The following is a 56,506-nucleotide window of genomic DNA, read 5'->3' on the forward strand; positions in this document are numbered from 1 at the left end:
ATCGTTGGCCTCCATGTTGCGGGACACGTCTGCGGCATAGTCTTTATCCTGTCGTTGCGAGCGGAACAGTGGCAGATCGACGGTAAACATCACCCCAGCCAGATCCTCGTAGTCGTCGGCGCGCTTACCGTAATACACCTCAACACCTACGTCCGGTATGGCCGCCACCTCTGACTGTGCCGAACGCGCCTTGGCCACGTCGGCCTCACGACTGGCCTGCAGCACCTCGGGATGTTGTTTGATCGCCTGTCGCAAGACGTCGCTGTCGGCCGGTAAACGTTCAAAGCGTGGCATCGCCCCGGCGGTATCCGTGGTTGCCTGGCCGGTCAGTTGCGTCAAGCGTGCCTGCGCTACCGCAACGTCACGCTGTGCCTCACTGATGCGATCCTGCATGGCCAGCAGCGTCAGTCTGGCGTCCAGCACGCCGCTGGCAGGAGTGCCGCCACCGGCCACACCGGCATGCTGAGTGGCAATTTGACGCTCACTCTCAGTAACCAGTGCGGTGGCGTCATGCAAGGTTTGCCGGCTCAGCGCCAGTTCCAGCCACGCCTGCGCGGTTTGCTGCTGCAAACGGGCGCGGATGGTAGCGCTACCGGCATCCGTCTGGCTGGCTTCAGCACGCAGGGTCTCCGCCTTGCGCTGGCGTTTGGTGCTGCTGACGTAATCCTGCATGATGCCGACCCGCCCCATCGTCATGCCTTCGCGGGTGAAGCGCCGGGCGTTTCCCCCCTGCACCGGCACGTTTTCAATACCGAACTTCAGCTTGGGATCGGGCAATTGCATCGCCGAATCTGCCATGTTCTCCAGGGCATTCACCTGATGTCGATTGGCCGAAAGTTCTGCCGAATAGCGTTCAGCCGCCGTCAACGATTGTTGCAGCGTCAGCTCCGCTGCCAGGGTGGCCGGTGCCCAACAGGCAAGCAGCAGCCAGCCCACCCGTAAAGGGTGAGAAAGGATAATGGTCATGACGCCTCCGTTATTGCCGAGCGGTTGCGATAGCAATCAGCCGGTAACCGCCATCGACCGGCAGGAAGCTGAAATCAACCGCCGTTCCCACAGGCAATGCGGTGAGCGATGGCGATGAAGGAAGTTGGAAGCTCATGGTCATCGGCGGCCAGTTGAGTGCCGGTATGGCCTGGTGCGCGATGGACACCTTGCGCTCATCCCAGGCCTTGATGACGCCCTGGCTATGGATTTCGACGGTAGGTTTTACGGCAGAATGTTGCATCGCCATATCGGCGGCGCTGACGGCTGAGGAGAAAAACAGGGTGATCAAGACAACGGCAAATAAATTACGCATAACGGGTACTCCATTAAATAGTTAACAAACACGGGTGGCCGTCAGAGACGGCAAAGCGGTTGTCAGAGCTATTCACGGAACCGGCAGAACACAATTTCTGTCGGCGGGCCTGTTATCGGTGGCGTTTGCCAGGTGTTAAGTGGGATAGAAAGTGACGGAGAAGGAGCAATAACGGCCAACTCGCTGCTGACCGGCAAGGCGGCCAAGCTCAGGCTGGCATGATCCTGTTGGGCGGACTCAGGGACACAATGCTTCTCGCACAGCGGCCCTTGGGTTTGCATCTGGTCTGACGAAGGCAGGCTGTTTTGCATATGCATCATATGCTGGGCCATGGGCGCTTCACCGCTGAACTGCAGGTTGCAGTTGTGGCTGGCCAGCGCCAATTGGGTATTCAACAACAGCCAACTGACGACCAATAGCCATGCACAGGCCCGCTTTTTAGCGAAGCGCAAACGGTGCATGGATAAAGAGATGGACGCCAAAGCCGACATCAGGTGATTCCAGAGTGTGGGATAGCCGGAGTATATCGGCCAAGTGCTTGCGCAGGAATGGAATTTACACCCGCTGACAAAGTCGTCTTTGCCAGGCGCCTGGAAATAAAAATACTTTGATATCAATCAACCGGCGGTGTCTTAGCAAAAAAAAAGCCCAGCGCGGAGGCTGAGCTTGGTACGGGGAAACTCACCGACGGAAGGTTATTTGGTTAACGCGATAATACCCAGCGTCAGACCGGCAACCGCGGCGGCACCACCGGCGATAGCGCCTGCGGTTTCCCAGTTATCCTGAGTGGTACCTTTCATACAGGTGTTGGTGTGCACCAAACGACCCTGATCGTCATAGACCGGGACACAAGGTGATTCAGTCGCGCACCCAGCCAGAAATACCGACAGCAGCCCAACTGCAATTAACTTTTTCATACTATTGCCTCAATGTTCGCTCACTCTGAAATGCTACGCCGAGTGATATTCGCGCTATTGAGCCATTGTATGCGCAAAAGGCTGAACGAAGCGTTAATGATCCGTCAGAAGATGTAATTTGAGATAACTCCGAGCGACCAACTGATAGGATCGACAGGCATTAAAAAAGCCCGCGAAAACGCGGGCTTGATCCACAACCTTGAGGCCGGAATTACTTCTGCAGCTTGCGCATTACCAGCGTGGCGTTGGTGCCGCCGAAACCGAAGCTGTTGGACATCACGGTAGTCAGCTCGCGTTGAGTCGGCTGAGTCACGATGTTCATGCCTGCGGCTTTCTCATCCAGGTTTTCGATGTTGATGCTCGGCGCAATAAAGCCGTGCTCAACCATCAGCAGGCTGTAGATCGCTTCCTGCACGCCGGCGGCGCCCAGTGAGTGACCGGTCATGGCCTTGGTGGAGGAGATTGCCGGGGTGTTGTCGCCAAACACTTCACGGATAGCGCCCAGTTCTTTCACATCGCCAACCGGCGTAGAAGTCCCGTGCACGTTCATGTAGTCGATTGGGGTGTCAACGCCCTGCATTGCCATCTTCATGCAACGCACTGCGCCTTCGCCTGATGGCGCAACCATGTCGGCACCGTCGGAGGTCGCACCGTAGCCGATGATTTCAGCATAGATGTGTGCGCCACGCGCCAGAGCATGTTCCAGCTCTTCTACCACCACCATACCGCCGCCGCCGGCGATGACGAAACCGTCACGCGCTGCGTCATAGGTACGGGAGGCTTTTTCCGGGGTGTCGTTGTAGCTGGTGGACAGTGCGCCCATCGCATCGAACTCACAGGCCATTTCCCAGCACAGTTCTTCACCGCCGCCGGCAAAGACTACGTCCTGCTTGCCCAGTTGGATCAGTTCAACCGCGTGGCCAATGCAGTGTGCAGAGGTTGCGCAGGCAGAGCTGATGGAATAGTTAACGCCACGAATTTTGAACGGGGTTGCCAGGCAGGCGGAAACGCCTGAAGCCATAGCCTTGGTCACCATGTACGGGCCAACGCCGCGCAGGCCTTTGGCACGCATGCCGTCGGATCCGGCAACCTGGTTGCGCGGAGAGCCGCCACCTGAGCCAACCACCAGACCGGTGCGATCGTTGGAAACCTGATCGGCAGCCAGACCTGAGTCTTTGATGGCTTCTTCCATGGAAAGATAGGCATAAACGGACGCATCGCTCATAAAGCGCATCACTTTACGGTCGATCAGACCGGTGGTGTCCAGTTTAACATCGCCCCATACGTGACTACGCATGCCGGAATCTTTCAGCTCCTGGGAGAAAGTGATCCCAGAACGTCCTTCCTGCAGGCTCGCCAGGACCTCCTGCTGGTTGTTACCAATGCTGGAGACGATTCCCAGGCCAGTAATCACTGCACGTTTCATTCAGTACCTCTTCCACAATTTTACATTCGGGATTTTGCATCGCACTTTAGCGTACAGATGTACGCCGAACAAGTCCGATCAGCGTTTTTCAGCTTTATTCTTATCCAGTTTGCGCCATAGCGCCAGCGCCGTTAGAATCCCGTCACCCCTTGAGTTACGAGCAACCCACCGTGAGCCACGCCCCGATCCAAACCGCAGCGTTATCCTGGAATGAACAGGGTACACCTGTTTCGAAACAGTTTGATGACGTCTACTTTTCCAATCAGGATGGGCTGGAAGAAACCCGCTACGTGTTTCTCAAGGGCAACCGGCTGCCGCTGCGTTTTGCCGAACACCCTCGCCCACTGTTTATCGTGGCGGAAACCGGCTTCGGCACCGGGCTTAATTTTTTAACCCTGTGGCAGGCCTTTGCCGCTTTTCATGCCACCACGCCGGATGCCACGCTGCAGCGGCTGCACTTTATCAGCTTTGAAAAATTCCCGCTGCTGCAGGCCGATCTGGCGGCGGCACATGCCCGTTGGCCGGAGCTGGCGCCCTATGCCGACGAGTTACGCGCCCAATGGCCGTTGCCGCTGCCGGGCTGCCACCGCCTGTTGCTGGCGGAAGGCCGCATTACGCTGGATCTGTGGTTCGGTGACGTCAACGAGTTACTGCCGCACTTCGACGCCAGCATGCACCGTCAAATCGACGCCTGGTTCCTCGACGGCTTCGCCCCATCGAAAAATCCGGATATGTGGACCGAACAACTGTTCGCCGCCATGGCACGCTTTGCCCGGCCGGGGGGCAGCCTGGCCACCTTCACCGCCGCAGGTTTTGTACGGCGCGGGCTGCAGCAGGCCGGATTTGAAGTCATGAAAAGCAAAGGTTTTGGCCAAAAACGCGAAATGCTGATTGGCGAGTTGCCTGCCGATGCGCCAGCGGTTGTCCACCCCACGCCCTGGTTACTGCGCCCGGCCGCCGACAATACCGACGATATCGCTATCATTGGCGGCGGCGTTGCCAGCGCCTTGACTGCCCTCGCCCTGTTGCGCCGTGGCGCGAAGGTCACGCTGTATTGTGCCGATCCTCAGCCGGCCGAAGGGGCATCGGGCAACCGTCAGGGAGCGCTTTATCCATTGCTGAACGGCCGCAGTGATGCCCTGGAGAATTTCTTCAGCGCCGCTTTCCTTTTTGCCCGCCGTCAATACGACGCGCTGGTAAAACAAGGCGTGACGTTTGACCACCAGTGGTGTGGCGTCAGCCAATTGGCCTATGATGAAAAAAGTGCCGGAAAGATTGCCAACATGCTGGCGGTGGAATGGCCGCAGCCACTGGCCGTGGCGGCCGATCGCACCATGCTCAGCGCCCTGTGTGGTATCGACAGTGGTTTTGGCGGCATTAACTACCCACAGGGTGGCTGGCTGTGCCCGGCCGAACTGACACGCAATGCGATTGCTCTGGCGCAACGCCAGGGATTGAGCTGTCACTATGAGGCTGACGTCAAGGCCCTGACCGCCACCGACAGCGGCTGGCAGCTCAGTCTCGGCCCGGATGAAACCCGACAGCATACGACGGTGATCCTGGCCAACGGCCACCGGCTTGGTGAACTGGCGCCCAGTGAAGCGCTACCGGTTTATGCGGTACGCGGTCAAGTCTCCCATATTCCCACCACCCCAGCGCTGAGCGAATTGAAACAGGTGCTGTGTTACGACGGCTACCTGACGCCGGTCAATGCCAACAACCAACAGCACTGTATCGGTGCCAGCTACCAGCGCGGCGAAACCTCCACCGAATACCGCGAGGAAGAACAGCAGGACAACCGTGCTCGCCTGCTGCGCTGCCTGCCGGAGCTGGCCTGGCCTGCGCAGGTTGATGTCAGCGGTCAGCAGGCCCGTTGCGGCGTGCGTAGCGCCACCCGCGATCACCTGCCGATGATTGGCGCGGTGCCAGACTATCAGGCTACGCTGACGCAGTATCAGCATCTGCAACGCCAGCATCAACGCGGCGAGGCTATCGCCGATGCGCCAGGCTACCCAAATCTGTTTGTGATTGGCGCGTTAGGTTCACGAGGGCTGTGCTCGGCACCGCTGGCAGCGGAAATTTTGGCGGCGCAGCTGTTCGGAGAACCCTTGCCGGGCGACGCAGAAATGTTGGCGGCATTGAATCCGAACCGGATGTGGGTAAGAAAACTGCTGAAGGGACGTGCGGTGTAAGGCGAATGTAACCGGGCGCTGTTATGAACTGCACCCGGTTAAACGGATCAGGCGGTCGGCAGTGCGGTTTGGTACAGATTTTCCCACATGCCATACACCAATACCTGGTCCGGCGGCGACAGCTCACCGGCAGCAATGGCTTTATGCAGGCTGTTTTCCACCTGCGCTTTCAGCGCTTCGGCGGTGTGATCACCCTGTTCTTCCACTTCGGCAACCGCCAGCGTCAGATGACCGCGCAGGTAGCCACCGGCAAACAGTTCATCATCGCTGGCGTGCTCTACCATGTCATCAATCAGCGCCAAAATGCGCGCTTCGAATTCTGCGATCATCAAATTTCCTCATTAAATAACAAACTGACGGTCAGTTGAGGTCTTCCGGATAGGGGAAAAGCTCCGCCGTCAGCGGTGGCGTATTGTAAAACGATTGTAACGCCTGAATAAAGCGCGCAGGTCTTGTGGGTATTCCCTGTTCCAACAGTAACAGTACCCGCTCGCGTACTTTACGCTGGAAGGCAATGCGGTCTGGTTCGCAGTCTCCGTTCAGGTTGTCGCAGCTGACATTGAACGGGAAACCGGCCGCCACGCAGAACATCCACTCCAGCGACTGCGGTTTAATTTCTACCGCTTCGAATTCGCTTTGCGTCTGGGCGTCGCGCCCGTCCGGGCAGTACCAGTAACCGAAGTCGACCAGTTTGCGGCGCTGTTCACCGGCAATGCACCAGTGAGAAATCTCATGCATGCCGCTGGCGTAGTAACCGTGAGCAAAGACAATGCGGTGGTACGGCAGTTGGTCGTCGGCCGGCAAATAAATCGGCTCATCGTCGCCCTTGACCAGCCGGGTGTTGTAATCATCACTGAAGCACTGATTGAAGATATCAATCAGCTGTTCATATTGATGGGTAGCCTGTGTGTCTGACATAAACAAATCCAATAACCACAAAAATAAAGCGGTAATTATTTCACTTTAGCGCTCGCTTGGCATGCTAAATATGCAATGCCAGCCACTGCTGAATTTCCGTACCGTGATTGTCGTACAACAGCTTGCAGCTCATCACCAGCGAAACGATGACGATCATCGGGCGGATCAGCTTCTGCCCACGGGTCATCACCATATGCGCCCCGAGGCGCGCCCCCAGCACCTGCCCAACCAGCATCACCAGACCGATACTCCACACCACCTTGCCGCCGATGATAAACAACACCAGGCTGCCAAAGTTGGAAGTGAAGTTTAGCACCTTGGCGTGGGCGGTGGATTTGGCCAGGTTAAAGCCACACAGCGTCACATAGGCCAGCGCGTAGAAGGAGCCGGCGCCAGGGCCAAAGAAGCCGTCATAAAAACCCACGCAGCCCCCGGCCACCAGCCCGAACGGCAAGGCGCCCAAACGGCGTTGCCGATCATTTTCGCCCAGACGCGGGGTCAGCAGGAAGTACAGGCCGATGCCGATCACCAGTAACGGCAGCATCTGCCGCAGCAGATCGGCGCGCATGTGCTGCACCAGGATCGCCCCGGCGACAGAGCCGATCAGCGCCAACAGAATGGTCAGTTTTTGATCATTGAGATCAACGGCTCGTCGGCGGATGAAGTACAGGCTGGCGGATAAGGAACCGCCCACCGACTGCAGTTTGTTGGTCGCCAGCGCCTGCGCGGGAGACACCCCCACCGCCAGCAGCGCCGGCACGGTCAACAGGCCACCCCCACCGGCGATGGAGTCGATAAAGCCCGCCAGCAATGCCACCACAAACAAAACCCCGAGCATCTCGGGGCCAACGACGAACCAATCCATTTATTATTCCGCAGCGAAATGGTTATTCAGCAATGCCTGACAGGTAGGCGGTAATGGCGGCGGTACCGGTTTACCCGGCTTGGCACTCGGCTGATGCGGGACGAACCAACTTGCCAGTTCGGCACCGCAGCCGTCACCCGGCGGTGGGGTATCCTGTTCTTTACACTCCAGGCTACCGGACGGACAACGCAGGCGCACATGCATGTGCGCGCGATGCCCAAACCATGGCCGCACCTTGTGCAACCAGTCACGATCGGCACCGGCATCCAGGCACAAGCGCTGCTTGATCGCCGGATTGACGAAGATGCGCGTCACTTCCTGATCCTGCGCCGCCGCTTTGATCAAGGTTTCAATTTGCGGCTGCCACTGGCGCGCAACCACCTGCTTGCCGTCGCTGGAAACCAAATCGATCGGCTGCGGCTTCAGCAGTTGCTGCGCACTCCAGCGTTGGCGCGGCAACTGTAACCAGATGTCGACATCCAGCCCGGACTGATGGCTGGCATGACCGCTGCTGAAGCGCCCGCCAGCCGGCATCGCCATATCGCCGATCAGTACCGTACCGAGGTTTTTTTGATTCGCCTTGCTGCTCAGACGCTGGATAAACGCCAGCAGATCCGGGTGACCGAAGTAGCGGCGTTGATCGGGACGCATCACCTGATAATCCGGCGAGTTCAGCGGCAGCGGCTGGGCGCCGATAATACAACCATTGGCAAAACCGCCCACCGCCTGCGGCGAACCGGCCACCGGGTGATCGATTTTCTGCCACGGCGTCAAAGCCATGGCAGAGCCCGAAGCCATCAGGGCAAGGATGCCCAACATCCAGTTTTTCATGGTGATTACCAGCGTGGAACGTTAGAAACCACATCACCGTTCTGCGCACGTTGGCGCAACAGGTGATCCATCAGCACAATCGCCATCATTGCTTCGGCGATCGGTACCGCACGGATGCCGACGCAAGGGTCGTGGCGGCCACGGGTGACCATTTCCACCGCTTCGCCCTGGCGGTTGATGGTTCTGCCCGGCACCATGATGCTGGAAGTCGGTTTCAGCGCCAGATGCGCAATCACCGCCTGACCGCTGCTGATACCGCCGAGAATGCCGCCCGCATGGTTGCTCTGGAAACCTTCCGGGGTGATTTCGTCGCGGTTTTCACTGCCGCGCTTGGTCACAACGCTAAAGCCATCGCCAATTTCCACCCCTTTTACTGCATTGATGCTCATCAGCGCATGCGCCAAATCCGCGTCAAGACGGTCAAACACCGGTTCGCCAAGGCCGACCGGCACGTTTTCTGCCACTACGCTGACCTTGGCGCCAATGGAGTCGCCCTCTTTCTTCAACGCGCGCATCAGTTCGTCCAGGGCTTCCAGCTTGTCTGGGTCAGGACAGAAGAACGGGTTTTGTTCGACCTGCTCCCAGTCTTTCAGCTCGCAGACCACGTCGCCGATCTGCGCCAGGTAGCCACGCACCTGTACGCCAAATTTCTGTTGCAGGTATTTCTTGGCAATCGCCCCCGCCGCAACGCGCATGGCGGTTTCACGCGCCGAAGAACGGCCACCGCCACGGTAGTCGCGCACGCCGTATTTTTGTTCGTAGGTGTAGTCTGCATGTCCCGGACGGAACACGTCTTTAATGGCACCGTAGTCCTGCGAGCGCTGGTCGGTGTTTTCGATGATCAGCCCGATACTGGTACCGGTGGTCACGCCTTCAAACACGCCGGAAAGAATACGGACCTGATCCGGCTCACGGCGTTGGGTGGTATAACGAGAGGTGCCCGGACGACGGCGGTCCAGATCGTGCTGCAAATCAGCTTCGGTAAGCGGAATGCCCGGCGGCACACCGTCTACGATACATCCCAGCGCCACACCGTGAGATTCACCAAATGTGGTGACGCGGAAAATCTGCCCAATACTGTTTCCTGCCATCGCGGATCCTTACCCTTAATTATTATCTTTGTTGGGCCCGCGAGGACAGGCCCGGAGAATGCTTAGCTGCGGTAGAGGCTGAAATGCTCTTTGCAATCTACCAGTTGCTGTTTGGTCAGCATGAACACCCCGTCACCGCCGTTTTCGAACTCCAGCCAGCTGAACGGAATATCCGGATACTGTTCCATCAGATGTACCATGCTGTTACCCACTTCACAAATCAGCACGCCATCGTCGCTCAGGTAATCCGGCGCGCAGGCCAGAATGCGACGCACCAGCTTCAGACCGTCGCTACCCGCCGCCAGACCCAGTTCAGGTTCAAAGCGGAACTCTTCCGGCAGGTCGGACATGTCTTCTGCATCGACGTACGGCGGGTTGGTGACAATCAGATCGTACTGGATAGCCGGAAGATCGCGGAACAGATCGGAACGGATCGGCGTCACCTGCTGTTCAACACCCAGCGCCTGAATATTGCGCTCGGTCACCGCCAGCACGTCGGCGGAGATGTCTACTGCGTCCACTTCCGCTTCCGGGAAAGCGTAGCCGCAGGCAATGGCGATACAGCCGCTGCCGGTACACATGTCGAGAATGTGGCTTGGCGGATGAGGGATTAGAGCGCTGAAACGATCGTTGATCAATTCGCCAATCGGGGAACGCGGTACCAGCACGCGCTCATCGACATAAAACTCCAGGTCGCAGAACCAGGCTTTGTTGGTCAGGTAGGCGACCGGGATGCGCTCGTTGACGCGGCGGATCACGCGTTCAACAATGCGGTGGCGCTCGCTGGAGGTCAAGCGTGCGGTGTGCATGTCCTCTGGAATATCCAGCGGCAGGAACAGGCTTGGCAGCACCAATTGCACCGCTTCGTCCCACGGATTATCGGTTCCGTGACCATAGTAGATACCAGCGGCGTTAAAACGGCTTACCGTCCAGCGCAGCATATCCTGAATGGTGTGCAGTTCGTTCACTGCTTCCTCGACGAAAATTTTGTCCAATTTGCCCTCCGGCAGGCACTGTGATTCATGATTTAGCCGCATAGTTTGCCATGAAGCCCGCGACAAATCACGCTAACCCCTTGCGCTTTTCATTTTGGCGCGAATTTTGCGTCGACAGATACCCGCGACACGGTAAACTACCGCGATAAATGATTTCCGGTGAATGAAAAATGAAGAACAAGCACCCTCTGAGCAAAGATGAATTGCAGCTCTTCAGAGAGTCGGTAGTAGACGCAAAAAAGCTGCGTCAGGACACCATTGTCCACCGTAAACCCAAGCCAAAAACCAAACAGATTGCCCCGCAGCGCCTGCTGCAGGAACAGGTGGACGCTAGTTATTATTTCTCAGATGAATACCAACCGCAGTTGGAAGAGGAAGGCCCGACGCGCTATGTGCGCCCCGGTTACAGTGCTTTTGAGCTGAAAAAACTGCGCCGCGGTGACTATTCGCCGGAGCTGTTTCTCGATTTGCACGGCCTGACCCAAATGCAGGCCAAGCAGGAGCTGGGCGCATTGATCGCCGCCTGCCGACGCGAACACGTACACTGCGCCTGTGTGATGCACGGCCACGGCAAGCATATCCTGAAACAGCAAACCCCGCTGTGGCTGGCGCAGCATCCCGACGTGCTGGTGTTCCATCAGGCCCCCAAGGAATGGGGCGGTACTGCGGCCATCTTGCTGCTGGTCGAACTGGCCGAGTAAACCGCAGAAATGACAAAAGGGCGATATTGAACATCGCCCTTTTGTTTGGAACCGGCCTGCGGCCCCTACACTTTAGCCATCACCTGCGACGGGCTGACCTGCCATTCAAACTTACCGCAGCTGCCGTCTGCCGCCAAATCAACATTGGCGATTGCCGAGGTGGCAAACATCGGCGGACATTCACCCGGGCAAAGCTCAGCCACCAGGTAACCGACCAGCGGCAAGTGGGAGACGATCAGCACCGAGGTGATCCCCTGCTGCGCCAGCGCCTGCAAATAACTGCCCACCAGGCTGGCATCCCCGCCCGGCGTCAGCTCAGGCAGCACTTCTTCGCTCGCCGGCAAGGTCAAGGCTTCACGCACCGTGGCCAGCGTCTGCTCGGCCCGCAGATAAGGGCTGACCAGCACTCGTTCAATATCCACAGACTTGGTATTTAACCAGGCCGCCATCTGACGTGACTCATCACGGCCACAAACAGTAAGAGGTCTTACCGAATCGCTGGCCGCATCGAGTGCCGCCTCTCCGTGACGCATAATCAAAACTTGCATATTGCACCGCTGTTGTTGACAAAATAACGCTATACAGAAACGCCGAGCGTGCTGTATCGCCGAGTTTTACAACCCCAAAGCAAAAGCTTTGAAACGATAACGCGCCGTCTCTTTATGGCGGCCGGGCATTTTGCCTGAAAGTTCACGTAAAGAAAACGCTGTTTTTTACATCAACGGCGTCTCGATACGAATTCAATGCTCACATAACAACCAATTCAACAGGTTAAATTTTAACCTTCTCAACATGAATTTTATTGATGGCGGCCAGTTTTGCACCACCATCAGACTACGTTACCTCGTCCCTATCCCCCTGTACAGAGGGTGGGATTGCCGGTAGTGCAAGGAGTGATAACGATCACAAAGCCCCTTGATCCTACTCTAGTACAAATCACGTCAGCGCGCTGCTCAAGACCCCTGCGGATAGAAGCGCTCGCCCTGCTGGGCCATGCGCTGCAGACGTTCACAGGGCGCAAAATATTCCCCGTGCTGGCGCTGCAGGTGCTCGAGTGTTTTAACGACCTTATCGGCGCCAAGCTGATCCATATAGCGGAATGGCCCGCCAAGGAACGGTGGGAAGCCAATACCGAACACGGCACCGATGTCACCGTCGCGTGCACTGCGGATCACACCTTCATCCAGACAGCGCGCCGCTTCGTTCAGCATCATCATCACGCAGCGCTGGGCGATAACCGCCTGCTGCAAATGCGACTTCGGTGTAATGCCAAGCAGAACATACACCGAGGTATCGGCACGTTTGTGCCGCTGACGTTGCTGGCCTTCGCTCGGATACAGATAGAAGCCACGGCCGTTTTTGCGTCCTTTACGTCCGTCTTTGAGCACCGCATCGAAAGCCGCCGGGGCAGCAAAGCGCGGGCCTAATTGTTCAACCAGCACCGGGATGATCTTGGTGCCAACGTCAATGCCCACTTCATCAAGCAGGGTTATCGGCCCTACCGGGAAGCCGAAATCGACCAGTGCCTTGTCCAGCGCTTCAATCGGCTCACCTTCAAGCAGACAACGCGCCGCTTCATTTATATAAGGAGCCAAAATGCGGTTAACGTAGAAACCGGCGCTGTCGGAGACCACTATCGCCGTCTTGCCCTGCTTGTGCGCCAACGCCACGGTGGTGGCAATGGTTTCTTCGCTGGTAGCGGCATGGGGGATCACCTCGACCAACGGCATTTTATCTACCGGGCTGAAATAATGCAGGCCAATCACCTGCTCCGGCCGCTGCGCCATGGCGGCAATCTGGCCAATCGGCAGCGATGAGGTATTGGAGGCAAAAATGGTGTGCGGGGCCGCGTGTTGCTCGATCTCGGCCACCATCTGCTGCTTGAGCGATAAATCTTCAAACACCGCCTCAATCACCACGTCCACCTGATCAAAACCGGTGTAATCGGTCGAGCCGGAGATCAGCATCATCTGTTTTTGTCGCTCTGCCGGGCGCATGCGTTTACTGCGAACCCGTTTGCTGAGCACGTCCCAGCTGTATTTTAACGCGTGGTTAATGCCCGTTTCGTTAACGTCTTTAATTCGCAACGGCAAGCCGCCGCGCGTAGCGGTCACGCAGGCAATCCCACCGCCCATCAAGCCACCACCGAGGATACCGATACGATGCAATGCATGAGGCTGCGCATTGCCACCACGTTCTTTCTTCAACGCGGTAGAGGCAAAGAACAGGCTGCGTAACGCCGCCGACTGTGGCGTCATCGCCAGCTCGCCGAAGGCCTTGGCCTCGGCTTCATAACCGCTGGCGCTACCCTGATCCAGACCGGTACGCACCACCTGAATAATGCGCTCCGCCGCCGGATAGTTGCCATGCGTTTTTGCCAACGTTTTCTTGCGTACAATGCTGAACAGCAGGCTTTTACCCAGCGGGCCGTTGAGCAAACGCTCCTGCCACGGCAATTCACGTCGGCTCTGCCAACCTTGTTTGACTCGTTCGATGGCGGTCTGCAGCAGGATAGACTGTGGCACCGCGTCGTCCACCAGCCCCATACGCTGCGCCTGACGCGCTCGAATGTGTTTGCCGGTCAGGATCATGTCCAGCGCCTTGCTGGCACCAATCAACCGCGGCAAGCGCTGGGTACCACCGGAGCCCGGCAACAACCCCAACTGAACTTCAGGCAGGCCGAGAGCGGTTTTGTCATCCAGCGAACAGACGCGGCCGTGGCAGGCCAAAGCCAGCTCCAACCCGCCGCCCAGACAGGCGCCGTGAATGGCCGCTACGACCGGAACCTGAAACGCGGCAATCTGCGCCAGGGTACTTTGGCCTTTTTTCGCCAGCGTTTCGGCTTCTTTGGCAGTGCTACAGGCGGCAATCATGGTGATATCCGCACCGGCAATGAATGAGTCCGGCTTGCCGGAAATGATCACCAGGCCTTCCAGCGCTGGATGCTGCTGCGCGCGGATCAGGACGTCGTTGACCTGTTCGACAAATTCGGCCTTCAGCGTATTCACCTTCTCGCCTGGGACATCAATGGTGATCACGCCAATGTTGTCCGGACGTATCGTCAGCTGAAAGGCTGAAGCTTTGGCTCGTTGTTCGTGCAATGCGTTTTCAAAGCTCATCATTCCACCTCTACGATCATTGCGGCCCCTAACCCCCCGGCTGCGCAGGCGGTGGTCAATCCCAGCCCGCCACCACGGCGTTTCAGCTCGTGCAGCGTTTGGGTGATCATGCGCGCGCCGGTAGCGGCAAACGGGTGGCCGTAGGCGATCGAGCCGCCCAATACGTTGAATTTATCCATATCCACTTCGCCAATCGCCCGGCTGCGACCCAATTTTTGCTGGGCAAACTCGTCACTGGCAAACATCTTCAGGTTGGCCAGGGTTTGCGCGGCGAAAGCTTCATGCATGTCGATAAGCGTCAGGTCAGCCAGACCGATGCCCGCGCGATCCAACGCCAGCGGCGTGGCATAAGACGGCCCGAGCAGCATATCTTCCCACACGTCGATGGCGGAGAAGGCAAAGCTGCGCAGGTAGCCCAATGGCTGCAACCCCAACTCTTTCGCCCGCGATTCACTCATCATCAGTACCGCCGCCGCACCGTCGGTCAGCGGTGTGCTGTTGGCTGCGGTAACAGTGCCATGCTTGCGGTCAAATGCCGGTTTCAGCTTCGCGTAAGAGGCCAGGCTGGAGTCTTTGCGGACGTTGTTGTCTTCGCTAATTTGTGTGCGGTATGGCGGCACGTAGGCGGTCATCACCTCATCGTGCAGCAACCCCTGTTCCCAGGCTCTGGCCGCTAACTGATGCGAACGGTGCGCCAACGCATCCTGATCTTCACGGGTGATGCCGTGGCTTTTCGCCATTTGTTCGGCGGTATCGCCCATTCGCAGCCCCGTAGAGTATTCCGCCACCGCCGGAGGAACTGGCATCAGGTCACGGAATTTCAGTCGGCTGAACAATTTAAGGCGCTGTGACAGGGTACGGGCCTTGTTAACGTCCACCAGGGTGCGCGCCAGCGCTTTGCTGACGCCAATAGGCAATACGGAAGAAGAGTCTGCGCCGCCGGCAATACCGATACTGATGCTGCCGGCCATGATGCTTTCCGCCACGTTGGCAATCGCCTGAAAGCTGGTGGCGCAGGCACGTGACACGCTGTAGGCATCGGTATGCACGCTCATGCCGGTACCGAGCACGATTTCACGCGCAATATTCGGCGCTTCAGGCATTTGCACTACCTGGCCGAACACCAGTTGCTCGATCAACGCCGGATCGATGCCACTGCGGGCCAACAGTTCACTCACCGCCGTTTTACCCAAATCCACCGCCGGAATACCGTGATAAGCGGTCGCCTGTTTGGCAAAGGGGGTGCGCAGTCCATTTACAATAGCAATACGGTCACCGTGACGGGTCACCAACGGCAATGCCTTACTCATAAACGCTCCTGAAGAAAATAACGTCAGCGCAACGGTCAAAAGAGGTCTGACCTGATGGGGTCATTGTTAACCAAATGTTTACATTTGGCAAACCGGCAGAAGTGAAAACTGAGAGCAGGAGCAACTTTCCAGGAGGGATTATGAGGCAGATGACGGTGCGGGTAAGCCCCGCACCCTTTTAAAGCAGCAATTAACGCAGGCCGAGCTGGAAAATAAAGGTTTCTGCCTGGCAGGCAAAGGTGAAATCAGCCACCAGTTCTACACCACCGTCAACCGGTTTAATGCTACTGCTGATGTCGCAAGGGTCGGATTCCACGCCTCTGGCCTTTTCAGTCAATGTGGCCAGCATTTTCTCTGCATCCTGCTGATTGGCAAACACCTGGCTGTAGGAGGCGGTGCAATCGGTATTGTCCATCACGGTGCCAACATCAACACAACAACAGGCGGCAGTTTCCTGGGCGCTACATTTATTAAGTGAATTTGACATGGTTAATTCTCCTCAGGGACCGCCATTACGCGCATCCAAATTGCCATTTAAACACTGGCGCAAAGATACAAGCTTCTGCGTCTATTTTACTCTGCGATGAAACCGATCACTAGCACTTACTTTTTATGGGTGTTTTAAGTGATGGAAATCACAAATGAAAATCGTCGTCTGCTAAGGAATGGTAAGAATTTTGTTATATACCACTGGTTTTTTGTTAGCCAGATCTCTCTTTTGATATCAATTTGGAAATATTTCAAAAACAATGTTGCAACATTCTCACAGGTCGGACCTATAATTCAGCCACTGGTCTGATTTGTCTGAATGAGATCGGACCCTACAATCGCGCGCTTCCTTGTTACGATATGTAACATGTTTAAATAATAAACACATAAAATGAGGTTTTGGTCATGAGCCAGAAAAACCTATTTACTAAATCAGCTCTCGCAGCTGCAGTGGCAATTATTTCTTCAAACGTGTCTGCCGCCGGATTCCAGCTGAATGAGTTCTCATCAGCTGGTTTGGGACGTTCGTATTCTGGCGAAGGTGCCATGGCAGACACTGCGGCTTCTGCCAGCCGCAACCCGGCCCTGTTGATGATGTATACCCGCCCGGAGCTGTCGATCGGTGCGGTATTTATCGATCCGGGCGTGGACATCACTGGTAAGTCACCTTCTGGCGCCAGTCTGGACTCCAAGAACATCGCCCCTACCGCCTGGGTGCCAAACCTGCACTATGTGCATCCGATTAACGATCAGTTCGCCGTGGGTGGCTCTGTCACCAGTAACTACGGCCTGGCTACCGAATTCAACGATGGTTACACCGCGGGTGCTTACGGTGGTAAAACCGACCTGACTACCGTGAACCTGAACCTGAGCGGTGCTTATCGCCTCAATCAACATTTCAGCTTCGGTCTGGGCTTTGATGCGGTTTATGCCAAAGCCAAACTTGAGCGTTATGCGGGTGAAAGCGGCGCCGCTCTCGGTATGCCGGCTGACACTCAAATCTCTCATTTGAAGGGCGATGAATGGGGTTACGGCTGGAATGCCGGTATTTTGTATGAAGTGGACGAAAACAACCGCTACGGCTTAACTTACCGTTCAGAGGTGAAAGTTGACTTCGACGGTGACTACAAAAGCAGCATTCCATCCCGTCTGAACCCGTTGCAGGGAAGAACAGGTCTGCCATGGGGTACTGATGGCAACACCATTCCTGGCTCTCTGACCCTGAACCTGCCGGAAATGTGGGAAATCTCAGGCTACAACAAGGTGGCACCACAGTGGGCTATCCACTACAGCATGGCCTACACCAGTTGGAGCCAGTTCCAGGAGCTGAAGGCCACCGGTAACAACGGCCAGACGCTGTTTGAGAAGCATGAAGGCTTCAAAGACGCTTACCGTATCGCACTGGGTACCACTTACTTCTACGACGACAACTGGACCTTCCGCACCGGTATCGCTTTCGATGACAGCCCGGTACCAGCACAGAACCGTTCTATCTCGATCCCGGATCAGGACCGCTTCTGGCTGAGCGCCGGTACCAGCTATGCGTTCAACAAAGACGCCTCGGTTGACGTCGGTATTTCTTACATGCACGGCCAGAAAGTCACCATCAAAGAAGGTCCATATACCTTCGAGTCAGAAGGCAAGGCCTGGCTGTACGGCGCCAACTTCAACTACCGCTTCTAATCCTTTCGATAATGAAGCCAAAGCGCCCCCAGGGGCGCTTTTTTATTGCCCAATATTTGTGCCGGGCGAAAAAAAACCCGCCAGCCGACGGGTTTGTTATCTTCGCTAACCGAGGTTATTGCGAGTCTATCTCGTCCAGATCGCCCTGAATTGCCTGAGCGTTCGGGTTGATTTCCGGCTTCAGGGAACCGCCGTTCGCCAGGAAATCGTTGCGCTGGAAGTAGGCCTCACGCACCATCAGGTACGGATCGGAAGAGTTGTGCAGCAGGCCGTCGGAATCGAGCAGCTCGGCACGGGTTTCAATCCCCTCAACCACCCATTTACCCGCCGACATCCAGAAGGTCAGGTAGCTCAGCACCGGATAGAGGCTATCCGCCCAGTCACCGCCCTCTTCACGCAGGGTAAAGCTGCCATAGCCCGGCAACATCACATAAGGACCATAGCCGACACCGTAGTGTCCCAGAGTGCTGCCGAAACGGTTCGGCTCTTCGCGTGCAAGTTTCGGGTTAGCCATGCCGGCCACGTCGATCAGGCCGCCCATCCCCAACAGGGTGTTGAGGAAGAAACGGTTAAAGTGAATCATCCCCTTGTACGGATCACCTTTCAGGAAGGAGTTGACCATGCTGGCCGGCTCTTCCAGGTTGGAGGTGAAGTTGCTGATGCCATTACGCGCCGGCATCGGCAGATAGTCACGCCAGGCCACGGCCACCGGGCGCAGGACATACGGATCCAGGACGTTATAGTTAAAGTTGAACATCGTCCGGTTGAATCCTTCCAGAGGATCGGATCGCCCTTGTGGTTCATCTTGTGGCGTGCTGGCACAGCCCACCAATAACACCGTTGTGAAAGCCAGCCCAGTCAGGCGAAAGTTCATATTCTTCTCCATGAAAACACGTTCGGTCTTTTTATTCAGGGGACCTGTTTGTTTATCTGAACGTCAATCTGCTCTTTACCGCTGAAATTCTGCAGCGCACTCTCACCGAACCAGTCACCCGCCTGTGGCGTGGCCAGACCGTCCTGAGAAATCCGCACCCGTACCTTGACCTGATGCTGGGCCGAAAGCAGGCGTTCAGGCATCATGGCATTGCTGTCATCCAAAGAGAATGACAGCGGGAAACGGCTTAAAGGCAGTTGTTTTACCGCCACCGGTACCGGGTTGGCGCCATCGGTCACCGAGATTACCAGCGTCCCTTGCGGTGGCAAAGCGTTAGTCGCCTGCGGCGATAACGTCACGTTAACGCCAAGTTTAACAGTTTCTCCGCTTACCTGCGTTTTTGCTTGTTCAATACTGCGCTTTATCACTTCAGCGCGTTGATCGTTAGCCGGCAACAGTTTCAGCATGACCTGCCAGGCACCGATTGCCTGCTTGAAATCACCCTGCTCGAAGGAATTAAATGCCAACAGGCTCAACACGCGCAGATTGGTATGATCTTCGGCGATCATCTTGCGCAGCATCTGGGTGGCCTGCTTGTTATCCTCTGGATCGTTAGAGCGCGTCAAGACTTCTGCATAACCGAGGCGCACTTCCAGACTATTCGGATCGAGTTGATAAGCATGAGCGAAGGCCTGAGTCGCGGTGGTGGCGTTATTGAGCGCCATACCGACCCGCCCCAGCATCATCCAGTCGTTGATATTACGATCGTCCTGTTGCAGCGCAGTACGCAGCCCCAGGCCGAGACGGGCAATTTCTTCCATGCTCAGCGGTTGGGCACGTTCATTGGCAACCCGGGCGCGCAGCTCCGGCATTTGAGCTTCCACCTGCTGCCAGTCCAGCACCTGCGCCAGCCCGCCGGTTTTCAGATAGAACCCCAGGGTGACCACCACCAGTAATGCCACACCCGGCACCAGCGCCCAGCGGTTGATCGGCTTAGCCTGCGCGTCCTGCTGACCCGGAATATCATTCAACAGGTTTTGCTGCAGTTCCTTCACCATCTCCGGACGCTCGGCAACCACGCCCTGATCTTCGTCCTGCTCCAGTTCGTGCAGACGATCCTGATAAAACGCTTTATTCAGCGTATCGCGGCTAGCGGCAGTGCTTTTGTCGCTTTGGCGCATCGCCGGCACCACCAGTAACGCCGCAGCGCCAACCAGCAAGACAATAATAATCAGCCAAAAAGCCATTAGGGTTTCTTCCTGTCAGTCTCTTTCAGCAGCGCTGCCAAACGCTGTTGCTCCTGCTCGGAGAATTCATCGTTAGCGTTAGCAGCACCGGCGCGGCGGCGGCGAGTGCGCAGTATCACTACCGCCCCGCCGATCAGCACAAACAGCAACGGGCCGACCCACAGGATCAGCGTCGCCGGGGTCACCGGCGGCTCGTAGGTGACGAAATTACCGTAACGCGCCACCATGTAGTCGATGATCTGCGGCTTACTCTGCCCCTGCATCATCAGCTCATACACCTTGGTGCGCATGTCCGCCGCAATGATGGCGTTAGAGTCGGCAATACTGTTGTTCTGGCATTTCGGGCAGCGCAGCTGCTCGGTCAGTTCACGGTATTGCTGTTCCTGCTCCACCGATTTGAACTGATAGGTATCAATAGCCGCAGCCGCGCTCCAGCTCAGCAGCATAGCGAAGACCAGGGTCATCAGCCTCATGCCTCACCCCCGTACTTTTTGTACAGCGGCAACACTTCCTGCTGCCAGACTCGCTCATTCATATCCCCGGCGTGGCGATAACGAATAATGCCCTGCCCGTCGATCAGGAAGGTTTCCGGGGCACCATACACGCCCAGATCCAGCCCCAGCATGCCGTCACCGTCATACAGGCTGAGCGCATAAGGGTTACCCAGCGAATTCAGCCAGGTCACCGCCTTGCTGCGATCGTCTTTATAGTTCAGCCCCACCACGCGAATACCGCGCGCCGCCAACGTATTGAGGTATTGATGCTCGGCACGGCAGGTCGGGCACCAGGTGGCCCAGACGTTCAGCAGCATGGGTTTGCCATTGCGCAGCACCGCCTGATCGTAAGTCTTGCCGGGCTGATCGAGCGATTCCAGCTTGAAGGCCGGTACCGGTTTGCCGATCAACGCCGACTCCAGCATGGTCGGATCCTCGCCACCGGCGTTGCGCGTCAATTGCACCATAAACGCCGCTACCAGCAACAGGAACAGGATTAACGGGATAAACAGCAGCTTACGGTTCATGCCTGCTCCTCCAGCTTGCCTTCACGCTTGAGTTTTTTGCTCATCCGGTAGCGCGGGTCGAGAATACACAGGATGCCGCCGATCGCCATAAATACCCCACCGAACCAGATCCAGCGCACGAAGGGTTTATAGTACAACCGCACGGCCCAGGAACCGTCGTCCAGCTCTTCGCCCAGTGCCGCATACAGGTCACGGCTGAAGCCGCCGTCGATAGCCGCTTCGGTCATCATGCTGCGCGCCACGCTGTAGTAGCGTTTCTCCGCGTGCAGCGTCGCTTCCGGCTTGCCGTTGCGCGTGACATCGATGATACCAACACCGCCAGTGTAGTTCGGCCCACGGATATCGTGCACATCACGGAACACAAAGTGATAGTTATGGATATCCACGCTGTCACCAGCCTTCATGCGGACATCGCGTTCCACGCTGTAGTTCTGGCTAAAGGCAATGCCGATGACCGTCACCGCGACGCCAAGGTGACCCAGCACCATGCCCCAGTGACTGCGGGAAAGATGGCTCAGGCCACGCCAAAAACCGTGGCGATGAGTAGCGCGTTCGTGCAGTTCCATCAGCGTCAGGATAATGACCCAGACCGCCATAATCAGCCCCACCACCGTCATACCGGCAATGCTGTCTTGCAGCAGCCACGGCAGCAGGATAGACAGCACCAGTGTAATCACCAGCGCCACGCTCAGGCGACGCCACAGCTTGGTCGGTTCATCACGGCGCCAGCGCACCAATGGGCCGATGCCCATCAGCAACGCCATCGGCGCCATCAGCCAGGTAAACATGGTATTGAAGAACGGTTCGCCGATAGAAATACTGCCCAGGCCAAGCTGTTTATGCACCAGCGGCAACAGCGTACCCAGTAACACCACCAGCATCGCGGCAATCAACAGCACGTTGTTGCCCAACAGGAAGGTTTCACGCGAGAAGGTTTCATGCTGCACCCGGCTGCGCACCTGGCCGCCTTTGACCGCGTACAGCAGCAAGGAACCGCCGATCACAATCACCAGATAGGCGAGGATAAACATGCCGCGCGCCGGATCGGAGGCAAAGGAGTGCACCGACACCAGCACGCCGGAACGCACCAGGAAGGTGCCCAACAAGCACAGCGAGAAGGCGGTAATCGCCAGCAGCACCGTCCAGGCCTTGAAGGTCCCGCGTTTTTCGGTCACCGCCAGCGAGTGCATCAGCGCCGTACCGGCCAGCCACGGCATAAATGAAGCGTTCTCGACCGGATCCCAGAACCACCAGCCGCCCCAGCCCAGTTCGTAATAAGCCCAGGCAGAGCCCAGTACGATACCCATGGTGAGGAACACCCAGGCCGCCGTGGTCCAGGGACGCGACCAGCGTGCCCAGGCGGTATCCAGCCGACCGGCCATCAGTGAGGCAATAGCGAAAGCAAAGGCCACCGAGAAGCCGACATAGCCCATGTACAGCAACGGCGGATGGAAAATCAGGCCGATATCCTGCAGCAGCGGGTTGAGGTCACTGCCGTCGATCGGGAAATTCGGCAAGGTGCGGGTGAACGGGTTGGAAGTCATGATAATAAACAGCAGGAAACCTGCGGTAATCATGCCCATCACTGACAGCACGCGCGCCACCGCGTCTTGCGGCATCGCACGGCTGCACAACGCCACCGCCAGTGACCAACAGCTGAGTAGCAACACCCACAGCAACAGTGACCCTTCATGGGCGCCCCAGGTGGCGGCGATGCGGTAATACACCGGCAGTTGCGTGTTGGAGTTGGCGGCTACATAAGCCACGGTAAAATCATTGGCGACAAAGGCGTACACCAGGCAGATGAATGCCAGCGCGATAGCGGCAAACATGCCGTAGGTCAGTGGACGTGCCACCGCCATCATGCGGCGATCCTGACGCGCTGCGCCCCACTGCGGGTAAATGCTCAGCAGCAGCGAAATCGCCAGCGCCAGACACAGCAGAAAACTTCCCGTTTCCGGCATCATGATTTAGCGCCCTCGTTCTGCGGGGGGGTGTAAGCCGAAGCCGGCCCCTTATGGTTTTCTTTCATCGCGTCGGCCACCTCCGGCGGAGTGTATTTTTCATCGTGTTTCGCCAGCACTTCACGCGCATTGACCACGTTCCCTTCGCCCAATACGCCCTGCGCCACTACGCCCTGCCCCTCACGGAACAAGTCCGGCAAAATACCGGTGTAGGTGACGTCGATCGCACCGCGTGCATCGTAAACCTTGAAGCTGACCTGCAGCGTTTTCTGATCGCGTTTTACCGAACCCGGCATCACCATGCCGCCGATTCGCAGGCGTTGGCCCACTTCCGGCTTTTCATGATTTTCGCCCTTGCCCTGCAGAATTTCGCTCGGGGTATAAAACAGATCGATGTTGGAACGCAGCGCATACAGCATCAGGGTAGCGGTAAGCGCAACGCCGATCAGCACTACGATCGCCAGATACAGGCGACTTTTACGACGTGGATTCACAATGATTTCTCCCGCGGGTTGGCGGATTTTTGTTTCGACTGCTGCGATTGACGAATGCGCCGTTCGCGCGCCTGACGGCGACCGATCTCATCGAGCAATTGTCGGCGCTGCCAGAAAGTATGCGCCACCAGGCCCAGCAGCGAGAGCAGCGTAACGGCCACCGCCAGCCAGACATAGAAGGCGTAGCCCCCCATGGCGAAAAACGCCTGCCAGGAAGTAAATGCGGCATTCATGGTTGGCGCTCCTTATTGACCAGCCCGGCGACCCACGGACGCTGACTTTCCTGAGACAAAATCAAATTGCGCAGGCGCATCAAAGTAAGAGTAATGAAGAACAGCAGGTAGCCGAGGATCGCCCAGCGCAGCGGGGTGCGCATGCTGGGTGCGATGCTCTGTTGCATATTGGTCGACCCCTGGTGCAAGGTGTTCCACCATTCGACCGAGAAATGAATAATCGGGATGTTTACCACCCCCACCAGCACCAGAATACCGGCGGCCCGGCCCGCCAGACGGCGATCCTCAAAGGCGTTGTACAACGCGATAATGCCGATATACAAAAACAGCAACACCAGCTCAGAGGTCAGGCGTGCGTCCCACACCCACCAGGTGCCCCACATCGGCTTGCCCCAGGCAGAACCGGTGACCAGGGCAATAAAGGTAAATACCGCGCCGACCGGCGCCATCGCCGCGACCACCGTATCGGACATTTTCATCTGCCACACCAGGCCGATAAACGCCGCTACCGCCATGGAGCCATAGATCCCCATCGACCACATGGCAGCCGGGACATGGATATACATGATGCGGAAGCTGTCGCCCTGCTGATAATCCTTGGGCGCAAAACCAAAGCCCCATACCCAGCCCAGCAGCAGGCAGGCTGTTCCGGCCAGCCCCAGCCAGGGGATAAAGCGGCCACAGACACGATACAGCCGTTCAGGCTGGGCAAACTGATGTAACCATTTCCACATTGTCGTCATTGCTCACGGTAAATTTATACGGTGGCCGCCCTGTTGACCAAGGCGACGAAAATTACTGGTGCGGTGCAACACGCTCTTGATGGCGTTAACCCGCATTTCAATACGTTAGCTAGTGCACGCTCACACGCAGCGCTGCTGCGGTAGCGAAGGGTGCCAGCGTGATACTGCCCGCCAGCATGGCGCCCAGGATCGCCAGATACCCCTCTATTGGCATCCCCATAGAGGCGGCATCGATGGCGGCGGTGGAAAATATCAACACCGGGATATACAACGGCAGCACCAACAGACTAAGCAGCACGCCGCCCTTGCGCAGCCCAACGGTCAGCGCCACGCCGATAGCGCCGATCAGACTCAGCGTCGGCGTACCCAGCAGCAGCGTAAACGCCACCGCCAGCCAGGTATTGATATCCAACGACAGTAGCAATGCCACCAGCGGTGACAGGATTAACAGGGGTAGGCCTGTTACCACCCAGTGAGCACACACTTTGCCTAACACCGTCATTGGCAGCGGCGTCGGCAGCAACAGCAGTTGCTCCAGCGAACCATCAAGAAAGTCATCGCGAAACAAACGCTCCAGCGACAACAACGCCGCCAGCAGCGCCGCGACCCAAATAATCCCCGGCGAAATACGCGCCAGTAACTGCGGCTCCGGCCCAATACCTAACGGAAACAGCGTGATAACGATCAGGAAAAACCACAGCGGATTAACGATTTCCGACCCTTTGCGAAAGGCAATCTTCAGCTCGCGGCGCAATACGGTCAAAAACATCAAAGAGTCTCCATGCGGTTTTCCGTCAGGCTGATTTTACCTACCGCCTGCGTTACGCCGGCCAAATCCTGATGGGTGGTCAACAATACCATGCCGCCCTGCTGCGCATGTTGCTCAAAAAGGCTAATTAATTCAGCCACGCCCTGCTTGTCGATGGCCGTCAGCGGCTCATCCAGGATCCACAATGGGCTGTCGCTGAGCCACAAACGCGCCAAAGCTACCCGGCGTTGCTGCCCGGCGGAAAGCTGCGCCACCGGTAAATCCTCATAGCCCACTAACCCTACCTGCTCCAGTGCCTGCCAAATGGCCTGACGACCGGGAACGCTACTCACCGCCTGATAAAACTGCAGGTTTTCAAAGGGCGTTAACATGGTTTTAATCCCCGGCTGATGGCCAAGGAACAACAAATCCTGATGGTAACGTTCACGATGGCGCAACGTATTTTGCCCATGCCAACTGACTTCACCGCCCTCCGGCCGCGCCAGACCGGCCAAAATGCGCAGCAAGCTGGTTTTACCCGCGCCATTCGGCCCTTCCACCTGAATAATATCGCCCGGTTTCACCGTAAAGCTTAACCCGCTAAACAGGGTGCGTTCGTCGCGGACGCAACTCAGATTTTTAGCTTCCAGCATCGGGAGAACTCATATTTTTCTTTGGGATAGCGATCATAGCATAAGCCATCTGCGGCACGTAGCCCGCCGCAGGCCACTCAGCTACTCCAATAGGGGTAATATTGCGCCCCAGATCAATAATGCGCAGAAAAAAACGGCGACGTTAAACTCTTGTTACTTTTTTCTGCAATTTGCGACCTGGCTTTCGGCCTGCCGGTGGGCCAGCTATGCTTAATCCGTGACCCCGGCAGCAGTTTAAGGAGAAAGCAGATCATGAGCGACTCACAACAGCGCCCGAAGACGGATACCGATGAACATCTGCAGGTGGAGAGTAAAGAGCATGAACAGGGCAAGAGCGAAATCGAGGTAAAGGAACAGAACCTGCCCTCACGCGCAGCGGCGGTGCATGAGCAGATCCGCATGGAGGGTGAGAAAGAGCTGGAGCGTGACTGGCTGGCATTGCTGTGGTCAGCGGTGGCCGCCGGGCTGTCGATGGGGGCCTCACTGATGGCCAAGGGGATTTTTCACGCCCGTTTGCCGGACGAGCCCAGCCGCTTTTTTATCGAGAATATTGGCTACACCTTTGGCTTTATCATCGTGATTATGGCCCGCCAGCAGCTGTTTACCGAAAACACCGTGACCGCCGTGTTACCTATTATGCACAAACCGACGCCGAGAAATTTTATCATCCTGTTTCGCCTGTGGGGTGTGGTGCTGCTGGGCAACCTGATTGGCACCGGGCTGGTGTCGCTGGCGTTTATTCACATGCCGATTTTTGATGAAAACACTCGCAGTGCCTTCGTTAGCCTGTCGGAAGAAGTGATGCAAAACTCACCGTCAGAAATGTTCGCCAACGGTATTTTGGCCGGCTGGATCATCGCCACCATGGTGTGGATGTTCCCTTCCGCCGGGGCCGCCAAGATTTGGGTGATCGTCCTGATGACCTATCTGGTGGCGATCTGTGACCTGACCCATATCGTGGTCGGATCGGTAGAGATCCTTTATCTGGTGTTTAGCGGTGTGATCCCCTGGCAAGATTTTTTCTATCCGTTCGCCATTCCAACGCTGGCCGGCAACATTATCGGCGGCACCTTTATCTTTGCGTTAATCAGCCATGCGCAGATCCGCAATGATATGAGCGATAAAAACAAAGCGGCGCGGCTGGAGGCAGAAAAACAGACCGCCAGGGCGAGAAAACCGTGATCGCGGTCAGCGCGCACGCGAAAATCAGCGCATATTGGCGAGGGAATGAGCAAACGCACCGCTAAGCGCTTATTCTGCGGGTAAAAAAAGGTATACTGCCCCGGCAGCCTCAGGTTGCCAGCCCGCAGCGTCCCCGTAGTTAAACGGATATAACAAGCCCCTCCTAAGGGCTAGTTACTGGTTCGATTCCAGTCGGGGACACCATAAGCCTATCGACTCACCGCTATCAAAATCCGCGAAAACCACGTCATACAAGGCATCAAGCCATTTTCGTCACCTAAAGACTTCCCTTGTTATCAGCACAATGCGTGAGCACTGCCCACAATCTGGCACAGCTTCCAGGATTAAAGGTATAATCGCAGATACTATTTACTCGATTTTAGAAACGAACATGACAAAACTAACATTACAAGAGCAGATGCTTAAAGCCGGATTGGTCAACAGTAAGAAACTGGCGAAAGTGCAAAAAACCGCTAAGAAATCGCGCGTTCAGGCTCGTGAGGCCAGAGAGGCGGTCGAGGTCAATAAAAAGGCACAAATCGAACGTGATAAGCAACTGAGTGAGCAACAAAAGCAAGCAGCTTTGTCTAAAGAATATAAAGCTCAGGTAAAACAGCTCATTGAAATGAACAGGATCGTTATTTCAAAGGGAAGTATCAGCTATAACTTCACAGACAACAATTTAATTAAAAATATCAATGTCGATAAAACCACTCAGACTCAGTTAATTAATGGCCGCCTCGCCATTGCGCGTCTGCTTGCGGATAATGGGGTTGATAACGAATACGCTATTATACCTGCGGTCGTCGCCGATAAAATTGCGCAACGAGATGCGAGCAGTATTGTGTTAAATGCGGCTCTTAGCCAGGAGGCACAAGACGAAGAAGATCCTTATGCCGACTTTGTTGTTCCTGATGATTTGATGTGGTAAAGAAAAAGAACGTATTGCTATCACACTCCTGCCGTATATCACGGCATATTATTTTAGGGCAATGGGTTGCAACCATTGCCCTACCTCAATAAAAAATATTACCCCGGCCACTTAAGAATAAATCGCGTTTTAGTTTCATTAACTAAAATGTTATTATTGCTCCACCTCGCGAATGGAGTAATAGCATGTTCCCCAGCAAAAAGCATTCTCAACGGGCCAACCCGCTGACCAGCTATCAATTTTCACGATTGCATACCTTTGAATGCGTCGCCCGTCATCTATCTTTTTCATTGGCGGCAGATGAACTGTCAATTACTCCCAGCGCCGTAAGCCACAGAATTAATCTACTTGAAAAAGAGTTGGGGTTTCTTTTATTCCAGCGTTTTCACCGCAGAATTACGCTCACGCCGGAAGGTGAGCGGATGCAATGGTCGTTAAGCAACTCCTTCGAGGCCCTGACGCAGGAAATTCTTGATATTAAAAACCGTGAGCTGACGGGCACCCTGACTATTTATTCCCACCCCTCCATCGTCCAATGCTTGTTGATTCCGCGCATCGGCGAGTTTATTGCTCAATATCCCACCATTCATTTGAACATTCTCACCGGGCAGGAAAATATCAATCTGGCCAACCGGGGCGTTGATTTGGCGCTGTACTTTGGCCGTCTGCCGTCAGGCAAGCAGCTGGACGAAACCTTTATGTCGGAGTCCATGGTGCCTATCTGCACTGCGCAATACGCCAAAACGCATGATCTCTACAATGCCCCTGAAAACCTGACGCACTGCACCCTGTTGCATGACCGGTATAACTCGGGTGAAGACGAATGGCTGACCTGGGCACAACATTTTGATTTAGGGCTGGATACCGACAGCAAAAGCATGGAGTTCGATCGCTCTGATTTGGCGGTGCTGGCGGCGACCCAGCATCTTGGCGTCGCCATGGGCCGACTCAATCTGGTGCAAGACTGGATCAAAAGCGGCGAGCTGATTATCCCCTTTACCGATATGATTTTGCCCTGCGAACACTGTTATTTTGTTTCGACCATATCCGAACGTCAGTGGCCAAAGATTATCGCATTCAAGCAGTGGATGATGAAAATAGAGCCTCTGGTCTGATAGCCAGAGGCTTGGGCTGGTTGTTTAAAAATGATTACCACTTCTTTGGGCTATAAGAAAATTCAAGGGCGCAGCTGTACAACTGTCCATCTTTGGAATAATAAATATGTTTGCGGCTGTTATCCCACACTACCGTAGCGTGATTAGCGAATTTTATTATCTCAACCGGCGTCTGGTTAGATAACCGCCCACGCTGGGTACTTTTCACCACGAAAAAATCGCCATTATCACTGAGTGTAATCAAGGGATAACCCCAGGCATATTTCGATATTTGCATGGTAAGGGTAAATTGACTTTCACAGATTATTTGATAGGTATTAACATCTACATCCATAATTTATATTTTAGGTACAATCCCTCTATTGAGATAAAACAAATAAGAACAACTCACGACAATCAAGCCTAAAACGATCAGGATAGAACCCAATATAAACTCAATCTGCAACGGTTCACCCAATATCACCACGCCGGCTAAAATACCAAAAATGGGCGTCATAAAGGTCAAAATGCCCAACGAGGACGCCTGATAGTTGCGCAGCAGAGAAAACCAGATTAAATAGCTGATAAAAGAAACCACCAGCGTTTGGAATATCAGGCTGGTCCAGGCCACTGTAGTCAGGTTGAAATGAACGCTCTCCGTAGTTATCGCCAGCAGAGATAGCAAAATGCAGGCTCCCGAGAGCTGAAACAATAATGTTTGTTTTGATGAGCAGTTTGCCAACCCGGTAGTACGAATGACAATGGTCGAGCCGCCCCATGACATTCCCGCCAACAGCCCGTAAATATCGCCACGCAACGGGTTCTCTGCGCCCGAACTGTCACTCATGCCGGAGATGGCGAGCACCACGCCGCCAAAGGCGATGGTAATACCGATCCACTGTATCAACGACAATCGCTCATGCCGGATAACAAAATGCAGCCCGATGGCGGAAAATAAGGGGGCAGTATACAAAAAGACTGCCATATGCGATGCGCTGGTATAGCGCAACCCTTCGGAAACGAAAAAGAATTCCAATGCGAATAAACAACCTACGCACAGACCAGCCAACAGCGTGGGGCGATCAAATACGAACTTTTCGCGGCGGTAACGCGCCAGGAGGTAAACCGCCAAAGCGGCAATGCCCGATCGAATGGCGATTTGCAGTACCGCAGAAATGTCCGGTTCGGCGGCCTTGATCGCCACCTGCTGCAGCCCCCAAATGGCGCATATCATCATCATCGCGGCGGCAGCTCTGCTATCTATGTTGCTTCTGGCACTCATCACGCCTCCCGCAAATCGCTTAAATAAAAATACACTTTTCCCTCACCGAAAAATAAAATTGGTGATGGGGAAATCCGAGAGAAATATAAAGATTAGTTTTTATAAACCACTATTTCCTGATACATCTTGATGACTTCATTATCACTGTCGACTTCACCGGTATATTCCGTTTGTTGTGCTACATGGGTCACCTTCCAGCCGCGCTTGGCCAACTCAGGGATGGTGACGCGCCCAATATCACGGCAGGTAAAGAGGGTGTCATCACTCAGTCTAAGCTTGCCAATACTTGCATAATCATAAGCTTGTGAATGACAAACATGCGACTCAGCCGCCATCAAGGATAATGGCAAAAGACCGACAATCAACATTAAACACTTTTTCATAGCAATCTCCGTGCCTCTTATTAGCCTTATCCATTTTGCAGATATCACCATAGCCAATGACGTCATATCCGTTTATTTAAATATTTTTCTGCGCGATGAAATTACACGATATATACCCTTCACTGACAAGTGAAAAATATAAACCTTCGTGTTAGCTGAATTCATCCGAGCATGATCGTCATTGCTGCGCCTTTAAGTTAAGTTTTTTCCACCGCCTGGCGGCACCGCGGCACTCCCCTGCTGAAAGTTACAAGAAAAACCAATAATTAGCAGGAAAAGTAACTTTTTGTGACGCACATTGTGTTACATATGCGTTTCGCTTTACCCACGCTAGAAGCAATGAAAACGCTCAGAAAATTTCCTGAGCAAATCACTGATGCCAGAAGGTTCAGTGAGGTCGGCAAGTACACACAGGGATAAAAAATGACATACAAATTGCGCGCATTAACCCAGGCAATTGCTCTGGGATTGGTAGTTGGCAGTGCTTCTTTCGCCGCTCAGGCTGAAATCACCCTGCTTAAGCAGGATCCACAGGCGGGCGACCCGCTGAGCCGTCTTAATTTTACCGTCGGCGGCAGCATCCGTCCGCAGTTCAACAATATGACCGGCGATGGTGATAAAGGCTCTTACAAACGTAACGGTTTTGACGGCGGCACCCGCTTCCGCTTCGCCGCCGACTACTACCTGTTCGACGACATTAGCTGGATCAGCTACTACGAGCTGGGGGTGAATATCCCGGCGCTGTTCAACTGGGATAACCACTATGCAGAGGGCGCCAACAACACCAGCCGCCGCATGCTGTACACCGGTTTGAAAAGCAAAACCTGGGGACAATTGACCTTTGGCCAACAAAACAGCGTGTACTACGACGTGGTGGGCGCCAAAACCGATATCTGGGATTACGACATGCTGGCCCAGGCTCCGGGCAACGGCATCAACGGGGATTACGACGGTTCTTACCGTTCACGTAAAATGCTGAAGTACAAAAATACCTTCGGCGATGCGGATGTGTATGCCTCTTACCTGTTCAGCGATAACGAATACCTGCCGGGGAATGGCCTGCGCTACAAGCGCGAGGGCGGCGGTTCATTAGGTATGGATTACCACCTGACGCCGGACCTGACCTGGGGCACCGCGTGGAACTATACCCGCGCCGAGATGCGTGACCCTGCTACCCAGGCTACGAAAGATTATGACCAGAACATCCTGGGTACCGCGCTGAGTTGGAAACCGGATAACTGGACGCTGACCTTCGGCGGCGGCTGGTACAACAACTTCCTGACCACCAAAAAAGCCAACGTTAACGACTACTTCGCCGGTGACGCCTGGGGTATTGAATATCTGGCCGGTTACACCGTGCCGGTAGGGCAATATGCGGTGAAATCCGTGATGCCGTACTTTATGGGCGACCGCTTGCAGTACGTCAGTGGCCGTGACTATCAGCGTATTGATAACGGCCTGGGTGTGACCGTGCAGTTTGATTACGGTTTCCGCGTCGATGTGGAACACGTGTTGACGTCAAGCACCGACAACCTGGGCGATATGACGCTGGTGCGTCTGCGTTACGATTTCTAATCGTTAGCGACGTAAAAAAGGCCGCTTCTGCGGCCTTTTCCATTAATAACACGACATCAGAATCCGCCGCGGGCCGAACGCCCCACCGCTTCACCCAACTGCCACACTGCCATCGCATAATGGGTACTGTGGTTGTAGCGGGTAATGGTGTAGAAGTTGGGTAAACCGTACCAATACTGGTAGCTGGTCCCCATATCCAGGCGCAGCAGGCTGGCTTCCTGATTACCACCAAGCGACCCTTGCGGCGTCAGCCCAGCTTCCGACAAGCTGGCAACCGAATAGCGGGTTTTAAAGCCATTTTCCAGTCCCGGTGCCTGGCCGCTGGCCGGCACGGCCACAGGTTCACCCCTGGTCCAGCCATGTGCTTTAAAGTAGTTGGCAACGCTGCCGATGGCATCCACCGGATCCCACAGGTTTACGTGGCCGTCACCGTTGAAGTCAACTGCGTAACTCTTGAACGAGGAAGGCATAAACTGACCGTAACCCATAGCGCCGGCAAAGGAACCACGCAGCTCCAGCGGATCATCCCCTTCGGTACGTGACATCAACAGGAAGGTTTCCAACTCGCCGGCAAAGTAATCGGCACGGCGCGGATAGTCGAACGCCAGGGTAGACAGCGCATCGATAATGCGGGTTTTACCCATTACGCGGCCCCACCGGGTTTCAACGCCGATAATGCCGACAATAATCTCTGGCGGCACACCGTAGACCTGATAAGCACGCTGCAGCGCGTCCTGATACTGATTCCAGAACTGCACGCCGTTTTGCACGTTATCCGGCGTAATAAACTTATTGCGGTAACGCAGCCAGGAACCATTAGGGCCGGACGGTGCCTGGGTAGTTGGCGTCGGCGCCTGACGATCCATCAGCCGCAGTACAGAGTCTAACCGCCTGGCCTGGGCCAGCACGTCATGCAACTGCTGGCGATCGAAACCGTGTTCCTGCACCATTTTATCGATAAAACGAGCGGTGTTCGGGTTATTGGCAAAATCGCCCCCCAGCGGCTGGCCGGAATGCGCTGGTGTCAGCAGAAAACCGCCTTTCACGGTGTTGTCCTGAGGCGTGGCTGGGGTCGACTTCGGCCCGCTGCTACAGGCAGTGAGTAAGGTAAGCAGAGGGAGAAGAACAACTAAATGACGCATCGGATATCCATATAAGCCAGGCCAGTGATAAGTGTGGGTTATGTTAATCCATTGTCAGGTACGAACAAACTGGATTATGTCGCCGATCACACCGCCACAAGCCAAAACTCTAAAAAACGTGATGAGAAGCACAGAAACAAAGAATGACTTAGGGTAAGTAACTGCTCCAACGGCAACCCATACCTGAGGCCAATGAGAACAACTATCATCTCACCCGGTGCAACACTGGCTATCTGCGGGCCAAGCGGTCACAATGCCGCACCACTTCCGGCCCAAACAGGAAATACCATGTCTTGCCACTATCCCGCCCACTACGCCTTTGATAACGAAAGCGACGCCTGGCAGATTCAGTTTCGTGATTTTCCTCAGCAGCAGGCCGCCTGCTATAAACGCGAGGACATCGAGCTGGAAGCACAGGAAAGCCTGCTGATTGCCATCGCGCTGGAAATGGAAGAAGGCCGCCCGGTACCTGCCCCTTCTCGTGCCCTGCCTGATGAGCTGGCGATCCACCTGCCGGTGCTGGTTAAACTCAAGCTCGAGTTGCATAACATTATGCTGGCCAGTACCACTTCGAAAGCCAGCCTGGCGCGCAAACTGGGCTTTAACGCCGGCCAAATGGACCGCCTGTTGGATGTGGCCTATGCCTCCAAGGTAGAAGCGTTGGAGCAGGCTCTTTACCTGTTGGGGTATGAGGTACAAACCTCGGTAGCAGAGATCCGCCAGCAATAATAAAAATATTTTTCTCGGGGGCTAAATTTTCTCCATTGTTCGCCGATGTGTTCATTACCGAATCATCTAGAGCAAAAAGTGAAGGCTAAAAATGGAGTGGAGTCGCCGCAATATCTGGGCCGTAATTCTGCTGTCTTGCCTTGTCTTCTGGGCCATCCTGCTGACCGGCGCCAGCGCCGTCGCCTGATCCCTTTCATAACATCACAGCAAACATAATAATAAAGCCCGCTGAAGCGGGCTATTTCTATTTTTACTCAATAAAAAGCGAAATAAAAATCGTTAAAAAACAGTCAGCGCTGGTTAATAAACCGTCAAAAAGTGTGATCAAAAACACAGTATTGTAATCAGGCTGATATTGGGAGTACATTAACGCCGATCCTGTCGTGGTTCATGTTTTACCTCACGGACTTTGAAGCACGACAACCGGGTAATCTGTGGTCAAGGACGTTGTTCTTCCTATTGAAGGATCCGCCTCTCCGCCACCGACTACCCACAAAATACTCAGCACAACAATCGGGATCATTGGCTTGCGAGGGACTCCAGACGGGAGTTGTTCAGTGAAATATTTCGTATTTGGCGTTTCATTCATGTTGGTTACATGGATTGGCACCTTTATGCTGATGGTTGCATAACCAAGGCATAACCGGGAATAAAGATCGGGAATATAGATAAAGGGGCGCATAGCGCCCCTTTGTTGTTTCTGAAGGGGGCTATTTCCCCGGCATCATGCGGCGTAAGGTGTCATCCTTGCGCAGATAATGATGGTAGAGCGCCGCCAGCGTATGTGCGCCAATGATAAAATAGCCAACGTTGGCCAGCGTTTCGTGAGTCGTTTTGATCAGACGCCGCATCACCGGATCCGGTGTTATCCACTGCGGTACCTGCCACCCCAGTAGCACCCACTCCTTCCCGCCGTAAGCCAGCGTCAACACCCCCAGCACTGGTAAAGCCAGGAACAACAGATACAGCAACCAGTGGAAAATTTTGGCGCCCCATTCCTGCCATTCTTCAAGCGGCGGTGTGGTGGCCGGCGTGCCATGTCGCCGACGTAACCCCAGCCGGATGAACATCAGCAAAAAGACCGCAAGGCCAAAATTAAAATGCAGATTTTTTACCAGCGATGCCAGGTCATCTGGCACCGAATCCTTTAACAGCATCGCCGCATAGGTGAGGATCACCATCAGTAGCGTCAGCCAGTGCAGCACAATTTGTGATTTTGCATAGCGGTTACCCATACACTCATCCTGATAAATAAAGAAAATCTTATTGGATCATAGTGGGTAAATGATGAAGAAAACCTTAGCGGCGAGAAAAAAGGCCGGTGCGAATGCGCCGGCCTGAAGCGATTATTTGGTGGTGCTCGGTTTGAGCAACCCATCAGCCCGGAACATGGCTTTGATGCCGCGCACCGCCTGACGGATGCGATCCTGATTTTCTATCAGCGCGAAACGCACGTGGGTATCACCATAGTCACCAAAGCCGATGCCTGGCGATACGCACACCTTGGCTTCCGCCAACAGACGTTTGGCAAACTCCAGCGAACCGAGATGCGCATAAGGCTCGGGAATTTTGGCCCAGACGTACATCGCCGCTTTCGGGTTTTCCACCATCCAGCCCGCTTCATGCAGCCCTTTCACCAGGACATTGCGGCGCTGACGGTACTGTTCCGCAATATCCCGCACGCATTGCTGATCGCCTTCCAACGCGGCGATGGCAGCCACCTGCAACGGGGTGAAAGTACCGTAATCGTGATAACTCTTAATCCGTGCCAGCGCGTTGACCAGCTCCGGGTTACCGACCATAAAGCCGATACGCCAGCCCGCCATATTGTAGCTTTTCGACAGGGTGAAAAACTCCACCGCGATATCCTTGGCGCCGGGTACCTGCATAATCGACGGCGCCTTCCAGCCGTCATAGACGATATCGGCATAGGCCAGATCGTGAACTACCAGCACGTCGTACTGTTTGGCCAGCGCGACCACGCGTTCAAAGAAGTCCAGCTCTACGCACTGGGCGGTCGGGTTTGACGGGAAGCCGAGGATCATCATTTTCGGGCGTGGAATGGTTTCACGAATGGCGCGCTCCAGCTCACCAAAGAAATCCACTCCTTCGACCAGCGGTACCGAACGCACCTGAGCACCGGCAATCACCGCACCGTAAATGTGGATCGGGTAACTCGGATTCGGTACCAACACGGTATCACCGTGGTCGAGCGTCGCCAGCATCAGGTGTGCCAGCCCTTCTTTTGAACCTATGGTAACAATGGCTTCGCTTTCAGGATCGATCTCCACCTGGTAGCGATCGGCATACCAGCGTGAAATAGCACGGCGCAAACGCGGGATCCCCCGCGAAGTGGAGTAGCCATGGGTATCGTCGCGTTGGGCAACGGTACAAAGCTTTTCCACAATGTGCGGCGGGGTTGGCCCGTCGGGGTTACCCATGCTGAAATCGATAATATCCTCACCGCGACGGCGCGCAGCCATCTTGAGTTCGGCGGTGATGTTGAATACGTAAGGGGGAAGACGTTCAATACGCGTGAAACGGCGTTGCGGACTTTTATCAGCCATAGATACCTCGAGGAAACGTTAGCGCCCGGACCATCCGAGCGACGCTGGCCAACCTAAAGATTGACCGGATATTGAACATATCCCAGCCTCGGCAGGCTTGTCGATAGCCAGGATAACTTTTTTATTCCCCGGCCTTAAATTCCCTCGCCAAGAGCCCGAACTGCCAGTCATCACGCCACTGCCCCGCCAGCCGATAGTTATCGCGCAGCGTACCTTCCAGCAGAAAACCACAGGACTCCAGCAGCCGACGCGAAGCGATATTGCCAGCCGTCACCGTAGCGGTCAGCTTATGGAAACCGCAGGCGTTAAAGCCAAAGTCCAGCACTGCACGCAGTGATTCCTTGCCATAGCCCTTACCTTGCGCGGACGGCAGCAAGGCGTAACCCACTTCCGCCTGTTGATGAGGCTGCCACATCGGACGAAAACCGGTCATGCCAGCCACTGCTCCGCTTTCTTTCTCGCGCAACACCAGGCACAGCCATTGATCCAAATGCTTGTCCCAGGTTGGCAGACGGGCCTCGAAACGACTGAGAATACCCTCCTCGCTGTACGGGTCGGAGATGTAACGGATCACATCAGGATCCTGATACAGGCTTAAAAACAGCGGCCAGTCGTCGGCTGTCAACGACTCCAGGGTCAAACGCTCAGTGACCAACTTCATTGCTTCTGTCTCCTAAAAACGGGAATTTCCGAAAAACGAAAATGAGGAAGTTACGAATGAAAGATATCCCTTTATTTTCCTCTATTAAATCCAGATAATCATTAACGTCAAAACAACAAAACCATAACGCCTAACCCGGTCCCCTACAACCGTCCGTCGTTGCCCATCCGCAGCGCGAGGAGAACACCATGGCTTCCTTACAGATTGACGATATTCCAGGTGCAATTAAAACCGTCAAACAACAACTGCGCCAGGCATTACCGAATTACCGAGAGACCTTCCTGGCGCTGGAAGACAACATCCGTCAGCAGGTCGAACGAATCCGCCAGGAGCTGGCCGCCGGTCAAAATCCGGTGCCGCAGGTCGATGCCGAAGATATTCTGCAGCAGCGCGTCAGCGAGCAGCAGAAAGCGCTGATCAAACAGCGCGGTGCCTGCGCCATCCGTGGCGTGTTCCCCCGCGCCAAGGCTGATGCCTGGAACCGGGAGATCGGCGACTATCTTGACCGCAACAACTTCGTCGAACGTCTGAAAGGGGCCGCCGAAGACAATTACTTCGGCAAGCTGGCCGCCAGCAAACCACAAATCTACGGCATTTACTGGTCAAAACCGCAGGTGGAAGCCCGCCAGGACGCCAGAATGCACGCGGTACAGGTATTTCTTAACAGCCTGTGGGAAACCGAAAGCAACGGCAAACAGCATTTTGACCCGACGCGCGTCGCCACCTATGCCGACCGCACCCGTCGCCGTCCGCCGAACTCCTCTTCGCTGGGCCTGTCGCCACACGTAGACAGCGGCACCATTGAGCGCTGGCTGGATGAGAACTTCCGCTATGTCTATCGCCACGTGTTCTCCGGCAACTGGCAGGATTATGATCCGTTCGCCGCCGACGGCCGCACTGAAGTGCGTGAAATCGCTTCACCGGCGGTTTGCTCGATGTTCCGTACCTTCCAGGGCTGGACGGCGCTGACGCCGCAGCGCACCAATGCCGGCACGCTGAACCTGGTGCCGGTGGCCAACGCCATGGCCTATGTGCTGCTGCGTGCGCTGCAGGATGACGTCGCCGATGATGACCTGTGCGATGCCGCGCCGGGTCGGGCACTTTCGATCTCCGAAAAATGGCATCCCCTTTTAATCAGTGGGATTTCCCCTATTCCCGATTTAGAGCCGGGCGACACGGTTTTCTGGCATTGCGACGTGATCCACGCGGTGGAAAATGAGCATAACGGCGAATTCGACAGCAACGTCATGTACATCGCTGCCGCGCCGGGCTGCGAGAAAAACGATGCTTACCTGCAACGTCAGCTGCCGAGCTTTATCGCTGGCAAAACACCGCCGGATTTCGCCCCTGATGATTTCGAAGTGGACTTCATCGGCCGGGCCACGGTTGACCTGCTGACCCCGCTCGGCAAGGAACAGTTGGGCATTCAATAATACGTAGCCCCGTGGCGCGCCGCCTGGCCGTCACGGGGTTAACTCGCTGTGATATACTCCCGGTATCTTTCCGCCGCAGCGAGAGCCCGCCGTGCACCCCTTTTTTGAAATGCTGTTAGCGGTATTTGATCGCGCCGCGTTGATGTTGATCTGTCTGTTTTTCCTCACCCGCACCCGGTTGTTCCGCCAGCTGCTGCAAAAAGAAGACCATACGCCGCTGGAGTTGGCCATGGTCACCGCCATCTTCTCGCTGTTTGCCCTGTTCAGCACCTATTCCGGCGTTAACGTTGAAGGTTCACTGGTCAACGTACGGGTGATCGCCATCATGGCCGGCGGCATTCTGTTCGGCCCCTGGGTGGGGATCATTACCGGCATCATTGCCGGGGTGCATCGCTACCTGATAGATATCGATGGCATTACCTCGGTTCCCTGTCTGATCACCAGTATCATTGCCGGGATCGGTGCCGGGTATATCAACCTGAAGGTGAAGAAAGAGCAGCGCTGGCGTGCCGGGATCATCGGCGGCATGCTGTGCGAATGCCTGACCATGCTGCTGATCGTCCTGTGGGCCAAGCCGACTGAGCTGGGGCTGGATATCGTCTCCAAAATTGCCCTGCCGATGATCCTCGGTACGGTATGTATTGGCCTGATCGTGCTGCTGGTGCAGAGCGTGGAAGACGAAAAAGAAGTGATCGCGGCCCGTCAGGCCAAGCTGGCGCTGGATATTGCCCGTAAAACGCTGCCTTACTTTCGCAATATCAACAGTGAAACGCTGGCCACCATCTGCGACATTATTCGCCAGGACATTCAGGCCGATGCGGTAGCCATCACCGATACCCATCAGGTGCTGGCCTATGTCGGGGTGGGTGAAGAAGCCTATCCGATTGGCCGCGAAGGCCTGAGTCGCGTGACCCGTGAAAGCATCCGGCACGGCAAAATCATTATCAAAAACAATCTGGAAAACCCGGCCACGCCGCAGATCCACTCGCAATTGGTGATCCCGCTGTGGGAGAAAGGTGAAGTGACCGGCGCGCTGAAAATTTATTACTGCCACGCCCATCAGATCACCAATACGCTGAAAGTGATGGCGGTTGGCCTGTCGCAAATTATCTCCACCCAAATGGAAGTTTCGCGCATTGAGCATCTGCGCCAGATGGCAGACAAAGCGGAAATGCGCGCCCTGCAAAGCAAGATCAACCCGCACTTCCTGTTCAACGCGCTTAACGCCATTTCGTCCTCGATCCGTACCAATCCGGACACCGCACGCCAACTGATTATCAACCTGTCACGCTACCTGCGCTATAACCTGGAGCTGAATGACGAGTTCATCGACATCCGCAAGGAGTTGCACCAAATCCAGGATTATATTGCCATCGAACAGGCGCGCTTCGGCGCCAAGCTGACGGTGATTTATGATATCGATGACGATATTTCGGTACGCATCCCCAGCCTGCTGATCCAGCCACTGGTGGAAAACGCCATCGTGCACGGCATCCAACCCTGTAAAGGCAAAGGCGTGGTGGTGATTGCGGTGAAAGATCAGGGTGACCGGGTCAGGATTTCAGTCAAAGATACCGGCCACGGCATCGACCCACAGGTCATCGAACGCGTGTCCCGCAATGAGATGCCGGGGCACAACATCGGTCTGCTGAACGTGCATCACCGGGTGTCTCTGCTGTACGGCGAAGGGCTACGCATCCGTCGCCTGGAGCCGGGCACCGAAATTGCCTTTTACATCAGCAAAAATGGCGGCAAACTGCCGGTGGAAAACAGCAGATTGCCTGGCGGGGAGCCATCATGAAAGCCATCATCGTTGAAGACGAATTCCTCGCGCAGGAAGAACTCAGCTATCTGATTAAAAAACACAGCAATATCGTGATCGAAGCCACCTTCGAGGACGGGCTTGACGTGCTGAAATACCTGCAAACCCATCAGGTTGACGCCATTTTTCTCGATATCAATATTCCGTCGCTGGACGGGGTACTGCTGGCGCAGAACATCAGCAAATTCGCGCACCGTCCTTCTATTGTGTTCATCACCGCCTATAAAGAGCATGCGGTGGAAGCATTCGAAATCGAAGCCTTTGACTATATCCTCAAGCCCTATCACGAAGCGCGTATCGTCACCATGCTGCAGAAGCTGGAGGCGCTGCATAACCGCCCCGCCACGTTACCGGAACAGGCCAGCGCACCGAATCGCAGCAGCCACAGCATTAACCTGATTAAAGACGAGCGCATCATCGTTACCGACATCAATGACATTTACTATGCCGCTGCCGATGAGAAAGTGACGCGGGTGTATACCCGACGCGAAGAGTTTGTGATGCCGATGAACCTGACCGAATTTTACGGTCGCCTGCCTGAAGAGCACTTCTTCCGCTGCCACCGTTCCTATTGCGTCAATCTGTCTAAAATCCGCGAGATAGTGCCCTGGTTCAACAACACCTATATTCTGCGGCTGAGCGATCTGGATTTTGAAGTGCCGGTCAGCCGCAGCAAGGTGAAAGAGTTTCGCAAACTGATGCGTTTATAATCGCCAGCCGTTACCAGCGTGGCCCTGGGCGGTAGTAATAGCCCGGTGGTGGCGGTGGCGGCATGCGGTAATGAGGGCGATCACGCCATTCATGTCGTGGCGGGCCGTAATAAATCACCCGTGGCGGCGGGCCATAGTAATAACCGCGCGGGCGTTCATAACCCCGATATTCATAGCCCCGGTGTTCGGACCACCAGCGCGGATCGCGCCAGCGACCACCGTCCCAATAATGACCACGATCATCGCGGTCGCCAATGTGTAATGAAAGGCCCGGTACATTTACGCCAATCGATACGTCCGCGTGGCTCACCAATGGCAGTGACAGCAACGCAACCAATAACAACAGTATTTTTTTCATCTCAACGACTCCTGCAGAGCGGAACCCGTCCGTTCGCAGATAACATAGATCTGCGCCCACCGCCGCTCTATAGGAACAATGCCCATTTACCAATTTCACCCACATCCTTCACAATTCAACCACAATCCCCGGCGGGGCAATGGCGATAAATCGCTAACATTCTTGATTTAGATCACGCGCCGCCCGCTGCATTTCATCCCCTTTTAAGCCTTAAAACGACATCTCATACCGCGGTAGATGCATTTCATTCCTTCCCTTGTGCAACTCATTCCCGATCCGCCGCCGGGGGGGACTGCCAGCCATATAATATGCCCATACCGCGGGGTTCCAGACAGCGCCCGCAAATTTCAGCCAACGGCTAACGCCCGGCAACGCACACACAGGAAGGAGCCCGGCCATGAACACCAAACCGGCAAATCGCAGCTTAATCGTTCTGGGGACCATCATCTGCCAGATGGGTCTCGGTACTATCTATACCTGGAGCCTGTTCAACCAGCCGTTGGTCGACAAGTTCCACTGGGGCCTCGCTGACGTCGCCACCACCTTCTCCATCACCAGCTTCTTCCTGGCCTTCGCCACTTTATTTGCCGGCAAACTGCAGGAACGCTTCGGGATCCGTAACCTGACCCTGTGCGCCGGTATCCTGGTGGGTCTGGGCCTGATTGCCAGCGCCTACGTCAGCTCACTGAATATGGTTTATCTGCTGGCCGGGGTCGTGGTCGGTTTCGCGGTCGGTATCGCTTATATCTCTACCTTGTCCAACCTGATCAAATGGTTCCCGGCCAACAAAGGGCTGATCTCCGGTATCTCGGTCGGGGCTTTCGGTAGCGGTAGCCTGTTGTTCAAATACGTTAACGCCGCGCTGATTGCCGACGTTGGTGTGTCCTCTGCCTTCTTCTACTGGGGTGCCATTGTGATGGCGCTGATTGTGCTGGGTTCTCTGCTGTTGAAAGAGCCGGTACTGGTGAGCCAGTCTGCACAGCAAGGGACCAGCGGCCTGGGCAATGACTACAGCGTCCGCCAGATGCTGGCAACCAAAGAAGCTTACCTGTTGTTCATCATCTTCTTCGCAGCTTGTATGAGTGGTCTGTATCTGATTGGCATCGTGAAAGACATGGGCGTACAACTGGCAGGGATGGACCTGGCTACCGCCGCCAACACCGTTTCCGCCGTCGCTATCTTCAACACCGCGGGCCGTATCATTCTGGGTACGCTCTCCGATAAAGTGGGCCGCATGCGCGTCATCAGCTTCACCATGCTGGTTACCGTACTGGCGATTGTGGCGCTGAGCTTCCTGACCCTGAACCATACTTTGTTCTTCATCTGCGTCGGTGCCGTCGCCTTCTGCTTCGGTGGCAACATCACCGTATTCCCAGCGATTGTCGGTGACTTCTTCGGCCTGAAAAACCACAGCAAAAACTACGGCATCATCTATCAGGGCTTCGGTCTGGGCGCACTGGCCGGTTCGTTTGTCGCCAAATACTTTGGCGGCTTCCATGCAACCTTCATCGTGATTGGCGTGCTGTCAGTGGCCTCCCTGATAATCACCCTGTTCATCAAGGCACCGAAAGCGGTAGCGCCGGAAGAAGAACACTTCTCTCAGGCGGATCTGGCAAAAGCCTAACGTCTTAAACGCTAAAAGGGGCGCAACTTAACGGTTGCGCCCCTTTTTTTATTGCTGCGATGATTACAAATGCATACCCAGCGTCTGGCGCAGGTGAGCGCCGGCACCCAGCAAACCGGGTTGCCCATGGGTGATCATAAATACCGGAATGTCGTGCACGTAATCCTTGAAGCGCCCTTTATCCTCGAACGCCGCACGGAAACCGGAGGCTTTGAAGAACTCCATAAAGCGCGGCACTATGCCACCGGCGATGTAAACGCCGCCAAAGGTGCCGAGGTTGAGCGCCAGGTTGCCGCCGAAGCGCCCCAAAATAACGCAGAACAGCGACAGGGCGCGGCGACAGTCGATGCAGCTGTCGGCCAGTGCGCGCTCGGTAATGTCCTTCGGCTCCAGCTTTTCCGGCAGGCGGTTATCGGACTTGACGATAGCGCGGTAAAGATTGACCAACCCCGGCCCGGACAGCACGCGCTCGGCAGACACATGGCCCACTTCAGCGCGTAACACCTCCAGAATGATATCTTCCTCCTCACTGTTCGGTGCGAAATCAACATGGCCGCCCTCGCCCGGCAGACTCACCCAGCGACGATTAACGTGCACCAGATGTGCCACTCCCAAACCGGTCCCGGCGCCATACACCGCAATAGGTTTGTCTTTCTGCGCGCTGCCACCGCCGAACTGCAATACATCGTCTTGCGACAGCATCGGGATCGCCATCGAAACGGCGGTAAAGTCGTTGATCACTTCCAGATGGCTCAGCCCCAGACTGGCCTGCATCTGTTTAATCGAAAACGCCCAGGTATGGTTGGTCATCGCCACCCAGTCTTCAGTGACCGGACAGGCAATGGCAATACAGGCGTCCTGCACCTGGATATCCTGATCTTTTAAATATTGGCGGATTACCGCCTCCAGGCTGTCAAACTCCAGGCCGGAATAGGTTTTCGCCTGGGTAATTTCACCCGTCGCCACAGTGCACAACGCCAGGCGGGCATTGGTGCCGCCTACATCACCTACGAGGGCATAAGTCATCAGTATCTTCTCCGCGAAATGAATAATAGAAAGCTGCCCACACTGTAAAATCCCGCTGCAAAAACAACAATCACCATCCTCTGCGCCACTATCCATTAGCGATCCGGATCACAAAAAACGTTTCAGCCAACCCTTTTCAGCCCCATCTGAAACAAATTGCGGCAAAAAACGCGCCATGGTCACTGTTAACCGTCATGACAGAAAGGCACTATTAACCGGCTGCGGCCTCCACGCCCGGCCGGAAATATCATTGCGTGCCAGCGTGCCGATTGTCTGGCAAGCTGTGGCCACCACCATCACCCGTTCGGCCTGCCATCCAGGGCCATTGATAAGGGATCCCTGCATGCTGCACCCGCGCGCCAATGCCATGTTGGCTTTCGCTCTGCCCGCTCTCGTTATCGGTTCGGCCTCAAGCCTGGTGCTTATTCTGGTGATGAAGTTCGCCGATGCGCTGCAGCGGTTGCTTTGGGTGAATATTCCTGCGGCGATGAATATCGATACCCATTCACCCTGGTGGCTGATCGGCATTCTGACGCTGACCGGTGTCGCCGTTGGGCTGATAATCCGCTATATGCCTGGCCATGCAGGGCCCGATCCGGCCACTGAGTCCTTGATCGGTATGCCGCTGCCGCTTTCGGCGCTGCCCGGTCTTACGCTGGCACTGATCCTTGGCCTGGTGGGGGGCGTCAGTCTGGGGCCGGAAAACCCAATCACCGCCATCAATATTGCGCTGGTGGTGGCAATAGGTTCGCGCCTGCTACCGAAAGTCCCCCGCATGGACTGGATTATTCTGGCCGCGGCCGGCACCATCGGCGCACTGTTCGGTACTCCGGTTGCCGCTGCGCTGATCTTTTCACAAACCCTGGCAGGCAATAATGACGTGCCGCTGTGGGATCGGCTATTTGCCCCGTTAATGGCGGCGGCGGCCGGTGCGGTCACGACACAGCTATTTTTCACGCCGAACTTTGCCCTGCAGCTTGATCCCTACACCGTCACCCGGCTGACGGATATTTTCAGTGGTTCCATCGTCGCCCTGATCGCCATCGCGCTGGGCATGGTGGCGCTATGGAGCTTTCCGCACGCCCACCGTCTGTTCCACTCGATAAAAAATCCGGTGCTGATGCTGGGATTGGGCGGGTTTTTGCTTGGGTTGCTGGCATTAATCGGTGGTGACATCACCCTGTTTAAAGGGCTCGATGAAATGAAGCAGTTGGCGATAGGCGAGAATTTTTCTGTCACGGAGCTACTGCTGATTACACTGACCAAGCTGGCAGCGCTGGTGATTGCTGCCGCCAGCGGCTTTCGTGGCGGGCGCATCTTCCCGGCCGTATTTGTCGGGGTGGCACTGGGCCTGATGCTGCATCAGCATGTTCCGGCGGTACCGGCGGCGATTACCGTTTCCTGTGCCATTATGGGGTTGGTGTTGGTGGTCACGCGTGACGGCTGGCTCAGCCTGTTTATGGCCGTTGCCGTGGTGCCGGAACTGCACCTGCTGCCCATACTCTGTGTGGTGATGTTGCCCGCCTGGCTGGTGCTGGCGGGCAAACCGCTGATGCTGGTGGGCAAGCGCCGCTCTGCACAGGACGATTAAGCGAGCGCGTATTCCGCTGCGGCGCGCGCATGGATAGCGGTGGTGTCGAAGACCGGCACTGACGCATCCTGCGCGCCGACCAGCAGGCCAATCTCGGTGCAGCCGAAAATGATGCCTTGCGCCCCCTGCTGTTCCAGGCTGCCGATAATACGGCGGTATTCATCGCGCGACGCATCGCGGATTTTCCCCAGGCACAGCTCTTCATAAATGATACGGTGCACAATGTCGCGATCGGCCGCCACCGGGGTCACCACTTCAATGCCGTATTTTTCCTGCAAGCGTCCACGGTAAAACTCCTGCTCCATGGTAAAACGCGTGCCGAGTAGCCCGACGCGTCGGATGTCCTGTTGGCGCACCTGCAATGCCGTGGCGTCGGCGATATGGATCAGCGGCAAGCCGCTGGCCTGTTCTACCGCATCCGCCACCTTGTGCATGGTGTTGGTACAAATGACGATGGCCTGCGCGCCGGCGGCACGTAGCGATGCCGCCGCCGCAGCCAACAAACGCCCCGCACCGTCCCAGTCGCCCTGATGCTGCAGGCGCTCCACCTCGTGAAAATCAACGCTGTAGAGCACAATTTTGGCCGAATGCAGGCCACCAAGGCGTTCTTTCACCTGTTCATTGATCATGCGGTAATAAGGGATGGTTGATTCCCAACTCATGCCGCCCAGCAGGCCCAACACTTTCATCGTTCGCTCCTCCGTCATTGCTGCAATTATTCGACATTACCTGAGAATCGCAGTGATGACGACGCCTTATTTGGCCGAGGAATTGACCGGCTGGCGCGCCTCGAACCAGCGCTGACGCAGGGTATCGTACGCCCAGTTATAGAACATGGTGTACGGCAGGAAGAACAGGAAGAAACCAAGTTCCAGCATAAACGCCTGCACAAAAGAGATGCTCAGCATCCAGGCGGCAATCGGCACGCCGATCAACACAAACCCGGCCTCAAAACCCAGCGCATGAAACACCCGCACCTTAAGATTACGCACCACGCGGCCCACTGGCCACAGGCGGTCAAAAACGGTGTTATAAACCATGTTCCATACCATGGCGACGGTGGACAACATCACCGCCAACGCACCGACCTGTACCATCGAACGGTTTAGCAACCACGCACCCAGCGGGGCACAGATCATCACTGCGATGGCTTCGAAACCGACGGCGTGGACGATACGTTCAATGAAAGACTTGTTTTGCAGTTGCATAAATCACCTGTTTTTTACTGTATGGCTAATAAACTGAGGTGATTATCATCGATTTTTTGGGTAGATTAAAAATAGGTTCCATCGATAAAGTAGATACATCATGCGCTATTCTCCTGAAGCCCTACAGGCGTTTGTTGAGGCTGCCGCCCTCGGTTCTTTCTCTGCCGCTGCGCGCAAACTGCGTAAAAGCCAGTCCACCGTCAGTACCGCGATCGCCAACCTGGAGGCTGACCTCGGGCTGATCCTGTTTGATCGCCAGGCGCGCCAGCCGGTATTAACCGCCGCCGGGCACAAAGTGCTGGGCCATGTGCAGGAGATCCTCACGGCCAGCGAACGTCTCGACGCGCTGAGCATTCGGCTGGCAGATAATATCGAACCTCGCCTGACCATCGTATTTTCCGATACCTATCAGCCCACCCACCACGATCGCCTGATGCAGCACTTTGAACAACGCTATCAGGATATCGAGCTGGAGTGCATGATCGCCGAAGACGGCGACGTATTGGATCTCTTGCAAAGCGGCCGCGCGCATCTGGGTATGGTGGAGGTTCAGGCCAGCTATCCGCCGGACATCGGCTTTGCACGCCTGCCGGAACAAACGGAAATGGGGCTGTTCGTCACCCACTCGCACCCGCTGGCTCAGACACCCGCCCCGACGCCGGAGCAACTGGCCAGCACCCGCCAACTCTATCTGAACACCTACACCGGCAGCGGTGCCTCCCGTCCTCAGGGCCGGGTGTGGTCGGCCCCCAGTTACCTGATGCTGTTGGAAATGGCGGAGCAAGGGGTGGGTTGGGCCGCGTTACCCCACTGGCTGGTGAAACAATACGGCCATGACAAGTTGACCGAGCTCAAGCCCCGCGGCTGGCCTAAGCTGATTTCAGTGGATGCGGTATGGTCGAAACTGACCCCGCCGGGACCGGCGGGGTATTGGTTGCTGGAACGCCTGCTGGAGAACGCGGCGGATCAGGCTGCTGCGTTACGCGAGTGAATAGCACGTGAAACGCTATCGAGCAGTTCGGGAATGTCCATCTTCGGTAGCATCACTTCCACAAAGGCCAGTTGCGGGCTGTCGCCCACTTCTTTCAGCGCCTGACGCAACTGTTGCGGATCGGCGACCCGCAGCGTTTTCACCTGATGCTCGCCCGCCAGCGCCTGCGGTAACTGCGTCCAGTTCCACTGGGCGATATCGTTGTAACGCTGTTGCGGGCCGTGAATGGCCCGTTCAACGGTATAACCCTCATTATTCAGCAGGAAGATCACCGGCTTTTGCCCATCACGCAGCATCGACCCCAGTTCCTGCGCCGTGAGCTGAGCAGAACCATCGCCGATCAACAATACCACCCGCCGATCCGGTTCCGCCGTCTGTGCCCCGAACGCCGCCGGCAACGTATAACCGATGGAGCCCCACAGCGACTGGACGATAAACCGGCAGCCTTGCGGCAGGCCAAGCGCCGCCGCACCAAAGCAGGCGGTGCCCTGTTCGGCGATCAAAATATCGCCTGGGCGCAGAAAGTCCTGTATCTGTTGCCAAAAGCCGTGCTGATCCAGGCCGCTGCCGCTCGAGTCCGGCAACGTCGGGCGCTGAATGGCCGGTACTGGCCATTGTTTTGCCAACGACAACGTCAACTGATGCAGTGCTATTACCGCGTCACGCAACGGGATTTGGCTGAAGACCTGCTGCCCTACCCGCGCTTCAAACGGCTGAAGATCAATGCATTTTTCTGCAGGCAGATGATGGCTGAAGCCAGCGGTAATGGTATCGGTAAAGCGCACGCCGACGTTAATCACCACATCGGCCCCTTCAATCAGTTGCTTCACCTGTGGATCGCTGGCGGCCCCGGCGTAGGTGCCGGTAAAGCAGGCATGGGTTTCATCCAATACGCTCTTGCCCAGCAGCATGGTTGAATGTGGTATATCGACCTCATTCATCCACTGTCCCAGCACTTTTTCCGCCCCAAAACGTTCCGCCAAAAAATCCGCCAGCAGCGAAACCCGCCTGGCCGGTAACAGCATTTCTCGCGCGGCAGCGATAAAGGCTTGCAGTGACGCCTGGGAAAGGTGCGCCTGGCGTAGCACCAGCGGCGCAGGCCGGGAGGTTAGAGGGGCTTCCGCCACCTCACTGGGTAACACTATATAGACCGGGCGGTGTTCAAACAGCGCGATGGTCAGCAGACGGTCGATTTCCGCCTCGGCGTTGTCGGGGGTCAGGCTGGCCTGCGCGACGGTCACCTCTTTCGCCATACGGGCAAAGTGACCAAAGTCACCGTCCCCTAGCGAGTGGTGCAGCAAATCACCGGCCCGCTGCGCGCGTAACGTTGGGGCACCCACCACGTGGATCACCGGCAGATATTCGGCATAGCTGCCGGCGATACCATTGAGCGCGCTCAGTTCGCCTACGCCAAAGGTGGTCAGTAAAGCGGCGGCCGGTTTACAACGTGCATAACCATCTGCGGCATAGGCGGCATTAAGTTCATTCGCGCAGCCTACCCAGGTAATTTGCGGATGACTGATGACATGATCGAGAAACTGCAGGTTGTAGTCACCGGGTACGCCAAAGAAATGCCGGATGCCGATCTGAGCCAAACGATCGAGTAGGTAATCAGCCACTCTATAGGTCTTATTCATGATCATCACCTGCCAGCCCCTGAGATTGTTAATATTAAGTATCGAAGGTGATGGACAAATTTCGAGCTTTATATCTAAAAAGCGCTTGGCAACCCAGCGTTACACCCATGCCCTATTGGCAGGCAGGAGAAATACTTCATTAGTCAGAATGATAACGCTGTGGCGATTAAGCGTGATCGGGGACTCTGACAATCCTTGTGAAAACGCATACACTAAAATTCATTTCACCTCCGCTGAAAAGGGTTCCTATGCTCTACCAGGCTGATTCTTCACGTTACCAAAATATGGAATATCGCCGCTGCGGCCGTAGCGGCCTGAAACTGCCGGCCATTTCACTTGGCCTATGGCATAACTTTGGCGACACCACGCTGTATGACAATGCGCGTAAATTGATCCACTGCGCGTTCGACCGTGGGATCACTCATTTTGACCTGGCCAACAACTATGGCCCACCGCCCGGTTCCGCCGAGCAAAACTTCGGCCGTATTCTCAGCGCAGACCTGAAGCCCTGGCGCGATGAGCTGATCATCGCTTCGAAAGCCGGTTACACCATGTGGCCAGGCCCTTATGGCGACTGGGGATCGAAAAAATATCTGGTCGCCAGCCTGGATCAAAGCCTGCAGCGCATGAGGCTGGACTATGTGGACATCTTCTACCACCACCGCCCGGATCCGGATACACCGCTGGAAGAAACCATGGCGGCGCTGGATTTGCTGGTGCGTCAGGGCAAGGCGCTGTACGTCGGGCTGTCCAATTACCCGGCCGACCGTGCGCGCCAGGCGTTTGATATTCTGCAAAAACTCGGCACGCCGTGCGTGATCCACCAGCCGAAATACTCAATGTTCGAACGTTGGGTTGAGCCAGAACTACTGGACACTCTGGAAGAGCATGGCGTAGGCTCCATCGCCTTCTCACCGCTGGCCGGAGGCCTGCTGACCGATCGCTATCTGCAGGGGATCCCGCAAGATTCGCGTGCCGCCAGCAGCAGCCAATTCCTGCAGCCCGGCCAGCTCACCGACGATAAGTTGGATAAGGTGCGCCGGCTCAATGCACTGGCGCAACAGCGTGGGCAAAAGCTGTCGCAAATGGCGCTGGCCTGGGTATTACGTGGCGACCGCGTCACTTCTGTACTGATCGGTGCCAGCAAGACCGGCCAGATTGAAGATGCCGTCGGCATGTTGGCTAATCGCAGCTTCAGCGATGACGAAATAGCTCAGATCGAACAAATATTAATGTAATCGATTACAATTATCGCCGGTTTCCCCACCGGCGATACCCTCTTTACGCCAGACAAATCTTAAATCACTCGCCGCCGATGGTTTTTCAGATTCTCTCTAAGATTCAACCCTATCCGCACAGGCTAAGATGCCGCTATTGCAGGTAAAACTATAAGGCCATTTTATAAACTGATGAACGCGCTTCATTACTTATAAAAACGGCCAAGCCGCTGCGGCGGAAAGGAGAATTCATGTTTAAACCTCTGTTATTGGCCGCCCTGTTGGTGGCATCGACACTGCCAGCCATGCAGCAAGCCCAGGCTGACGGCCTCAGTATCGATCTGATGCCGGGCGTTTCATTACGCATCGGTGAACAAGACAACCGTGGCCGTTACTGGGACGGTTATGACTGGCGTGACCGTGACTGGTGGGAGGGCCATCAGGGCCGCTACCTGGGTGACCGCAACCGCCGGGGCTATAACTGGGATGGTTATCGCTGGCGCGACAACGATTACTGGCGCAAAAATTATTACTATCATGAAGGCCGTTATCGCAAATACGATAAGCACTACTACAAGCATCATGATAAACACGATTGGAAGGACCGACGTCATGATGACCGTGACCATCGCCACCATGGCCATGGCGACCACGACGACTGACAGCAAAAGGCCGGCATTGCGCCGTAATGCCTGCCAGCTAAGGTGAAATTGTTCCCTCTCCTTTGGGAGAGGGTTAGGGTGAGGGGATACAGGCAGCAGAAATAGCCTCTCACCCCGGCCCTCTCCCTCTGGAGAGGGGGGACTCTCGCTTTAGCAAAGTCGTAGATTATTATTCAGAACTTTATTTAACTGACAAGCATTAGGCATTGCGCCGGCCTTTCATTAATCGGTGCTCACAGCAGGCTGCTGACCAGCAGATAACCGTTCAGCCCCACCACCACCACCACGATCAACTTACCCATCGTCTGTACGGTGCGACTGTTCACCATCTCGCCCATCAACTCACGATTACCGGTGAACGACAATAACGGCACCAATGCCAGTGCAATACCGAAACTCAGCAATACCTGGCTCAGTACCAAAATCCGCGTGGCGTCCATCCCCAACATAATGACGATAAACGACGGCAGCATAGTGACCACACGGCGCACCCACAGCGGAATGTAAAAACGCACAAACCCCTGCATCACCACCTGCCCCGCCAGCGTGCCCACCACGGTAGAAGATAACCCGGCGGCCACCAGGCTCAGCCCGAAGATAGTGGCCGCCGCCTGCCCCAACAAGGGTTGCAGCGTCAGATAGGCCTGGTCGAGATCGGTAATCCCGCTGTGGCCATTAAAGTGGAAGGCAGCCGCGGCGGTGGCCATCATCGCCAGATTTACAAACCCGGCAATGGTCATGGCAATGGCCACGTCGACCTTGGTGGCGGCATACCTGTCGGCCTTTGAATTTTCCCCGGCCGTCTGAGTTAACGACGAATGCAGATAAATCACGTGCGGCATAATGGTGGCGCCAAGCACCCCGGCGGCCAGGAACACCGCATCACCGTTCGGTAAATCCGGCAGCGCCATGCCTTTTAACAGCGGGCCCAACTGTGGCTGGGAAAACACCAGTTCCACCATATAAGCCAAGGCGACAAACAACAGCAGGCTGCCAATCACCCATTCCAAAGGTTTTTGTCCACGTTTTTGCAACATCAGAATCAGGAAGGTCGCAATGCCGGTCAGTATTGCTCCCTCCAGCAACGTCACGCCCAACAGCAGTTTGAAACCAATAGCCGCACCGATAAATTCGGCCAGATCTGTGGCCATGGCAATGATTTCTGCCTGTACCCAATAAGCCCACACCGCCGGACGCGGGAAACGATCGCGAATATGCTCCGCCAGATTTTTTCCGGTAGCAATGCCCAGTTTGGCGGACAACAGTTGGATCAGCATCGCCATCACATTGGCCCACACCACCACCCACAGCAGGGTATAACCCAAAGAGGCACCGGACTGGATATTGGTGGCGAAATTACCGGGGTCAATGTAGCCGATAGCCGCGATAAATGCGGGGCCCATCAGGGAGAGTTTGATTTTCCTGGATGAACTCGGGGTGGTCTCAACCACGCGACTGTTCAGCATGTTCTGAACCCTTACTTCTATTAAGCCTGGGGTCATTTTATGTAAATGATAATAATTATCAAGTGCATTTAGAGCGGTAATACTTATCTCTGCGATAGCTAAAAACCACGGGTTTAACGAAAGGTTTAGCGGGTAGATGAACATTTTCCGCACTCTTGCGGGCCAGATTCAGAGCACAATCCGTCTTATAATCAAATTTCCCCAGGAATAGGAATTTCATATGACTTCATTAAGCTCTTGATTTTTTATGCTTTACCGTACTAGTTTAGGACGTTTCCCAGTATGAATTTCCATATTTGCAATAGACCTCTCGTTTTTAAACGTGGCGTTACATAAAATGACATCCGAAATTCAGCCTGCCTCAAGTTTGGAGCAAACATGTCCCATATTGCGCACTTTGCGTTAGCGTTGGTGGTGGTCGCGATCCTGGCACTTTTAGTGTGCCGCGATCGTAAAAGCATCCGCATTCGCTACGTTATTCAACTGTTGGTTATTGAAGTACTGCTGGCCTATTTTTTCCTGCATTCGGAAGCGGGTTTAGGCTTTGTAAAAGGATTCGCAGCGCTGTTTGACAAGCTGCTCGGGTTTGCTGGGCAAGGGACTGAGTTTGTATTCGGCGGTATGGGTGATAAGGGTTTGGCCTTCTTCTTCCTGAAGGTACTGTGCCCAATCGTCTTCATCTCCGCTCTGATCGGTATTCTGCAATACATTAAAGTACTGCCGTTTGTCATTCGCATCATTGGTACCGTGCTGTCAAAAGTCAACGGTATGGGCAAGCTGGAATCGTTCAACGCCGTCAGCTCGCTGATCCTGGGCCAGTCTGAAAACTTCATTGCCTATAAAGATATTCTGGGCAAGATGTCTGAAAAGCGCATGTACACCATGGCGGCGACCGCGATGTCTACGGTTTCCATGTCCATCGTCGGCGCTTACATGACCATGCTGGACGCCAAGTTTGTGGTAGCGGCACTGGTACTGAACATGTTCAGCACCTTTATCGTGCTGTCATTGGTCAACCCGTATGACACCAGTAAAGAAGAAGAACTGCATCTGGGCAATCTGCACGAAGGCCAGAGCTTCTTCGAAATGCTGGGTGAATACATTCTGGCTGGTTTTAAAGTCGCTATTATCGTTGCTGCGATGCTGATCGGCTTTATCGCCCTGATCGCCGCGCTCAACGGCCTGTTCAGCGCCATCTTCGGCCTGAGCTTCCAGGAAATTCTGGGCTACTTCTTCTATCCATTCGCCTGGATTATGGGTATTCCTAAGCACGAAGCGTTACAGGTGGGTAGCATCATGGCGACCAAACTGGTATCCAACGAATTCGTGGCGATGATGGAACTGCAGAAAATCTCTGCTGAACTCTCTCCTCGCAGTATGGGTATTCTGTCGGTGTTCCTGGTTTCCTTCGCCAACTTCTCTTCCATCGGCATCGTTGCCGGTGCGATTAAAGGGCTGAACGAGCATCAGGGCAACGTGGTGTCCCGCTTTGGTCTGAAGCTGGTTTACGGTTCAACGCTGGTCAGCATCCTGTCTGCGTCCATCGCAGGCCTGGTTCTGGGCTAAGCCGAAACGTCAGTAAGAGAAAGGTCGCTTCGGCGGCCTTTTTTAATACCTGTAATTCGGTGCTTGGGAAAGGGAAGGCAGTAAGGAAAGACAGAAAGCAAAAAGCCGACCCTGAGGTCGGCTTTTTAAATGGTGGTGGAGCTAGACGGGATCGAACCGTCGACCTCTTGCATGCCATGCAAGCGCTCTCCCAGCTGAGCTATAGCCCCACAAAAGTGGTACGCTTTAACCGGCGTTACGGTATTCCCCAACCCTTCTGAGATAAAGGTTGGTGGAGCTAGACGGGATCGAACCGTCGACCTCTTGCATGCCATGCAAGCGCTCTCCCAGCTGAGCTATAGCCCCAATCCACAATCACAAAATCCTGTGAACGGGGCGCATAATATGAAACCCACTCTAAGCTGTCAACGGCTAAATTGCATTCCTGCTTCAAGCGCTGAAAAAGCCGCCAAATCAGCGCGTTTGCTGCTAAAAATTGAGCATTATGACCAAAACCATGCCCCTGGAGCGGCGCACTAGGACTTCGCCATCAAGTGACAGATATAAAAAAACCCCGGGATTGCTCCACGGGGCTTTTTCATTAACAGGCAGGGATATTCTCAGCCTTAAGCTTCACGCCCGGCAATGTAAGCCAGCGCCAGGTCGATACGCTGCAGAGAACGTTTCTGACCAATAGCATGAACGGTCACATCCATACCCGGTGACTGACCGGCACCGGTAACCGCCACGCGCAGTGGCATACCTACCTTGCCCATACCTACGCCCAGCTCATCTGCCGTGCCCTGAATGGCGTCATGCACGTTTTCAGGCGTCCAGGCAGTGATAGCGGCCAGTTTGGCGCGTACCGCTTCCAGTGGCTGACGAGCCACCGGACGCAGGTGTTTCTTGGCAGCGTCGGCGTCGAACTCGCTGAAGTCTTCGTAGAAGTAACGGCAAGACTCGGCCATTTCCTTGAGCGTTTTGCAGCGCTCGCCCAGCAGCTTAACGATATCTTTCAGCTCAGGGCCATTGTGGGTTTCGATACCCAGTTGCTCAACATGCCACGCCAGGTGCACTGCCACTTCTTCGGCCGGCATATGGTTAATGTAATGGTGGTTCAGCCACTGCAGCTTCTCGGTATTGAAAGCACTGGCAGATTTGTTGATCGCTTCCAGGGTAAAGAACTCTTTCATCTCATCAATAGAGAAGATTTCCTGGTCGCCATGAGACCAGCCCAGACGCACCAGATAGTTCAGCAGCGCCTGCGGCAGGTAGCCGTCGTCACGGTACTGCATCACCCCTACCGCACCGTGACGTTTCGACAGTTTTTTACCGTCGTCACCGAGGATCATTGAAACGTGCGCGTATTCCGGTACCGGCGCACCCAGCGCTTTCAGAATGTTGATCTGGCGCGGGGTGTTGTTGATGTGGTCTTCGCCGCGGATCACGTGGCTGATTTCCATATCCCAGTCGTCTACTACTACGCAGAAGTTATAGGTTGGTGAACCGTCGGTGCGGCGGATGATCAGGTCATCCAGCTCCTGGTTGCTGAATTCGATCGGGCCACGGATCTTGTCGTCGAAGATCACCGAGCCTTCCTGTGGGTTACGGAAACGCACCACGTGCGGCTCGTCATCGGTATGGCTGCACTGGCTGTCGCGGCAGTGGCCGTCGTAACGCGGTTTTTCGCCGTTTTCCATCTGCTTTTCACGCAGCGCTTCCAGACGTTCCTTCGAGCAATAGCATTTATAGGCGGTACCCTGCACCAGCATGTCGTCAATCACCGCGTTATAGCGGTCAAAACGCTTGGTCTGGAAGTACGGGCCTTCATTCCAATCCAGGTTTAACCAGTTCAT

Annotated in this window: 56 protein-coding genes and 3 tRNA genes (2 of these 59 cut by a window edge); 19 read left to right on the plus strand and 40 right to left on the minus strand. The window is 55.3% G+C overall.

Annotated elements, in window-relative coordinates; translation table 11 throughout:
* From FCL49_RS12910 to fabB, 5 genes are all read right to left on the minus strand, one after another.
* Positions 1 to 966, minus strand: the 5' portion of a protein-coding gene (locus FCL49_RS12910) for a TolC family protein (protein ID WP_174353898.1). Its footprint begins 294 nt before the window's first position; the window shows 966 of its 1,260 coding nt (coding positions 1-966); the start codon lies at positions 964 to 966; its stop codon lies beyond the left edge, outside the window.
* Between the two features lie 10 nt (positions 967 to 976).
* On the minus strand, positions 977 to 1,300 hold the full coding sequence (locus tag FCL49_RS12915) for a copper-binding protein (RefSeq protein ID WP_174353899.1): 324 nt from the start codon (positions 1,298 to 1,300) through the stop codon (positions 977 to 979).
* Positions 1,301 to 1,368: 68 nt separating this feature from the next.
* Positions 1,369 to 1,791: a hypothetical protein gene (locus FCL49_RS12920; RefSeq protein WP_174353900.1), complete on the minus strand. Its 423-nt coding sequence runs from the start codon at positions 1,789 to 1,791 to the stop codon at positions 1,369 to 1,371.
* 204 nt (positions 1,792 to 1,995) lie between these two features.
* The gene (locus tag FCL49_RS12925) at positions 1,996 to 2,217 is read right to left on the minus strand and encodes a hypothetical protein (protein ID WP_004947462.1); all 222 of its coding nucleotides are present in this window, start codon (positions 2,215 to 2,217) and stop codon (positions 1,996 to 1,998) included.
* A gap of 211 nt (positions 2,218 to 2,428) precedes the next feature.
* Positions 2,429 to 3,643 (minus strand): beta-ketoacyl-ACP synthase I, encoded by a 1,215-nt coding sequence (gene fabB, locus FCL49_RS12930; protein WP_012146081.1) that lies wholly within the window; start codon positions 3,641 to 3,643, stop codon positions 2,429 to 2,431.
* A gap of 170 nt (positions 3,644 to 3,813) precedes the next feature.
* Between fabB and mnmC the strand changes: the two genes are divergently transcribed.
* A complete protein-coding gene (gene mnmC, locus FCL49_RS12935; RefSeq protein ID WP_174353901.1) occupies positions 3,814 to 5,835 on the plus strand; it encodes a bifunctional tRNA (5-methylaminomethyl-2-thiouridine)(34)-methyltransferase MnmD/FAD-dependent 5-carboxymethylaminomethyl-2-thiouridine(34) oxidoreductase MnmC in 2,022 nt (673 codons plus the stop codon).
* Positions 5,836 to 5,882: 47 nt separating this feature from the next.
* Here the strand turns inward: mnmC and FCL49_RS12940 are convergent, their stop codons facing one another.
* The 6 genes from FCL49_RS12940 to prmB form a co-directional block, all read right to left on the minus strand.
* Positions 5,883 to 6,164 carry a YfcL family protein gene (locus tag FCL49_RS12940; protein ID WP_135317402.1) on the minus strand — a complete coding sequence of 94 codons (282 nt, stop codon included), beginning with the start codon at positions 6,162 to 6,164 and terminating at the stop codon, positions 5,883 to 5,885.
* Positions 6,165 to 6,195: 31 nt separating this feature from the next.
* Positions 6,196 to 6,753 carry an elongation factor P hydroxylase gene (locus FCL49_RS12945; protein WP_012146084.1) on the minus strand — a complete coding sequence of 186 codons (558 nt, stop codon included), beginning with the start codon at positions 6,751 to 6,753 and terminating at the stop codon, positions 6,196 to 6,198.
* A 64-nt stretch (positions 6,754 to 6,817) separates the two neighbouring features.
* Complete coding sequence (locus FCL49_RS12950; RefSeq protein WP_174353902.1) at positions 6,818 to 7,618, minus strand: sulfite exporter TauE/SafE family protein; 801 nt, start codon at positions 7,616 to 7,618, stop codon at positions 6,818 to 6,820.
* Between the two features lie 3 nt (positions 7,619 to 7,621).
* Positions 7,622 to 8,449 carry a penicillin-insensitive murein endopeptidase gene (mepA, locus tag FCL49_RS12955; protein WP_174353903.1) on the minus strand — a complete coding sequence of 276 codons (828 nt, stop codon included), beginning with the start codon at positions 8,447 to 8,449 and terminating at the stop codon, positions 7,622 to 7,624.
* A gap of 5 nt (positions 8,450 to 8,454) precedes the next feature.
* Positions 8,455 to 9,540: a chorismate synthase gene (gene aroC, locus FCL49_RS12960; protein WP_012146087.1), complete on the minus strand. Its 1,086-nt coding sequence runs from the start codon at positions 9,538 to 9,540 to the stop codon at positions 8,455 to 8,457.
* 62 nt (positions 9,541 to 9,602) lie between these two features.
* On the minus strand, positions 9,603 to 10,535 hold the full coding sequence (gene prmB / locus FCL49_RS12965) for a 50S ribosomal protein L3 N(5)-glutamine methyltransferase (protein WP_174353904.1): 933 nt from the start codon (positions 10,533 to 10,535) through the stop codon (positions 9,603 to 9,605).
* 170 nt (positions 10,536 to 10,705) lie between these two features.
* On the opposite strand from prmB, the gene smrB reads away from it, so the two are divergent.
* Complete coding sequence (gene smrB, locus FCL49_RS12970; protein ID WP_099065657.1) at positions 10,706 to 11,236, plus strand: endonuclease SmrB; 531 nt, start codon at positions 10,706 to 10,708, stop codon at positions 11,234 to 11,236.
* A gap of 65 nt (positions 11,237 to 11,301) precedes the next feature.
* Here smrB and sixA read toward each other — a convergent pair whose 3' ends face one another.
* The 4 genes from sixA to FCL49_RS12990 form a co-directional block, all read right to left on the minus strand.
* Positions 11,302 to 11,784 carry a phosphohistidine phosphatase SixA gene (gene sixA / locus FCL49_RS12975; RefSeq protein WP_174353905.1) on the minus strand — a complete coding sequence of 161 codons (483 nt, stop codon included), beginning with the start codon at positions 11,782 to 11,784 and terminating at the stop codon, positions 11,302 to 11,304.
* Positions 11,785 to 12,189: 405 nt separating this feature from the next.
* Entirely contained in the window at positions 12,190 to 14,355 is a 2,166-nt protein-coding gene (gene fadJ, locus FCL49_RS12980) for a fatty acid oxidation complex subunit alpha FadJ (RefSeq protein ID WP_174354001.1), read from the minus strand.
* A complete protein-coding gene (fadI, locus tag FCL49_RS12985) occupies positions 14,355 to 15,665 on the minus strand; it encodes an acetyl-CoA C-acyltransferase FadI (RefSeq protein ID WP_174353906.1) in 1,311 nt (436 codons plus the stop codon). Before fadI ends, fadJ begins: the two co-directional genes overlap by 1 nt.
* A 190-nt stretch (positions 15,666 to 15,855) precedes the next feature.
* On the minus strand, positions 15,856 to 16,152 hold the full coding sequence (locus FCL49_RS12990) for a YfcZ/YiiS family protein (RefSeq protein WP_174353907.1): 297 nt from the start codon (positions 16,150 to 16,152) through the stop codon (positions 15,856 to 15,858).
* A 407-nt stretch (positions 16,153 to 16,559) separates the two neighbouring features.
* On the opposite strand from FCL49_RS12990, the gene fadL reads away from it, so the two are divergent.
* A complete protein-coding gene (fadL, locus tag FCL49_RS12995; protein WP_174353908.1) occupies positions 16,560 to 17,837 on the plus strand; it encodes a long-chain fatty acid transporter FadL in 1,278 nt (425 codons plus the stop codon).
* Positions 17,838 to 17,952: 115 nt separating this feature from the next.
* Here the strand turns inward: fadL and mlaA are convergent, their stop codons facing one another.
* The 10 genes from mlaA to ccmA form a co-directional block, all read right to left on the minus strand.
* Positions 17,953 to 18,711 carry a phospholipid-binding lipoprotein MlaA gene (gene mlaA, locus FCL49_RS13000; protein WP_174353909.1) on the minus strand — a complete coding sequence of 253 codons (759 nt, stop codon included), beginning with the start codon at positions 18,709 to 18,711 and terminating at the stop codon, positions 17,953 to 17,955.
* Positions 18,712 to 18,746: 35 nt separating this feature from the next.
* The gene (ccmI, locus tag FCL49_RS13005; protein ID WP_174353910.1) at positions 18,747 to 19,958 is read right to left on the minus strand and encodes a c-type cytochrome biogenesis protein CcmI; all 1,212 of its coding nucleotides are present in this window, start codon (positions 19,956 to 19,958) and stop codon (positions 18,747 to 18,749) included.
* The gene (locus tag FCL49_RS13010; protein ID WP_174353911.1) at positions 19,958 to 20,431 is read right to left on the minus strand and encodes a cytochrome c-type biogenesis protein; all 474 of its coding nucleotides are present in this window, start codon (positions 20,429 to 20,431) and stop codon (positions 19,958 to 19,960) included. Before FCL49_RS13010 ends, ccmI begins: the two co-directional genes overlap by 1 nt.
* Complete coding sequence (locus FCL49_RS13015) at positions 20,428 to 20,979, minus strand: DsbE family thiol:disulfide interchange protein (RefSeq protein ID WP_037423648.1); 552 nt, start codon at positions 20,977 to 20,979, stop codon at positions 20,428 to 20,430. Before FCL49_RS13015 ends, FCL49_RS13010 begins: the two co-directional genes overlap by 4 nt.
* Positions 20,976 to 22,946 (minus strand): heme lyase CcmF/NrfE family subunit, encoded by a 1,971-nt coding sequence (locus FCL49_RS13020; RefSeq protein ID WP_174353912.1) that lies wholly within the window; start codon positions 22,944 to 22,946, stop codon positions 20,976 to 20,978. The genes FCL49_RS13015 and FCL49_RS13020 overlap by 4 nt, the downstream gene beginning before the upstream one ends.
* Entirely contained in the window at positions 22,943 to 23,437 is a 495-nt protein-coding gene (gene ccmE, locus FCL49_RS13025; RefSeq protein WP_174353913.1) for a cytochrome c maturation protein CcmE, read from the minus strand. Before ccmE ends, FCL49_RS13020 begins: the two co-directional genes overlap by 4 nt.
* Positions 23,434 to 23,670 (minus strand): heme exporter protein CcmD, encoded by a 237-nt coding sequence (ccmD, locus tag FCL49_RS13030; RefSeq protein ID WP_012146101.1) that lies wholly within the window; start codon positions 23,668 to 23,670, stop codon positions 23,434 to 23,436. The genes ccmE and ccmD overlap by 4 nt, the downstream gene beginning before the upstream one ends.
* A complete protein-coding gene (locus FCL49_RS13035; RefSeq protein WP_153860942.1) occupies positions 23,667 to 24,404 on the minus strand; it encodes a heme ABC transporter permease in 738 nt (245 codons plus the stop codon). Before FCL49_RS13035 ends, ccmD begins: the two co-directional genes overlap by 4 nt.
* Before the next feature lie 118 nt (positions 24,405 to 24,522).
* Positions 24,523 to 25,182: a heme exporter protein CcmB gene (gene ccmB / locus FCL49_RS13040; protein ID WP_174353914.1), complete on the minus strand. Its 660-nt coding sequence runs from the start codon at positions 25,180 to 25,182 to the stop codon at positions 24,523 to 24,525.
* The gene (gene ccmA, locus FCL49_RS13045) at positions 25,182 to 25,814 is read right to left on the minus strand and encodes a cytochrome c biogenesis heme-transporting ATPase CcmA (protein ID WP_174353915.1); all 633 of its coding nucleotides are present in this window, start codon (positions 25,812 to 25,814) and stop codon (positions 25,182 to 25,184) included. The genes ccmB and ccmA overlap by 1 nt, the downstream gene beginning before the upstream one ends.
* Before the next feature lie 252 nt (positions 25,815 to 26,066).
* On the opposite strand from ccmA, the gene FCL49_RS13050 reads away from it, so the two are divergent.
* From FCL49_RS13050 to dsdC, 4 genes are all read left to right on the plus strand, one after another.
* The gene (locus FCL49_RS13050; RefSeq protein ID WP_174353916.1) at positions 26,067 to 26,996 is read left to right on the plus strand and encodes a formate/nitrite transporter family protein; all 930 of its coding nucleotides are present in this window, start codon (positions 26,067 to 26,069) and stop codon (positions 26,994 to 26,996) included.
* 129 nt (positions 26,997 to 27,125) lie between these two features.
* Positions 27,126 to 27,200: transfer RNA gene (locus tag FCL49_RS13055), tRNA-Arg, on the plus strand.
* Between the two features lie 187 nt (positions 27,201 to 27,387).
* On the plus strand, positions 27,388 to 27,927 hold the full coding sequence (locus FCL49_RS13060; protein ID WP_174353917.1) for a DUF2058 domain-containing protein: 540 nt from the start codon (positions 27,388 to 27,390) through the stop codon (positions 27,925 to 27,927).
* 185 nt (positions 27,928 to 28,112) lie between these two features.
* Entirely contained in the window at positions 28,113 to 29,042 is a 930-nt protein-coding gene (gene dsdC, locus FCL49_RS13065; protein ID WP_174353918.1) for a DNA-binding transcriptional regulator DsdC, read from the plus strand.
* A 337-nt stretch (positions 29,043 to 29,379) separates the two neighbouring features.
* Here the strand turns inward: dsdC and FCL49_RS13070 are convergent, their stop codons facing one another.
* On the minus strand, positions 29,380 to 30,303 hold the full coding sequence (locus tag FCL49_RS13070; RefSeq protein WP_174353919.1) for a DMT family transporter: 924 nt from the start codon (positions 30,301 to 30,303) through the stop codon (positions 29,380 to 29,382).
* Between the two features lie 92 nt (positions 30,304 to 30,395).
* Positions 30,396 to 30,686, minus strand: coding sequence for a hypothetical protein (locus tag FCL49_RS13075; RefSeq protein ID WP_174353920.1), 291 nt, complete (start codon positions 30,684 to 30,686; stop codon positions 30,396 to 30,398).
* Between the two features lie 423 nt (positions 30,687 to 31,109).
* On the opposite strand from FCL49_RS13075, the gene FCL49_RS13080 reads away from it, so the two are divergent.
* Entirely contained in the window at positions 31,110 to 32,261 is a 1,152-nt protein-coding gene (locus FCL49_RS13080) for a porin (protein ID WP_174353921.1), read from the plus strand.
* A 56-nt stretch (positions 32,262 to 32,317) separates the two neighbouring features.
* Here the strand turns inward: FCL49_RS13080 and mltB are convergent, their stop codons facing one another.
* Positions 32,318 to 33,403: a lytic murein transglycosylase B gene (gene mltB, locus FCL49_RS13085; RefSeq protein WP_135317425.1), complete on the minus strand. Its 1,086-nt coding sequence runs from the start codon at positions 33,401 to 33,403 to the stop codon at positions 32,318 to 32,320.
* A 288-nt stretch (positions 33,404 to 33,691) separates the two neighbouring features.
* Here mltB and FCL49_RS13090 point away from each other — a divergent pair, with 288 nt between their 5' ends.
* Both FCL49_RS13090 and ypdK read left to right on the plus strand, forming a co-directional pair.
* Positions 33,692 to 34,132: a hypothetical protein gene (locus FCL49_RS13090; RefSeq protein WP_174353922.1), complete on the plus strand. Its 441-nt coding sequence runs from the start codon at positions 33,692 to 33,694 to the stop codon at positions 34,130 to 34,132.
* A gap of 557 nt (positions 34,133 to 34,689) precedes the next feature.
* Positions 34,690 to 34,764, plus strand: a complete 75-nt coding sequence (gene ypdK / locus FCL49_RS13095) for a membrane protein YpdK (protein WP_112349011.1) — start codon at positions 34,690 to 34,692, stop codon at positions 34,762 to 34,764.
* Positions 34,765 to 34,842: 78 nt separating this feature from the next.
* On the opposite strand, the gene FCL49_RS13100 is transcribed toward ypdK, so the two are convergent.
* The 3 genes from FCL49_RS13100 to FCL49_RS13110 all read right to left on the minus strand — a co-directional run bounded on the left by FCL49_RS13100 (position 34,843) and on the right by FCL49_RS13110 (position 37,360).
* A complete protein-coding gene (locus tag FCL49_RS13100; protein ID WP_174353923.1) occupies positions 34,843 to 35,367 on the minus strand; it encodes a cytochrome b in 525 nt (174 codons plus the stop codon).
* A gap of 111 nt (positions 35,368 to 35,478) precedes the next feature.
* Entirely contained in the window at positions 35,479 to 36,699 is a 1,221-nt protein-coding gene (gene alaC, locus FCL49_RS13105) for an alanine transaminase (protein WP_174353924.1), read from the minus strand.
* Between the two features lie 121 nt (positions 36,700 to 36,820).
* Positions 36,821 to 37,360, minus strand: coding sequence for a GNAT family N-acetyltransferase (locus FCL49_RS13110; RefSeq protein ID WP_174353925.1), 540 nt, complete (start codon positions 37,358 to 37,360; stop codon positions 36,821 to 36,823).
* A 188-nt stretch (positions 37,361 to 37,548) separates the two neighbouring features.
* On the opposite strand from FCL49_RS13110, the gene FCL49_RS13115 reads away from it, so the two are divergent.
* From FCL49_RS13115 to FCL49_RS13125, 3 genes are all read left to right on the plus strand, one after another.
* Positions 37,549 to 38,793: a DUF1479 domain-containing protein gene (locus FCL49_RS13115; RefSeq protein WP_174353926.1), complete on the plus strand. Its 1,245-nt coding sequence runs from the start codon at positions 37,549 to 37,551 to the stop codon at positions 38,791 to 38,793.
* Between the two features lie 109 nt (positions 38,794 to 38,902).
* Complete coding sequence (locus FCL49_RS13120; RefSeq protein ID WP_217434430.1) at positions 38,903 to 40,594, plus strand: sensor histidine kinase; 1,692 nt, start codon at positions 38,903 to 38,905, stop codon at positions 40,592 to 40,594.
* On the plus strand, positions 40,591 to 41,325 hold the full coding sequence (locus tag FCL49_RS13125) for a LytR/AlgR family response regulator transcription factor (protein ID WP_135317431.1): 735 nt from the start codon (positions 40,591 to 40,593) through the stop codon (positions 41,323 to 41,325). The genes FCL49_RS13120 and FCL49_RS13125 overlap by 4 nt, the downstream gene beginning before the upstream one ends.
* Positions 41,326 to 41,335: 10 nt before the next feature.
* Here FCL49_RS13125 and FCL49_RS13130 read toward each other — a convergent pair whose 3' ends face one another.
* Positions 41,336 to 41,683: a DUF2502 domain-containing protein gene (locus tag FCL49_RS13130; RefSeq protein ID WP_174353928.1), complete on the minus strand. Its 348-nt coding sequence runs from the start codon at positions 41,681 to 41,683 to the stop codon at positions 41,336 to 41,338.
* A 397-nt stretch (positions 41,684 to 42,080) separates the two neighbouring features.
* On the opposite strand from FCL49_RS13130, the gene FCL49_RS13135 reads away from it, so the two are divergent.
* The gene (locus tag FCL49_RS13135) at positions 42,081 to 43,307 is read left to right on the plus strand and encodes an L-lactate MFS transporter (protein WP_174353929.1); all 1,227 of its coding nucleotides are present in this window, start codon (positions 42,081 to 42,083) and stop codon (positions 43,305 to 43,307) included.
* A 63-nt stretch (positions 43,308 to 43,370) separates the two neighbouring features.
* Here the strand turns inward: FCL49_RS13135 and glk are convergent, their stop codons facing one another.
* Entirely contained in the window at positions 43,371 to 44,336 is a 966-nt protein-coding gene (glk, locus tag FCL49_RS13140; protein WP_174354002.1) for a glucokinase, read from the minus strand.
* Between the two features lie 340 nt (positions 44,337 to 44,676).
* On the opposite strand from glk, the gene FCL49_RS13145 reads away from it, so the two are divergent.
* Positions 44,677 to 45,924, plus strand: a complete 1,248-nt coding sequence (locus tag FCL49_RS13145) for an ion channel protein (RefSeq protein WP_174354003.1) — start codon at positions 44,677 to 44,679, stop codon at positions 45,922 to 45,924.
* On the opposite strand, the gene FCL49_RS13150 is transcribed toward FCL49_RS13145, so the two are convergent.
* Together FCL49_RS13150 and FCL49_RS13155 are read right to left on the minus strand one after the other, a co-directional pair.
* Positions 45,921 to 46,613, minus strand: a complete 693-nt coding sequence (locus tag FCL49_RS13150; RefSeq protein WP_174353930.1) for an aspartate/glutamate racemase family protein — start codon at positions 46,611 to 46,613, stop codon at positions 45,921 to 45,923. The genes FCL49_RS13145 and FCL49_RS13150 overlap by 4 nt on opposite strands.
* A gap of 66 nt (positions 46,614 to 46,679) precedes the next feature.
* Positions 46,680 to 47,132: a multidrug/biocide efflux PACE transporter gene (locus FCL49_RS13155; RefSeq protein ID WP_012146123.1), complete on the minus strand. Its 453-nt coding sequence runs from the start codon at positions 47,130 to 47,132 to the stop codon at positions 46,680 to 46,682.
* 100 nt (positions 47,133 to 47,232) lie between these two features.
* Here FCL49_RS13155 and FCL49_RS13160 point away from each other — a divergent pair, with 100 nt between their 5' ends.
* On the plus strand, positions 47,233 to 48,123 hold the full coding sequence (locus FCL49_RS13160; protein WP_174353931.1) for a LysR family transcriptional regulator: 891 nt from the start codon (positions 47,233 to 47,235) through the stop codon (positions 48,121 to 48,123).
* Here the strand turns inward: FCL49_RS13160 and FCL49_RS13165 are convergent.
* Positions 48,099 to 49,760, minus strand: coding sequence for an alpha-keto acid decarboxylase family protein (locus FCL49_RS13165; RefSeq protein WP_174353932.1), 1,662 nt, complete (start codon positions 49,758 to 49,760; stop codon positions 48,099 to 48,101). The genes FCL49_RS13160 and FCL49_RS13165 overlap by 25 nt on opposite strands.
* 248 nt (positions 49,761 to 50,008) lie before the next feature.
* On the opposite strand from FCL49_RS13165, the gene mgrA reads away from it, so the two are divergent.
* Together mgrA and FCL49_RS13175 are read left to right on the plus strand one after the other, a co-directional pair.
* Positions 50,009 to 50,998, plus strand: coding sequence for an L-glyceraldehyde 3-phosphate reductase (mgrA, locus tag FCL49_RS13170; protein ID WP_174353933.1), 990 nt, complete (start codon positions 50,009 to 50,011; stop codon positions 50,996 to 50,998).
* A 230-nt stretch (positions 50,999 to 51,228) separates the two neighbouring features.
* Positions 51,229 to 51,639: a DUF2502 domain-containing protein gene (locus FCL49_RS13175; protein ID WP_174353934.1), complete on the plus strand. Its 411-nt coding sequence runs from the start codon at positions 51,229 to 51,231 to the stop codon at positions 51,637 to 51,639.
* Between the two features lie 233 nt (positions 51,640 to 51,872).
* Here FCL49_RS13175 and FCL49_RS13180 read toward each other — a convergent pair whose 3' ends face one another.
* Positions 51,873 to 53,105: an Nramp family divalent metal transporter gene (locus tag FCL49_RS13180; protein WP_174353935.1), complete on the minus strand. Its 1,233-nt coding sequence runs from the start codon at positions 53,103 to 53,105 to the stop codon at positions 51,873 to 51,875.
* A gap of 378 nt (positions 53,106 to 53,483) precedes the next feature.
* On the opposite strand from FCL49_RS13180, the gene FCL49_RS13185 reads away from it, so the two are divergent.
* Positions 53,484 to 54,671: a NupC/NupG family nucleoside CNT transporter gene (locus tag FCL49_RS13185; protein WP_135317442.1), complete on the plus strand. Its 1,188-nt coding sequence runs from the start codon at positions 53,484 to 53,486 to the stop codon at positions 54,669 to 54,671.
* A gap of 133 nt (positions 54,672 to 54,804) precedes the next feature.
* Here FCL49_RS13185 and FCL49_RS13190 read toward each other — a convergent pair.
* From FCL49_RS13190 to gltX, 3 genes are all read right to left on the minus strand, one after another.
* Positions 54,805 to 54,880 (minus strand) — tRNA-Ala (locus FCL49_RS13190).
* A gap of 60 nt (positions 54,881 to 54,940) precedes the next feature.
* Positions 54,941 to 55,016 (minus strand) — tRNA-Ala (locus tag FCL49_RS13195).
* Between the two features lie 260 nt (positions 55,017 to 55,276).
* Positions 55,277 to 56,506, minus strand: partial view of a glutamate--tRNA ligase gene (gene gltX, locus FCL49_RS13200; RefSeq protein WP_174353936.1) — the 3' portion only. 180 nt of this gene lie beyond the right edge of the window; only the last 1,230 of its 1,410 coding nucleotides appear in the window; its start codon lies beyond the right edge, outside the window; the stop codon is at positions 55,277 to 55,279.

This window comes from Serratia proteamaculans (assembly GCF_013337185.1).
Taxonomy (GTDB): Bacteria; Pseudomonadota; Gammaproteobacteria; order Enterobacterales; family Enterobacteriaceae; genus Serratia; species Serratia proteamaculans_D.

Bases quoted from the DNA above. Each gene is read 5' to 3' on its own strand.
- FCL49_RS13010 (WP_174353911.1), bottom strand. From the start codon at position 20,431: ATGAGGCTGATGACCCTGGTCTTCGCTATGCTGCTGAGCTGGAGCGCG.
- FCL49_RS13015 (WP_037423648.1), bottom strand. From the start codon at position 20,979: ATGAACCGTAAGCTGCTGTTTATCCCGTTAATCCTGTTCCTGTTGCTG.
- FCL49_RS13180 (WP_174353935.1), bottom strand. From the start codon at position 53,105: ATGCTGAACAGTCGCGTGGTTGAGACCACCCCGAGTTCATCCAGGAAA.
- ccmA (WP_174353915.1), bottom strand. From the start codon at position 25,814: ATGCTGGAAGCTAAAAATCTGAGTTGCGTCCGCGACGAACGCACCCTG.
- FCL49_RS13060 (WP_174353917.1), top strand. From the start codon at position 27,388: ATGACAAAACTAACATTACAAGAGCAGATGCTTAAAGCCGGATTGGTC.
- FCL49_RS13090 (WP_174353922.1), top strand. From the start codon at position 33,692: ATGTCTTGCCACTATCCCGCCCACTACGCCTTTGATAACGAAAGCGAC.
- FCL49_RS12990 (WP_174353907.1), bottom strand. From the start codon at position 16,152: ATGTCAAATTCACTTAATAAATGTAGCGCCCAGGAAACTGCCGCCTGT.
- mepA (WP_174353903.1), bottom strand. From the start codon at position 8,449: ATGAAAAACTGGATGTTGGGCATCCTTGCCCTGATGGCTTCGGGCTCT.
- dsdC (WP_174353918.1), top strand. From the start codon at position 28,113: ATGTTCCCCAGCAAAAAGCATTCTCAACGGGCCAACCCGCTGACCAGC.
- aroC (WP_012146087.1), bottom strand. From the start codon at position 9,540: ATGGCAGGAAACAGTATTGGGCAGATTTTCCGCGTCACCACATTTGGT.
- sixA (WP_174353905.1), bottom strand. From the start codon at position 11,784: ATGCAAGTTTTGATTATGCGTCACGGAGAGGCGGCACTCGATGCGGCC.
- FCL49_RS13035 (WP_153860942.1), bottom strand. From the start codon at position 24,404: ATGTGGAAATGGTTACATCAGTTTGCCCAGCCTGAACGGCTGTATCGT.
- FCL49_RS13160 (WP_174353931.1), top strand. From the start codon at position 47,233: ATGCGCTATTCTCCTGAAGCCCTACAGGCGTTTGTTGAGGCTGCCGCC.
- FCL49_RS13075 (WP_174353920.1), bottom strand. From the start codon at position 30,686: ATGAAAAAGTGTTTAATGTTGATTGTCGGTCTTTTGCCATTATCCTTG.
- FCL49_RS12920 (WP_174353900.1), bottom strand. From the start codon at position 1,791: ATGTCGGCTTTGGCGTCCATCTCTTTATCCATGCACCGTTTGCGCTTC.
- FCL49_RS13050 (WP_174353916.1), top strand. From the start codon at position 26,067: ATGAGCGACTCACAACAGCGCCCGAAGACGGATACCGATGAACATCTG.
- FCL49_RS13135 (WP_174353929.1), top strand. From the start codon at position 42,081: ATGAACACCAAACCGGCAAATCGCAGCTTAATCGTTCTGGGGACCATC.
- fabB (WP_012146081.1), bottom strand. From the start codon at position 3,643: ATGAAACGTGCAGTGATTACTGGCCTGGGAATCGTCTCCAGCATTGGT.
- FCL49_RS12925 (WP_004947462.1), bottom strand. From the start codon at position 2,217: ATGAAAAAGTTAATTGCAGTTGGGCTGCTGTCGGTATTTCTGGCTGGG.
- FCL49_RS13080 (WP_174353921.1), top strand. From the start codon at position 31,110: ATGACATACAAATTGCGCGCATTAACCCAGGCAATTGCTCTGGGATTG.
- fadJ (WP_174354001.1), bottom strand. From the start codon at position 14,355: ATGAGCTTTGAAAACGCATTGCACGAACAACGAGCCAAAGCTTCAGCC.
- FCL49_RS13165 (WP_174353932.1), bottom strand. From the start codon at position 49,760: ATGAATAAGACCTATAGAGTGGCTGATTACCTACTCGATCGTTTGGCT.
- FCL49_RS13155 (WP_012146123.1), bottom strand. From the start codon at position 47,132: ATGCAACTGCAAAACAAGTCTTTCATTGAACGTATCGTCCACGCCGTC.
- FCL49_RS13130 (WP_174353928.1), bottom strand. From the start codon at position 41,683: ATGAAAAAAATACTGTTGTTATTGGTTGCGTTGCTGTCACTGCCATTG.
- mltB (WP_135317425.1), bottom strand. From the start codon at position 33,403: ATGCGTCATTTAGTTGTTCTTCTCCCTCTGCTTACCTTACTCACTGCC.
- FCL49_RS13145 (WP_174354003.1), top strand. From the start codon at position 44,677: ATGCTGCACCCGCGCGCCAATGCCATGTTGGCTTTCGCTCTGCCCGCT.
- mlaA (WP_174353909.1), bottom strand. From the start codon at position 18,711: ATGAACTTTCGCCTGACTGGGCTGGCTTTCACAACGGTGTTATTGGTG.
- FCL49_RS12950 (WP_174353902.1), bottom strand. From the start codon at position 7,618: ATGGATTGGTTCGTCGTTGGCCCCGAGATGCTCGGGGTTTTGTTTGTG.
- FCL49_RS13100 (WP_174353923.1), bottom strand. From the start codon at position 35,367: ATGGGTAACCGCTATGCAAAATCACAAATTGTGCTGCACTGGCTGACG.
- FCL49_RS13150 (WP_174353930.1), bottom strand. From the start codon at position 46,613: ATGAAAGTGTTGGGCCTGCTGGGCGGCATGAGTTGGGAATCAACCATC.
- fadI (WP_174353906.1), bottom strand. From the start codon at position 15,665: ATGAGTAAGGCATTGCCGTTGGTGACCCGTCACGGTGACCGTATTGCT.
- FCL49_RS12940 (WP_135317402.1), bottom strand. From the start codon at position 6,164: ATGATCGCAGAATTCGAAGCGCGCATTTTGGCGCTGATTGATGACATG.
- alaC (WP_174353924.1), bottom strand. From the start codon at position 36,699: ATGGCTGATAAAAGTCCGCAACGCCGTTTCACGCGTATTGAACGTCTT.
- ccmI (WP_174353910.1), bottom strand. From the start codon at position 19,958: ATGGCTTTTTGGCTGATTATTATTGTCTTGCTGGTTGGCGCTGCGGCG.
- fadL (WP_174353908.1), top strand. From the start codon at position 16,560: ATGAGCCAGAAAAACCTATTTACTAAATCAGCTCTCGCAGCTGCAGTG.
- FCL49_RS13125 (WP_135317431.1), top strand. From the start codon at position 40,591: ATGAAAGCCATCATCGTTGAAGACGAATTCCTCGCGCAGGAAGAACTC.
- FCL49_RS13120 (WP_217434430.1), top strand. From the start codon at position 38,903: ATGCTGTTAGCGGTATTTGATCGCGCCGCGTTGATGTTGATCTGTCTG.
- ccmB (WP_174353914.1), bottom strand. From the start codon at position 25,182: ATGTTTTTGACCGTATTGCGCCGCGAGCTGAAGATTGCCTTTCGCAAA.
- smrB (WP_099065657.1), top strand. From the start codon at position 10,706: ATGAAGAACAAGCACCCTCTGAGCAAAGATGAATTGCAGCTCTTCAGA.
- FCL49_RS13185 (WP_135317442.1), top strand. From the start codon at position 53,484: ATGTCCCATATTGCGCACTTTGCGTTAGCGTTGGTGGTGGTCGCGATC.
- FCL49_RS13115 (WP_174353926.1), top strand. From the start codon at position 37,549: ATGGCTTCCTTACAGATTGACGATATTCCAGGTGCAATTAAAACCGTC.
- FCL49_RS12915 (WP_174353899.1), bottom strand. From the start codon at position 1,300: ATGCGTAATTTATTTGCCGTTGTCTTGATCACCCTGTTTTTCTCCTCA.
- FCL49_RS12945 (WP_012146084.1), bottom strand. From the start codon at position 6,753: ATGTCAGACACACAGGCTACCCATCAATATGAACAGCTGATTGATATC.
- ccmD (WP_012146101.1), bottom strand. From the start codon at position 23,670: ATGAATGCCGCATTTACTTCCTGGCAGGCGTTTTTCGCCATGGGGGGC.
- FCL49_RS13110 (WP_174353925.1), bottom strand. From the start codon at position 37,360: ATGAAGTTGGTCACTGAGCGTTTGACCCTGGAGTCGTTGACAGCCGAC.
- mgrA (WP_174353933.1), top strand. From the start codon at position 50,009: ATGCTCTACCAGGCTGATTCTTCACGTTACCAAAATATGGAATATCGC.
- FCL49_RS13175 (WP_174353934.1), top strand. From the start codon at position 51,229: ATGTTTAAACCTCTGTTATTGGCCGCCCTGTTGGTGGCATCGACACTG.
- FCL49_RS13070 (WP_174353919.1), bottom strand. From the start codon at position 30,303: ATGAGTGCCAGAAGCAACATAGATAGCAGAGCTGCCGCCGCGATGATG.
- FCL49_RS13020 (WP_174353912.1), bottom strand. From the start codon at position 22,946: ATGATGCCGGAAACGGGAAGTTTTCTGCTGTGTCTGGCGCTGGCGATT.